The sequence below is a fragment of the Morganella psychrotolerans genome, from assembly GCF_001676155.1.
Classification (GTDB): Bacteria; Pseudomonadota; Gammaproteobacteria; order Enterobacterales; family Enterobacteriaceae; genus Morganella; species Morganella psychrotolerans.
Map to the genome: position 1 here is coordinate 1 of NZ_LZEW01000004.1, position 57,671 is coordinate 57,671.

Annotated in this window: 46 protein-coding genes, 5 tRNA genes and 3 pseudogenes (1 of these 54 running past the window's edge); 16 read left to right on the forward strand and 38 right to left on the reverse strand. The window is 49.7% G+C overall.

Annotated elements, in window-relative coordinates:
* Positions 1–58: 58 nt before the first annotated feature.
* Together AYY16_RS09055 and orn are read right to left on the reverse strand one after the other, a co-directional pair.
* A tRNA-Gly gene (locus AYY16_RS09055) sits at positions 59–134 on the reverse strand.
* Between the two features lie 225 nt (positions 135–359).
* Complete coding sequence (gene orn / locus AYY16_RS09060) at positions 360–905, reverse strand: oligoribonuclease (RefSeq protein ID WP_067365319.1); 546 nt, start codon at positions 903–905, stop codon at positions 360–362.
* A gap of 154 nt (positions 906–1,059) precedes the next feature.
* Here orn and rsgA point away from each other — a divergent pair, with 154 nt between their 5' ends.
* The 3 genes from rsgA to mscM all read left to right on the forward strand — a co-directional run bounded on the left by rsgA (position 1,060) and on the right by mscM (position 6,506).
* Positions 1,060–2,109, forward strand: coding sequence for a small ribosomal subunit biogenesis GTPase RsgA (gene rsgA / locus AYY16_RS09065; RefSeq protein ID WP_067365322.1), 1,050 nt, complete (start codon positions 1,060–1,062; stop codon positions 2,107–2,109).
* A gap of 92 nt (positions 2,110–2,201) precedes the next feature.
* Positions 2,202–3,134: an archaetidylserine decarboxylase gene (gene asd, locus AYY16_RS09070; RefSeq protein WP_082970674.1), complete on the forward strand. Its 933-nt coding sequence runs from the start codon at positions 2,202–2,204 to the stop codon at positions 3,132–3,134.
* Between the two features lie 12 nt (positions 3,135–3,146).
* A complete protein-coding gene (gene mscM / locus AYY16_RS09075; protein WP_067365328.1) occupies positions 3,147–6,506 on the forward strand; it encodes a miniconductance mechanosensitive channel MscM in 3,360 nt (1,119 codons plus the stop codon).
* 38 nt (positions 6,507–6,544) lie between these two features.
* Here mscM and AYY16_RS19700 read toward each other — a convergent pair whose 3' ends face one another.
* Together AYY16_RS19700 and AYY16_RS09080 are read right to left on the reverse strand one after the other, a co-directional pair.
* A complete protein-coding gene (locus AYY16_RS19700; protein WP_082970669.1) occupies positions 6,545–6,697 on the reverse strand; it encodes a DUF3761 domain-containing protein in 153 nt (50 codons plus the stop codon).
* A 203-nt stretch (positions 6,698–6,900) separates the two neighbouring features.
* A complete protein-coding gene (locus AYY16_RS09080; protein WP_067365331.1) occupies positions 6,901–7,452 on the reverse strand; it encodes a hypothetical protein in 552 nt (183 codons plus the stop codon).
* 882 nt (positions 7,453–8,334) lie between these two features.
* On the opposite strand from AYY16_RS09080, the gene AYY16_RS09085 reads away from it, so the two are divergent.
* On the forward strand, positions 8,335–9,636 hold the full coding sequence (locus tag AYY16_RS09085; protein ID WP_067365334.1) for an SLC5/6 family protein: 1,302 nt from the start codon (positions 8,335–8,337) through the stop codon (positions 9,634–9,636).
* A 136-nt stretch (positions 9,637–9,772) separates the two neighbouring features.
* Here the strand turns inward: AYY16_RS09085 and yigL are convergent, their stop codons facing one another.
* The 3 genes from yigL to recQ are packed head-to-tail and all read right to left on the reverse strand — an operon-like array spanning position 9,773 to position 13,441.
* Complete coding sequence (gene yigL / locus AYY16_RS09090; protein WP_067365337.1) at positions 9,773–10,579, reverse strand: sugar/pyridoxal phosphate phosphatase YigL; 807 nt, start codon at positions 10,577–10,579, stop codon at positions 9,773–9,775.
* A gap of 22 nt (positions 10,580–10,601) precedes the next feature.
* The gene (gene pldB / locus AYY16_RS09095; RefSeq protein WP_082970670.1) at positions 10,602–11,603 is read right to left on the reverse strand and encodes a lysophospholipase L2; all 1,002 of its coding nucleotides are present in this window, start codon (positions 11,601–11,603) and stop codon (positions 10,602–10,604) included.
* Positions 11,604–11,614: 11 nt separating this feature from the next.
* Positions 11,615–13,441: an ATP-dependent DNA helicase RecQ gene (recQ, locus tag AYY16_RS09100; RefSeq protein ID WP_067365340.1), complete on the reverse strand. Its 1,827-nt coding sequence runs from the start codon at positions 13,439–13,441 to the stop codon at positions 11,615–11,617.
* A 353-nt stretch (positions 13,442–13,794) separates the two neighbouring features.
* On the opposite strand from recQ, the gene rarD reads away from it, so the two are divergent.
* Together rarD and AYY16_RS09110 are read left to right on the forward strand one after the other, a co-directional pair.
* Entirely contained in the window at positions 13,795–14,691 is an 897-nt protein-coding gene (gene rarD, locus AYY16_RS09105; protein ID WP_067365343.1) for an EamA family transporter RarD, read from the forward strand.
* Positions 14,692–14,758: 67 nt separating this feature from the next.
* A complete protein-coding gene (locus AYY16_RS09110) occupies positions 14,759–15,268 on the forward strand; it encodes a DedA family protein (RefSeq protein WP_067365346.1) in 510 nt (169 codons plus the stop codon).
* Positions 15,269–15,288: 20 nt separating this feature from the next.
* On the opposite strand, the gene corA is transcribed toward AYY16_RS09110, so the two are convergent.
* From corA to lptM, 7 genes are all read right to left on the reverse strand, one after another.
* Positions 15,289–16,239 (reverse strand): magnesium/cobalt transporter CorA, encoded by a 951-nt coding sequence (gene corA / locus AYY16_RS09115; protein WP_067365349.1) that lies wholly within the window; start codon positions 16,237–16,239, stop codon positions 15,289–15,291.
* Between the two features lie 113 nt (positions 16,240–16,352).
* A complete protein-coding gene (gene uvrD, locus AYY16_RS09120) occupies positions 16,353–18,515 on the reverse strand; it encodes a DNA helicase II (RefSeq protein WP_455565431.1) in 2,163 nt (720 codons plus the stop codon).
* Positions 18,516–18,612: 97 nt separating this feature from the next.
* A complete protein-coding gene (gene yigB, locus AYY16_RS09125) occupies positions 18,613–19,329 on the reverse strand; it encodes a 5-amino-6-(5-phospho-D-ribitylamino)uracil phosphatase YigB (RefSeq protein ID WP_067365355.1) in 717 nt (238 codons plus the stop codon).
* A complete protein-coding gene (xerC, locus tag AYY16_RS09130; RefSeq protein WP_067365358.1) occupies positions 19,329–20,246 on the reverse strand; it encodes a tyrosine recombinase XerC in 918 nt (305 codons plus the stop codon). The genes yigB and xerC overlap by 1 nt, the downstream gene beginning before the upstream one ends.
* Complete coding sequence (locus AYY16_RS09135; protein ID WP_067365361.1) at positions 20,243–20,959, reverse strand: DUF484 family protein; 717 nt, start codon at positions 20,957–20,959, stop codon at positions 20,243–20,245. Before AYY16_RS09135 ends, xerC begins: the two co-directional genes overlap by 4 nt.
* A gap of 24 nt (positions 20,960–20,983) precedes the next feature.
* Positions 20,984–21,808, reverse strand: coding sequence for a diaminopimelate epimerase (gene dapF, locus AYY16_RS09140; RefSeq protein ID WP_067365364.1), 825 nt, complete (start codon positions 21,806–21,808; stop codon positions 20,984–20,986).
* A 66-nt stretch (positions 21,809–21,874) separates the two neighbouring features.
* Positions 21,875–22,069: an LPS translocon maturation chaperone LptM gene (gene lptM, locus AYY16_RS09145; RefSeq protein ID WP_067365367.1), complete on the reverse strand. Its 195-nt coding sequence runs from the start codon at positions 22,067–22,069 to the stop codon at positions 21,875–21,877.
* A gap of 79 nt (positions 22,070–22,148) precedes the next feature.
* Between lptM and cyaY the strand changes: the two genes are divergently transcribed.
* Positions 22,149–22,466 carry an iron donor protein CyaY gene (cyaY, locus tag AYY16_RS09150; RefSeq protein ID WP_067365370.1) on the forward strand — a complete coding sequence of 106 codons (318 nt, stop codon included), beginning with the start codon at positions 22,149–22,151 and terminating at the stop codon, positions 22,464–22,466.
* A gap of 65 nt (positions 22,467–22,531) precedes the next feature.
* Here cyaY and AYY16_RS09155 read toward each other — a convergent pair whose 3' ends face one another.
* Positions 22,532–25,123: a class I adenylate cyclase gene (locus tag AYY16_RS09155; protein ID WP_067365372.1), complete on the reverse strand. Its 2,592-nt coding sequence runs from the start codon at positions 25,121–25,123 to the stop codon at positions 22,532–22,534.
* Between the two features lie 653 nt (positions 25,124–25,776).
* Between AYY16_RS09155 and hemC the strand changes: the two are divergent.
* The 4 genes and pseudogenes from hemC to AYY16_RS09175 all read left to right on the forward strand — a co-directional run bounded on the left by hemC (position 25,777) and on the right by AYY16_RS09175 (position 30,016).
* Positions 25,777–26,717, forward strand: a pseudogene (hemC, locus tag AYY16_RS09160) (hydroxymethylbilane synthase).
* The gene (hemD, locus tag AYY16_RS09165; protein ID WP_067365375.1) at positions 26,714–27,451 is read left to right on the forward strand and encodes a uroporphyrinogen-III synthase; all 738 of its coding nucleotides are present in this window, start codon (positions 26,714–26,716) and stop codon (positions 27,449–27,451) included. Before hemC ends, hemD begins: the two are co-directional and overlap by 4 nt.
* 96 nt (positions 27,452–27,547) lie before the next feature.
* The gene (gene hemX, locus AYY16_RS09170; RefSeq protein WP_082970671.1) at positions 27,548–28,813 is read left to right on the forward strand and encodes a uroporphyrinogen-III C-methyltransferase; all 1,266 of its coding nucleotides are present in this window, start codon (positions 27,548–27,550) and stop codon (positions 28,811–28,813) included.
* A gap of 3 nt (positions 28,814–28,816) precedes the next feature.
* Positions 28,817–30,016, forward strand: a complete 1,200-nt coding sequence (locus tag AYY16_RS09175; RefSeq protein WP_067365378.1) for a heme biosynthesis HemY N-terminal domain-containing protein — start codon at positions 28,817–28,819, stop codon at positions 30,014–30,016.
* 805 nt (positions 30,017–30,821) lie between these two features.
* Here AYY16_RS09175 and AYY16_RS09180 read toward each other — a convergent pair.
* The 18 genes and pseudogenes from AYY16_RS09180 to trxA form a co-directional block, all read right to left on the reverse strand.
* A tRNA-Pro gene (locus AYY16_RS09180) sits at positions 30,822–30,898 on the reverse strand.
* Between the two features lie 22 nt (positions 30,899–30,920).
* A tRNA-Leu gene (locus AYY16_RS09185) sits at positions 30,921–31,007 on the reverse strand.
* Between the two features lie 34 nt (positions 31,008–31,041).
* A tRNA-His gene (locus AYY16_RS09190) sits at positions 31,042–31,117 on the reverse strand.
* An 80-nt stretch (positions 31,118–31,197) separates the two neighbouring features.
* Positions 31,198–31,274, reverse strand: a tRNA-Arg gene (locus tag AYY16_RS09195).
* Positions 31,275–31,420: 146 nt separating this feature from the next.
* Positions 31,421–32,182: a lipopolysaccharide N-acetylmannosaminouronosyltransferase gene (wecG, locus tag AYY16_RS09200; RefSeq protein WP_067365381.1), complete on the reverse strand. Its 762-nt coding sequence runs from the start codon at positions 32,180–32,182 to the stop codon at positions 31,421–31,423.
* A 9-nt stretch (positions 32,183–32,191) separates the two neighbouring features.
* Positions 32,192–33,544 carry an ECA oligosaccharide polymerase gene (gene wzyE / locus AYY16_RS09205; protein ID WP_067365383.1) on the reverse strand — a complete coding sequence of 451 codons (1,353 nt, stop codon included), beginning with the start codon at positions 33,542–33,544 and terminating at the stop codon, positions 32,192–32,194.
* Positions 33,541–34,628, reverse strand: a pseudogene (locus AYY16_RS09210) (TDP-N-acetylfucosamine:lipid II N-acetylfucosaminyltransferase). The gene wzyE and the pseudogene AYY16_RS09210 overlap by 4 nt, the downstream one beginning before the upstream one ends.
* Entirely contained in the window at positions 34,625–35,875 is a 1,251-nt protein-coding gene (gene wzxE / locus AYY16_RS09215) for a lipid III flippase WzxE (RefSeq protein ID WP_067365385.1), read from the reverse strand. Before wzxE ends, AYY16_RS09210 begins: the two are co-directional and overlap by 4 nt.
* A 1-nt stretch (position 35,876) precedes the next feature.
* On the reverse strand, positions 35,877–37,007 hold the full coding sequence (gene rffA, locus AYY16_RS09220) for a dTDP-4-amino-4,6-dideoxygalactose transaminase (RefSeq protein WP_067365387.1): 1,131 nt from the start codon (positions 37,005–37,007) through the stop codon (positions 35,877–35,879).
* The gene (rffC, locus tag AYY16_RS09225) at positions 36,994–37,719 is read right to left on the reverse strand and encodes a dTDP-4-amino-4,6-dideoxy-D-galactose acyltransferase (protein ID WP_067365390.1); all 726 of its coding nucleotides are present in this window, start codon (positions 37,717–37,719) and stop codon (positions 36,994–36,996) included. Before rffC ends, rffA begins: the two co-directional genes overlap by 14 nt.
* Positions 37,697–38,578, reverse strand: a complete 882-nt coding sequence (gene rfbA, locus AYY16_RS20235) for a glucose-1-phosphate thymidylyltransferase RfbA (protein WP_067365393.1) — start codon at positions 38,576–38,578, stop codon at positions 37,697–37,699. Before rfbA ends, rffC begins: the two co-directional genes overlap by 23 nt.
* Positions 38,579–38,587: 9 nt before the next feature.
* Entirely contained in the window at positions 38,588–39,667 is a 1,080-nt protein-coding gene (gene rffG, locus AYY16_RS20240) for a dTDP-glucose 4,6-dehydratase (RefSeq protein ID WP_190973123.1), read from the reverse strand.
* On the reverse strand, positions 39,658–40,920 hold the full coding sequence (gene wecC / locus AYY16_RS09240) for a UDP-N-acetyl-D-mannosamine dehydrogenase (protein WP_067365396.1): 1,263 nt from the start codon (positions 40,918–40,920) through the stop codon (positions 39,658–39,660). Before wecC ends, rffG begins: the two co-directional genes overlap by 10 nt.
* A complete protein-coding gene (wecB, locus tag AYY16_RS09245; RefSeq protein WP_067365399.1) occupies positions 40,917–42,047 on the reverse strand; it encodes a non-hydrolyzing UDP-N-acetylglucosamine 2-epimerase in 1,131 nt (376 codons plus the stop codon). Before wecB ends, wecC begins: the two co-directional genes overlap by 4 nt.
* A 106-nt stretch (positions 42,048–42,153) precedes the next feature.
* Positions 42,154–43,209, reverse strand: a complete 1,056-nt coding sequence (gene wzzE, locus AYY16_RS09250; RefSeq protein ID WP_067365402.1) for an ECA polysaccharide chain length modulation protein — start codon at positions 43,207–43,209, stop codon at positions 42,154–42,156.
* A 28-nt stretch (positions 43,210–43,237) separates the two neighbouring features.
* Positions 43,238–44,314: a UDP-N-acetylglucosamine--undecaprenyl-phosphate N-acetylglucosaminephosphotransferase gene (wecA, locus tag AYY16_RS09255; protein ID WP_067365405.1), complete on the reverse strand. Its 1,077-nt coding sequence runs from the start codon at positions 44,312–44,314 to the stop codon at positions 43,238–43,240.
* A 201-nt stretch (positions 44,315–44,515) separates the two neighbouring features.
* Positions 44,516–45,776 (reverse strand): annotated as a pseudogene (gene rho, locus AYY16_RS09260) (transcription termination factor Rho).
* Between the two features lie 479 nt (positions 45,777–46,255).
* On the reverse strand, positions 46,256–46,582 hold the full coding sequence (gene trxA / locus AYY16_RS09265; protein WP_067365408.1) for a thioredoxin TrxA: 327 nt from the start codon (positions 46,580–46,582) through the stop codon (positions 46,256–46,258).
* Positions 46,583–46,701: 119 nt separating this feature from the next.
* On the opposite strand from trxA, the gene rhlB reads away from it, so the two are divergent.
* A complete protein-coding gene (rhlB, locus tag AYY16_RS09270; protein ID WP_067365411.1) occupies positions 46,702–47,997 on the forward strand; it encodes an ATP-dependent RNA helicase RhlB in 1,296 nt (431 codons plus the stop codon).
* Positions 47,998–48,005: 8 nt separating this feature from the next.
* Positions 48,006–49,514 carry a guanosine-5'-triphosphate,3'-diphosphate diphosphatase gene (gene gppA / locus AYY16_RS09275; RefSeq protein WP_067365413.1) on the forward strand — a complete coding sequence of 503 codons (1,509 nt, stop codon included), beginning with the start codon at positions 48,006–48,008 and terminating at the stop codon, positions 49,512–49,514.
* A 166-nt stretch (positions 49,515–49,680) separates the two neighbouring features.
* Here gppA and AYY16_RS09280 read toward each other — a convergent pair whose 3' ends face one another.
* A complete protein-coding gene (locus tag AYY16_RS09280) occupies positions 49,681–49,899 on the reverse strand; it encodes a DUF6500 family protein (protein ID WP_067365416.1) in 219 nt (72 codons plus the stop codon).
* A gap of 15 nt (positions 49,900–49,914) precedes the next feature.
* On the reverse strand, positions 49,915–51,936 hold the full coding sequence (rep, locus tag AYY16_RS09285; RefSeq protein ID WP_067365419.1) for a DNA helicase Rep: 2,022 nt from the start codon (positions 51,934–51,936) through the stop codon (positions 49,915–49,917).
* A gap of 391 nt (positions 51,937–52,327) precedes the next feature.
* Here rep and AYY16_RS09290 point away from each other — a divergent pair, with 391 nt between their 5' ends.
* Together AYY16_RS09290 and AYY16_RS09295 are read left to right on the forward strand one after the other, a co-directional pair.
* A complete protein-coding gene (locus tag AYY16_RS09290; RefSeq protein WP_150385203.1) occupies positions 52,328–52,858 on the forward strand; it encodes a hypothetical protein in 531 nt (176 codons plus the stop codon).
* Complete coding sequence (locus AYY16_RS09295; protein ID WP_156664981.1) at positions 52,848–53,264, forward strand: hypothetical protein; 417 nt, start codon at positions 52,848–52,850, stop codon at positions 53,262–53,264. The genes AYY16_RS09290 and AYY16_RS09295 overlap by 11 nt, the downstream gene beginning before the upstream one ends.
* Here the strand turns inward: AYY16_RS09295 and AYY16_RS09300 are convergent.
* Together AYY16_RS09300 and ilvC are read right to left on the reverse strand one after the other, a co-directional pair.
* Positions 53,261–53,740 (reverse strand): Hcp family type VI secretion system effector, encoded by a 480-nt coding sequence (locus tag AYY16_RS09300; RefSeq protein ID WP_067365428.1) that lies wholly within the window; start codon positions 53,738–53,740, stop codon positions 53,261–53,263. The genes AYY16_RS09295 and AYY16_RS09300 overlap by 4 nt on opposite strands.
* 211 nt (positions 53,741–53,951) lie before the next feature.
* Complete coding sequence (gene ilvC / locus AYY16_RS09305; protein WP_067365431.1) at positions 53,952–55,427, reverse strand: ketol-acid reductoisomerase; 1,476 nt, start codon at positions 55,425–55,427, stop codon at positions 53,952–53,954.
* 251 nt (positions 55,428–55,678) lie between these two features.
* Between ilvC and ilvY the strand changes: the two genes are divergently transcribed.
* Positions 55,679–56,572: an HTH-type transcriptional activator IlvY gene (ilvY, locus tag AYY16_RS09310; protein ID WP_067365457.1), complete on the forward strand. Its 894-nt coding sequence runs from the start codon at positions 55,679–55,681 to the stop codon at positions 56,570–56,572.
* Here the strand turns inward: ilvY and ilvA are convergent.
* Positions 56,555–57,671, reverse strand: the 3' portion of a protein-coding gene (ilvA, locus tag AYY16_RS09315; RefSeq protein WP_067365434.1) for a threonine ammonia-lyase, biosynthetic. Its footprint extends 449 nt past the window's final position; only the last 1,117 of its 1,566 coding nucleotides appear in the window; the start codon falls outside the window, past its right edge; its stop codon occupies positions 56,555–56,557. The genes ilvY and ilvA overlap by 18 nt on opposite strands.

Below are 57,671 nucleotides of genomic sequence, written 5' to 3' on the forward strand. Positions count from 1 at the left end.
CTACCAACTGAGCTATTCCCGCATCAAAAACGGTATATCACCTGACAATCTGCAAAATTGGAGCGGGAAACGAGATTCGAACTCGCGACCCCGACCTTGGCAAGGTCGTGCTCTACCAACTGAGCTATTCCCGCATATTTTGCAATTTGCCCACACCGGTTCAGATTTAAAATCTATCTCGGTATGGGGAGCGCATTATACGAAAAATTCATTTTCTGGCAAGCCCTCTGACGCTAAAAAATGAATTTTTTTATTCAACCGCCGATAAAAACGGCAAAATTACGATGAAATACGCAAAACAATAAACACCAGACGCTTACCGGACAAAAATCATACAGCCCGGAATTACCCTGCCGGACTTACAGCCGGATAAGCGTATCGCGGTAATAAGCAAGCTCAGCAATTGACTCGCGGATATCATCCAGCGCCTGATGGGTATTTTTCTTGGTAAAGCCATCCAGAACCTCAGGTTTCCAGCGGCGGGCCAGCTCTTTCAGCGTGCTGACATCCAGATAGCGATAATGAAAATACTGCTCCAGCAGCGGCATATAGCGGAATAAAAAGCGGCGATCCTGCCCTACACTGTTTCCGCAGATAGGCGAAACACCCTTTGGTATCCATTTTTCCAAAAATTCAATTGTTGCCTGCTCTGCCTGTGCATCTGAAAAATGACTGTCACGCACACGCTTAACCAATCCGCTTGCGTTATGAGTACGGACATTCCATTCATCCATTAAAGCTAACTGCTCATCAGACTGATGCACCGCCAGAACCGGTCCCTCTGCCAGAATATTCAGGTTGGCGTCCGTGACAATCGTGGCGATTTCAATAATCCGGTCGCGCTCCGGGTCAAGCCCGGTCATTTCCAGATCAATCCAGATAAGGTTTTGTTCACTAACAGCCATTTTATATCCTATAGTTTATCAATAGATCTGCGCCAACCGATTGAAGGATGACGCATAAAATTTATGGTGTATTATAGCGGTTTACCGGTCCCGCTGCGAGTCAGCACAAAGACCGTACCTTCATAATATAGTATTACAGACAGACGAGGTTTCGTTGGCTAAACAAAAACTTTCCAAAGGTCAGGAACGGCGTGTTCAGGCGAATCAGCAGCGGACACTGCGCCGGGAGCGGAAGCCTGAGCCAGATGACAGCCTGTTCGGTGACGCCCTGGAAGGGTTGGTTATCAGCCGGTTTGGTCAGCACGCCGATATTGAAGCGTCTGACGGCACGGTACAGCGCTGTAATATGCGCCGCACCATCAAATCCCTGGTGACCGGCGACCGGGTGCTTTGGCGCCCTGCTCTGAAAAATGCAGAAACCGGACGTGTAAACGGTATTGTTGAAGCCGTACATGATCGCCAATCTGTTCTGACCCGCCCCGATCTTTATGACGGTATTAAGCCTATTGCGGCGAATATTGATCAAATTGTCATTGTCTCCGCGATTTTACCGGAGCTGTCACTCAATATCATTGACCGTTACCTGGTTGCCTGCGAAAAAGTGGGGGTCGAGCCGCTTATCGTCCTGAATAAAATTGATCTTCTGGATGACGAAAGCCGCGTCCGCGTCAATAAATTAATGAACATCTATCGTAATATCGGATACCGGGTTCTGGAAGTCTCAGGTCACTCAGGTGAAGGGATGGATGCGCTTGTTGCCGAACTGGCAGACCGGATTTCTATTTTTGCCGGGCAGTCCGGTGTGGGTAAATCCAGCTTACTGAATAAGTTATTGCCGGAAATGGATGACATTCTGGTTAATGACGTTTCTGATAACTCAGGGCTGGGACAACACACCACAACCGCCTCACGGCTGTATCATTTCCCGCATGGCGGGGATGTGATTGATTCTCCGGGTGTGCGTGAGTTTGGTCTGTGGCACCTGACACCGGAACAGGTCACTCTCGGGTTTACCGAGTTTCGTGAATATCTGGGCCACTGTAAATTCCGCGACTGCAAACACGGGGATGACCCCGGCTGCGCCCTGCGGGATGCCGTGGAAAAGGGTAAAATCTGCAAAGAACGCTTTGAAAATTATCACCGGATCCTGGAAAGTATGGCTCAGGTTAAACCACGCCGTAACTTTACGGTCGGTGAAGACTGACAAGCGCAATAAGCACAGGTACAATAGCCCCCTTTTGTTCAGATTTCGCCGGAAAAACCGGCTGATAATAAACAATACCAGAGGTCGATGTGCTGGATACTCTTAAAATAAGATTGCAATATTTGTTGCCTAAACAGTGGCTTACTCAACTGGCGGGGCGTTTTGCCAATAAAAAACTTGGCTGGCTGACACAACTGGTTATCAAAGCATTCGCCAAAGCCTACAAAGTGGATATGAATGAAGCGAAAGAGAGCGCGTTTATCGCTTACAGCACCTTCAACGAATTTTTTATCCGCACGCTGAAAGAGGATGTCCGCCCGGTAGTAAAAGGCAGCGATACACTGGCACTGCCGGCTGACGGAACCATCAGCCAATTGGGGCTTATCCGCGACGACCAGATTTTGCAGGCGAAAAAGCACAATTATTCGCTGGAAGCACTTCTGGCGGGTAACTGGCAGTTAGCTTCACTGTTTCGTAACGGGCAGTTTGCAACCATTTACTTATCACCGCGTGACTACCACCGTGTCCACATGCCATGTGACGGACATCTGCGCGAAATGATTTATGTGCCGGGCGATCTGTTCTCCGTGAACCCGTTAACGGCTGCAAACGTACCAAATCTGTTTGCCCGTAACGAACGCCTGATTTGTGTGTTTGATACCGATTTCGGTCCGATGGTGCAAATTCTGGTCGGCGCAACCATTGTCGGCAGTATGGAAACTGTCTGGTGCGGCATGGTAACGCCGCCGCGTGAAGGTATTATCAAGCGCTGGACGTATCCTGCCAAAGACAGTGTCTGCGCGGTGAACCTGAAAAAAGGGGAAGAAATGGGGCGCTTTAAACTCGGCTCCACGGTAATCAACCTGTTTCCGGCTGATACCGTCACGCTGAACAGCGCACTGGCAAACGGGGTTTCAACCCGTATGGGTGAACTGATGGCAACCCGCATCAGCGCCGACAATGAAACACACGCGCCGGAAGAAACCGTCGCTGACTCACAACCGGACGCCACTGCGACCAACTGAGGACTCTCCCCTGTGCGCCTGATCATCTCATTTTTACTGGCGGTTTTTCTTCTTTCCCCGCTGACTGCGGTTTACGCGGCAACGGATATTGATGAACCTCAAATCCGCCGGGAATTAAAACGGATAGAAAGCAGTAAAGATCCGAAAGATATTGAGATGGCACAGGCGCTGCAGGCGACCCTTAACTGGCTGACTGACACTAAAGCCGCTGACGGCAGAGCGCAGGGCTACCAGGATACTATTGATAATTTTCCTAAGCTGGTCAGAGAGTTGCGTCAGCAACTGTTGGAAGAGAGTGATTCACCTGCCAAAGTTCTGACCACGCGCCCCATCACCGAACTTGAGCAGCAATCTATTCAGCTCAGCGGACAGTTACTGGAGCAGGGACGATTATTACAGCAGGAACAAGATAAAAACCGCGAAATCAGTGACTCGCTCACCCTTTTGCCTCAGCAGCAGTCAGAGGCCCGCCGCCAGTTAAATGAAGCCGCCAGCCGTCAGCAAAGTTTAAGTATACCGCTGACACCACTTGCAGAAGCGCAGGCAACACTCGCGCTGGCAGAAGTGCAGGCGCGTAAAGCCACCGTCAACGAACTCGAACTGGCACAGCTTTCGGCAAATAACCGCCAGGAACTGACCCGCATCCGTCTTGAATTACTGCGCAAGCGCTATCAACGCCTTGATCTTGAGCTTCAGCAACTGCGCGACGTCCTGAATGGCAAACGCCAGCAGAAAGCCGAACTCGCGCTTGAGCGCACTGAGATGCTCGCAGAACAGGCCGGGGATTTACCTCAATTTCTGATGTCGCAAATTGAAACCAACCGGACACTCTCGCAGGATCTGAATAATCAGGCTGCACACATGAGTGAGATTGGTGATATGCAGCGCCAGGCGGCTAATGATATCCAGAAAGCACGTCAGGTCCTCGGCACCATCCGGGAACAGGCACAATGGCTCAACGGGTCCACCGCTCTCGGGGAAGCACTGCGGGCGCAACTGAGCCGTCTGCCGGAAATGCCTAAGCAGCAGAAACTGGATAAAGACATTACAGACTTACGTGTCGAGCGCCTGAAATATGAAAATATGCTCGATGCGCTTTCTGCCGAAACTGAAGCAAATGCATCACTGACGGCCTCTTTCCCGCAAAACCAGGCTGAACTTTATCATCAGCTGATTCAGAGTCGCAAAGAGCTGCTCAGCTCCCTGCTCTCCGGCTACGACACCGAAATTCTTGAACTGACAAAACTCAAAGTCGCGACCAGCCAGCTCAGTGATGTCCTGGTTGAAGTGCGTGACGCGACCCACCGCTATCTGTTCTGGGTCGCGGATGCCACACCGGTTTACATTAATTATCCGATTGAAGTACTGCAAAGCCTGACCAAACTGCTCTCGCTGGATACCCTGGCGCAACTGGGCGGCGCATTCAAGACCATGTTTTCCTGGCAGAACAGAGAAATTGCGCTCTATATCATCAGCACACTGCTGCTGGCGTTTGTCGGTCTGAATTACCGCCGCCACTATCAGGCATTTTTAGATCGCACCAGCCAGCGTATCGGAAAAGTGACCCTCGACAGATTCTCTATCACACTGCGCACGCTGTTCTGGTCAGTACTGGTTTCACTGCCGCTGCCGGTGCTCTGGTCTGCTATCGGCTACGGATTACAAAATGCCTGGCAGTACCCGATAGCAAAAGCGATCGGTGACGGTGTAAGTGCGACCACCCCGGTTCTCTGGATTTTTATGTTCTGTGCCACTTTTGCCCGCCCGAACGGCTTATTTATCGCACAGTTCCGCTGGCCGGAAGTACGGGTCAAACGCGTCATGCGCTTCTATCAGCTCTCTATTTTTGTCATTGTGCCGCTGCTGATGGCAATGACAACATTTGAACATTTTAATGAACGCGAATTCGCACCAACTCTCGGCCGTCTCTGCTTCCTGCTGCTATGTGTGGCACTGTTTGTCATCACCAGCAGCCTGCGCCGGGCAGAAGTCCCGCTTTATCTGGATCGCCACGGCAGTGGCGATAACATCATCAGTAAAGGGATGTGGTGGCTGCTCCTGCTGGCGCCTGTTGTGGCAGCACTGGCGGCACTTCTGGGTTATCTTGCAACCTCACAGGCACTGCTCGGACGCCTGGAAACCTCTGTTGCAATCTGGTTTATGTTATTGGTTGTATACAATATTATCACCCGATGGATGTTGCTCCAGCGCCGTCGTATCGCCTTTGAGCGCGCCAAACAGCGCCGTGCGGAAATTCTGGCGCAGCGCGCCAAAAGTGATGATGACAGCAATGTAAACAGTAATGCCAACAGTGCCGAAGGTGTGATAGATATTGAAGAACAGGTGATTGACCTTGATACCATCAGTGCGCAGTCGGTCGGGTTAGTCCGTTCAATACTGACGATGATAGCGCTGGTCTCCTGTATTCTGCTGTGGTCAGAATTACATACCGCCTTCTCCTTCCTGGAAAATATCCGGCTGTGGGATGTCACCAGCAGTATTAATGGTGTGGATACTCTCCAGCCGATCACACTCGGATCAATCTTTGTCGCCATACTGGTGATTATTATCACCACCCAGTTAGTCCGCAACCTGCCGGCACTTCTGGAACTGGCTCTGTTACAGCATCTGGATCTGACACCCGGCACCGGTTATGCTATTACCACGCTGACCAAATACACCATCACCCTGATCGGCGGAATTGTCGGCTTCTCCCTGATCGGGATCGAATGGTCGAAAATGCAGTGGTTTGTGACGGCAATGGGGGTCGGGCTGGGCTTCGGGTTACAGGAGATCTTCGCAAACATCGTGTCCGGTCTGATGATCCTGTTTGAAAAACCGATCCGTATCGGCGATACCGTCACTATCCGTGACCTGACCGGCAGTATCACGCGGATCAACACCCGCGCGACCACCCTGACCGACTGGGATCGCAAAGAGATAATCGTGCCGAACAAGGCCTTTATCACCGAGCAGTTTATCAACTGGTCGCTCTCTGACACTGTTACCCGTATTGTACTGACCATTCCGGTGCCTGCTGAAGCGAATCCGGAACAGGTAACTGTTCTGCTTCTGGTAGCGGCTCAGGACTCACCAATGATCCTCGACACCCCAAGCCCTGAAGCCTATCTGGTTGATTTGCAACAGGGAATTCAAATCTTTGAACTGCGGGCCTATGCCGCAGAAATGGGGCACCGCTTACCGGCGCGTCATGAGATCCATCAGAGCATTCTGCGTAGCTTCGCTGAAAATAATATTATTCTGCCATTCCCGCCATTTGAAGCACGCGTGGATATGGTTGGCAATATTCTGCGCAGCGGCACCAAAAATCTCTCCGGCCGTAATCCGATGAGAAAATCCGGTGGGTTGTAATTTAACAAAGAAAGCCGGTGATTACCGGCTTCTCTCTCTTATAAATAATGATCCACACCACCATGATGAGAGCAGGTACCGCGCCCTGTCGATGTTGAATAAGAGCCGTCTCTGCATACTGCCTTTATATTAGGGTCATCCGGGTCGTTTGTAATATACGCAAGCGAATTAAATGAAAAAAAACTAAACATATAAAAAAATAGTATTTTTTTTCATCTGATATTTCCTGACTGCCATACATTAATAATACCGAATCACTCTTTCTCATATTATTATTTATTATCAGGTCAGCCGTTATCTGCTGCTGACCTGTTTACTCAATGTACCTGAGTATTTTGTCAAATCGTACAACCATTATCACAAATAACGGAATATACTGACCAAACAGAGAAGATTACGGATATTCCTGATTCAGCTTATCCAGCGCCATACCAATTTGTTGCTGCATCTGAAATGACTGTGCGCTTAATTGCTTAAACTCATCGCCGGGTTTTGTGAGATCGAAATCAGGTTTTCCGATAGCATCATACATTCTTTTTGCCAGCATAATATTGCTGATCATCTGTGTGCGGATTTCCTGTACTTCTCCGCTTTTGAAAGTCAGTCCCATAATTTCACCTTCAATGGCAGACTGATGTTCAAAATTTTTAAGTAATATCTCTTTTACTTTTTCCGGATCATTTTTCACCTTGTTTATCTCAGCTAATAAACGACTGTTCTCACTGTTTGATTTATTAATTACCGGATTTAATAATGACAAATCTGCCTTAATATCTTCAGTATTAGCAGAAGATAGCTTTCCCGGTTTTATCTGCCAGTTTCCGCTCTGTACTGAAGTTGAAACAGATGCGGTATCTTTAGGTTTAGCGTCTTCATTATCACAACCGGCAAGCAGCAGTAACATAATGCCTGACACTGCGAATACAATATTGCGTTTTTTATACATATACAGCCCTGATTATTTATTGTTAATTAAGATTCATATATACCCAACGTCATTCAATATGCAGGCAGACGGCTATCCTCGTTCCGCCAACGAACCTGCCGTTTGAATGAATAAGGGTATAGTTATGATAATTCACTCTATCCGTTATGTACTCTGAATAAGTCAGCGGGTATGCACTGCTTTGGTATTGAAAGCAGACCGTATTTTAATGATTGCGCTTATATACCAGAATGCGTTACCAGATACTATAGGAATAAATAACGGTCTCTTTTTTTCTGTGAAGTGAATATCCGGGAAGACAGACTAAGTATATTCATCTGAAAATAGACAACTTATCCATAACATTCGATATAATCACTATATCTAATAGTCATTATCATTTACAGTGTGATAATCCACTCAAAATAACGGGGCTTCCCGTATAAACACCAGCATTACTCAAAAAACTAACTTTTTATTTTTACCTTATAAAATAAACTCTTACCTTAAATTCATAAACTAATAATACCTCTGGTTTTTATTTTCTGTGCTAAATAGCGTTTTTCCCGATGCATTGCCCTTAAAAGAGAATTTTTTTCTAAATAACCCCACCTTCAGGCACCCGGAAAGCATTATTTTTTCTCTTATATATCCACTATGATAGTAGGTATAACAAAAAGCCTGCTGATAACAAAAAAGTTATTAAATATACCCTTATTCATTCAAACCGCAGGTTCGTTGGCTACGCTCAGCCCGCCGGGTTACATAGTTTATCTATGCTCCCCGGTGGGCTGAACTTGCCGCCTGCCTGCATCCTGAATGACGTTGGGTATAATAAGTTGTTTAAATCGCATTTATTTTAAAAAAACATTGTTTACGATTTAAATATTGAGGGTGTTACTTATGGCGATAATATTGACTAATTCCGCACCTGTAAGTGCCGGAATGACGGATGAACAATGGCAGGCAGCAATTAAATTTGATGGCACCGATGCTGGTTGGGTAATAATGAGTATTGGTATGGCTATCGGCGCAGGAATTGTATTTTTACCGGTTCAGGTTGGTTTGATGGGATTATGGGTTTTCCTGCTCTCTTCTGTTATTGGTTATCCGGCGATGTACCTGTTCCAGCGTTTATTTATTAATACACTGGCGGAATCGCCTGAGTGCAAAGACTACCCGAGTGTTATTACCGGTTATCTGGGTAAGAATTGGGGCATTTTATTAGGTGCGCTGTACTTCATCATGCTGGTTATCTGGATGTTTGTTTATTCCACTGCCATAACGAATGACAGTGCATCGTATTTTCAGACATTTGGTGTCACTGAGGGATTACTGTCTGACAGCCCGTGGTATGGATTGGTACTGATTTGTATTTTAGTCGCAATATCCTCCCGTGGTGAAAAATTATTATTTAAACTCTCCAGTTTTATGGTTCTGACAAAGCTCTTTGTTGTCGCCGCACTCGGTATTTCAATGATCGGAATGTGGCACCTGTATAACATTGGTGCATTACCACCTACAGGACGATTAATTAAAGAAGCGATTATTACACTGCCGTTCACACTCACTTCTATCCTGTTTATTCAGACACTCAGTCCGATGGTGATTTCATTTCGCAGCCAGAACGTTAACCGCGACGTTGCGCGTTATAAAGCACTGCGGGCAATGAACATCGCCTTCGCTATTCTGTTCTGTACCGTCTTTTTCTATGCGGTGTCATTTACTCTGGCAATGGGCCATGAAGAAGCGGTTAAAGCCTACGAGCAAAATATTTCTGCACTGGCGATTGCGGCTAAATTTTTTCCCGGCGGCTGGGTAACTGTCGTGAGTGTTGTGCTGAATATCTTCGCCGTAATGACCGCATTCTTCGGGGTTTACCTTGGCTTTCGTGAAGCGACACAAGGTATTGTGATGAATATTCTGCAACGTATGATGCCGGCTGATCGTATCAATAAAAATTGGGTAAAAAACGGTATTATGTTATTTGCAGTACTGCTGGCATGGGGAGCTATTATTCTCAATGCACCGGTATTGCGATTTACCTCAATATGCAGCCCGATTTTCGGAATGGTCGGTTGCCTTATTCCTGCGTATTTAGTCTATAAAGTCCCGATGCTGCATAAATATAAAGGTGCATCGCTTTACCTGATTATCTTTACCGGTATTCTGTTATGTATCTCACCTTTCCTGGCATTCTCCTGATAACACGATTTAATTATCACAAACAATAAAAAACCGCTGAGGCATATTATGCATCAGCGGTTTTATTTTTATACCCTTATTCATTCACGCTGCAGGTTCGTTGGCTGCATCTTGAATGACGTTGGGTATAGATAAATTATGACTGCGGATATAAACGACGCAAGTAATGTGCGACCGCATCATCAGCATTTGAGCCGATAACTTCCATCTCCGGCAGAATATCTTTCAGGCGCTGATGCGCCCCTGCCATAATGCAGCCCTTTCCTGCCATTTCCAGCATTTCCCGGTCATTCATACCGTCACCGAATGCAATACAGTCATCCAGTTTTTTGCCCAGAGATTCCGCCACCTGCTGAAGTGCTTCTCCTTTGGATACGCCACCCGCCATCACTTCCAGGCAACTGCGCAAAGAAAAACTGACATTCACCCGGTTGCCGAAACGCACACGGATTCTGGCTTCCAGCGCCACGAGTTTTTCATGGTCATCACAGGTAAAATAGACTTTACAGACCTGATCGACCGGGAAATCATGCCGGTCGAATAATTCGTACATAAATACGGATTCCTGAAAAAACTCTTTCTGTTCAGGGCTTTCGCGGTTAATAAACCAGTTATCACCACGATAGTAGTTTGTCAGAAGATCCGGATTATCAAACTCCATCAGGCACAGCTCGCGCACCACATCAGGGTCCACATCATGACTGAAAACCAGCTCGCCTTTCGTGTTATGAACACGCGCGCCGTTGGAGGTTATCATAAAGGCATCAATGCCCAGAGAATCACGGATCTGCGCCACATCAATATGATGGCGGCCTGTGGCAAAAATAAAATTAATGCCGCTGTTGATAGTCAGGAGACGAAGCGTTTCCTTTGTGTAAGGGGTTAAACTGTGTGCAGGTGATAACAATGTTCCGTCTAAATCCGAAGCAACTACATGATACATATTCAAGATTTCCTGGATTGGGTTAGTGTCGCTCAAAAAATTGGCAAATTGCATTGAGTGCAACTGCACGCAATGCATCCTCTTCAAACAGGATTTCGTGATATGCGCCCTCAAAAGTCAGGGGCAATTGTTCTTCTTCTTTTCCTGTCCGGGCTTTCCGGCGATTTTCGCAGAAAGCCAACAGCTCCCGATTGTCGACCACTTTATCTTCTGATGCCATCAGCACCATCAGCGGAGTGGTAATCTCTCCCGCCCGCGCAATTATCTGCTGTCCGACATCAATGCTCTCACGTAGCCAGTGATACGTGGGTCCGCCGAGACGCAAAGCCGGATAGTCAGCATAACAACGCAGGTAACGCCGGTATCGCGGGTAACTATGAGTCAGCACGTTGATTAAAAACGGCAACGGCTGCCACCTCCCGGTTGATACCGCATACTCATTGCGCTCCGAAGGCCGGTTGTCGGCCCGGTTCACAATCATATTTGCCAGCCACATCGGCATCGGTAATTTAATGCCGAACATCGGGGCACATAATACGGCGGCACGGAATGTATCCGGCTCGCGTAACAGATATCCGCTCAATATTGCACTGCCCATCGAGTGCGCCAGTGCATAACGGCGGGTATAGGCTTTTGTTGCCAGAGCGGTATTGGTAAAGGCTGAGAAATCATCAATATAGTCGGTGAAACGCTCTACATGACCTTTCTGAGGTTCATCCAGCATCCGGCCGGACAGTCCCTGCCCGCGATGATCCATAATGAAGACATCAAAGCCCTGATGAAAAAAATCGTATAATACTTCCGGATATTTAACGTAGCTTTCGCCCCGGCCGGAGCTGATAATCAGAACTTTAGTGTGTGCGGGGCGGGTAAACTGCACATAGCGGATAGTGATATCGTCCGCGCCCTGAAAAGTACGCTCATCCCGCTGGTTCCAGAAGTCGAGTAACGGGCCGTTCACAAAGGCTGAGTATTGTGCCTCGCGTTCCAGCCAGCCTGCTTTCAGGCTATCCGGTGACAGCATAGAGTACTCCTTTAGTCATCGGTTCCGGTAAGGTGCTCCCGGATCAGGGCCATAAACGCATTGCCGAATCGTTCCAGTTTCCGCTCTCCGACACCATTTATCAAGAGTAAATCATGTGCTTTGACAGGGCACTGCTCCGCCATCTCAATTAACGTGGCATCATTGAAGACCACAAACGGCGGAATATTATCTTCATCCGCAATGGATTTACGCAGCTTACGCAGTTTGGCAAACAGTTTTTTATCATAATTACCCCCGTAAGTGCGCGCTGTCTGGCGGGGTTTTACATTCTGAATCCGCGGAACCGCCAGTTGCAGCGGCAATTCACCCCGCAGAACCGGACGGGCAGATTCAGTTAATTGTAATGCAGAATAATTAGCAATGTTTTGCGTTATCAGCCCTAAATGTATCATCTGGCGCAGAACACTGACCCAGTGTTCCTGGCTTTTGTCTTTGCCTATTCCGTAAACAGAAAGCTTATCGTGCCCGTACTCACGGATCCGCTGATTATTCGAGCCGCGCAATACATCCACAATATATCCCAGCCCGAAGCGCTGCCCGGCACGGTAAATGCAGGAAAGCGCCTGCTGTGCTTCAAGTAATCCGTCAAACTGTTTTGGCGGATCAAGGCAGATATCACAGTTACCGCAAGCCGTCTGGCGGTTTTCACCGAAATAATTCAGCAGCACCAGGCGGCGGCAGGTTTGTGCTTGTGCAAACGCGCCCATCGCATTCAGCTTATGCTGTTCGATATCTTTTTGCGCACCTGCCGGTTTTTCATCCAGGCAGCGGCGCAGCCATGCCATGTCGGCAGGATCATAAAACAGAACCGCTTCGGCGCTGACGCCGTCACGCCCGGCACGACCGGTTTCCTGATAATAGGATTCAATATTGCGCGGGATATCAAAGTGCACCACAAACCGGACGTTGGATTTATTAATTCCCATGCCGAACGCGACGGTCGCAACGACAACCTGTAAGTTGTCTTTAAGAAATGCATCCTGAACCGATTCGCGCTGTGAATTTTCCAGCCCGGCATGATACGCCGCGACACTCAGCCCGCGTTTTTGCAGGCGAGCAGCAACATCTTCGACTTTATTGCGGCTGTTGCAGTAAATAATGCCGCACTGGCCTTTCTGACCCCGGACAAACATCCAGAGCTGATCAAAGGGTTTGTATTTTTCCACCAGCGTGTAACGGATATTCGGACGGTCAAAACTGCTGATGTGGATAAGCGGGTCATTGAGCCGCAGACGCGCGCTGATATCCGTGCGCGTGGTGTCATCCGCCGTGGCAGTCAGTGCAATGATCGGTAAATCAGGCAGATACTGGCGAAGTTCGCCAATCGCACTGTATTCAGGGCGGAAATCATGCCCCCATTGTGAGATACAGTGGGCTTCATCCACCGCCAGAAGTGATGGCTGCCAGCGCTGTAACTGCTGAAGAAAACTGCCCATCCGCAGGCGTTCCGGTGCCACATAAAGCATCCGGATACGGTTGCTCTGACAGCCTTCGATGACCTGTTGCTGCTGCTGTGGTGTCTGCGCTGAGTTCAGATATCCGGCTTCCACGCCGAGCAGGCGCAGTTGATCGACCTGATCTTTCATCAGGGAGATAAGAGGCGAAATGACTACTGTCAGCCCCGGCAACATCAGTGCAGGTATCTGATAACAGAGTGATTTACCTCCGCCCGTCGGCATGACAACCAGGCAGTCCCGTCCGGCGGTAATGGTCGCGATAATATCGGACTGACCGGCACGAAATTGCTGATAACCAAAGACCTGGCGCAGGATAGCGTCAGCGTCGGGCAGGGTGTTGATAACTTCAGCGGTAGACACGCAGCTCCTCAGGTGAAGTAGAAATCCGGGCAGTGCGTTCTGCCGGTGAAAAGATGTTCCTATGCTAGCTCAGATCGACATCAGTTAACAGAGTATCCGCACATCACCGAACAGATATTCGATCTGCGCCTAATCTTTTTTATGCGTCCCTGCTGGTGTATTTTTGTGATGCACGTTAAACTTTCACATCTTTTTAACGTCTCTTTGACCGGCGAAATATTCGGCAGACGATCACGATTTACGTATAATTAATTAGTCACGTGATTAATTAAATGATAACAAACTAATTTCAATGCCAATGTAGTCACCCCGACGCGGTGCTTTCTCTCTTTTTTATTCAGACTTGGACTATCATGAGCCAGCAACAGACAGTAAAAGGCGTCCTTTGTGCTCTCGGCGCTTACTTTATCTGGGGAATAGCCCCGGTTTATTTCAAAATGATCAAAGAAGTCCCCGCAGATGAAATCCTGACACACCGGGTCATCTGGTCATTCTTTTTTATGATCCTGCTTATCACTGTGTCGCGCCAGTGGCCACGCATCCGCCTGATTTTGCGTCAGCCGAAAAAGCTGCTGATCCTCGCGGTTACCGCCTGTACCATTGCGTCGAACTGGCTGATTTATATCTGGGCGGTGAACCATGATCATATGCTGGAAGCCAGCCTGGGATACTTTATTAATCCGCTGGTAAACGTGCTGTTCGGGATGCTTTTCCTGGGTGAACGCTTCCGCCGTCTGCAATGGTTTGCGGTTTCTCTCGCCTGCACCGGCGTGCTTATCCAGCTCTGGCAGTTCGGAACAGTGCCGGTCATCGGGCTGAGCCTGGCAATGACATTCGGCGTATATGGCTTACTGCGTAAAAAACTGGGCGTGGATGCACAAGGCGGTATGCTGATTGAAACCCTGTGGCTGCTGCCGGTTGCCTGTGTTTATCTGCTTTTCTTCGCCGACAGTGCCACCAGCAATATGACACTCAATCCGCTGACACTGAATCTGCTGCTGATTGCTGCCGGTATTATCACCACTGTACCACTGCTGCTGTTTACAGAAGCAGCTAATCATCTGCGCCTCTCTACGCTGGGCTTTTTCCAGTATATCGGACCGACACTGATGTTTGTTCTGGCGACAATGGTGTACGGTGAGGCGATTTCAACGGAACGGTTAATCACATTTGCCTTTATCTGGGCGGGTCTGATTGTCTTCACACTGGATGCACTCTATACCCAGCGCTACCGCTACAGAAAAGCGTAATTTATCATGCCGCACTGATACTTGTGATTAGTGCGGCAGTCGGTGAAAAACGAAGGGAGGCAAACTCATGGAATGGATACATAATCATCTGGCGATATTGCACAGCCATCCTGTCTGGCTGTTATTAATCCTGTTTTTTATCGCGCTGAGTAAATCGACCATCATTCTGTCGTCAGTATTGCCACCCGCGTCCGTGATGCTGATGACGGTCGTCACCCTGGCATTTCCCGTGGTTCCGGTTGTGATTATCTGGCTGGTCATCACCCTGGGGGCTACCGGCGGCTCACTGCTTTCATACTATCTCGGCAGAATTATTGTCACCCGTAACTATTTTCCCGGGCTGATGGCAAAATATCATGTCGCGCTCGGGAAAGCACAAAACCGATTACAAAACAGCGGATTGGTTATTTTATTTACATCGCGGTTTATTGCCGTACTGCGCTATCTGATCCCGATGGCAGCAGGGTTACTGCGCTTTTCCCACACCAGGGTGCTGCTTACCTGCCTGCTCTCCGCCGGGGTCTGGACTGCCCTTTATATGCTGATTGCCAAGGGCATATCATTTACCTTTTTCTGATACCGTTTTCTGACGTCTGCTTACAGCCAGTTCTTACGTTTGAAATAGAGATACGGTGCAAGTGCCGCCACAAACATAATTCCGATAGCCGCCGGATAGCCCATCGCCCAGTCCAGTTCAGGCATAAACCTAAAGTTCATCCCGTAGCTGGAGGCAACCAGCGTTGGTGGCAGGAAGACCACAGATACCACGGAGAAGATTTTGATGATGCGGCTTTGCTCAATATTCATAAAGCCCATCGCCGCCTGCATCAGGAAGTTAACCTTCTGAAAGAGCGATTCGTTATGCGGCAGCAGGGATTCAATATCGCGCAGGATCTCGCGTGCCTGCTCCAGCTGATTAACCGGCAGGCGTGTGCGGCGGACTAAAAAGTTCAGTGCGCGCTGTGTATCCATCAGACACAAACGCACTTTCCAGCCGATATCTTCCTGCACCGCCAGATTAGACAGCGCCTTATCAAACGCATCATCCTGCTTGCCTTTCATAATGGCGCGGCTGAGGGATTCCAGTTCACTGTAGATATTTTCAATCACATCTGCGAGCTGTTCAATTTTGGTTTCAAACAAATCCAGCAGAATTTCGTATCCGTTGCCGTCCAGCATGGTCTGCTTGCGGGCGCGCATGCGGTAAAGACGAAACGCGGGCAGCTCACGTTCGCGCAGGGTATATAAACGCCCGTCGCGCAGCGTAAACGCCACGGTTGAGTTTCCGGCGTGATCGTCCGCATCCTCGTAATAGAAAAAGGAGTGAACATGCAGACCGTCATCATCTTCAAAGAAACGGGCGGATGCTTCGATATCATCCAGCTCCGGGCTGGTCGCCAGCTCCTGGTTTAACTGTGCCTGGATAAAGGCACGTTCGCTCTCTTCCGGTTCGGAAACATCCACCCACAGCGCATCAGCAAGGGTATCACCCTCTTCTAAATCAAGACGGTGTAAACGCTTATTATCAACTCTAAATGCGCTCAGCATAGTGTGTGGCCTCCGGGAGCGTCGGGAAAAGAAAAAGTGTGCGCATGGTATGCGCAGATGAAAAAGGGTGTCAACCGCTTATTCGCGAATTGACACCGCTTCTCTGCCGGTGATCAGGGTTTTACGAGTTTTGCATAGGAGGCAACCAGCCATTTGATCCCCTCGCCCTGAAACGCAATCTGCAGGCGGCAGTGCTCGCCGCTGCCTTCCATATTGATGATGGTGCCTTCGCCAAATTTATCATGGCGGACACGCTGCCCGAGGGTATAACCGCTGTCATTGGCGGTGATCGGCGTGCCGAGCCGCTGATGATTCACAGGGCGGGAAACCGTGGCACGCAGGCGCACCTCTTCCACACATTCCGGCGGCAGTTCACCGATAAACCGTGACGGGCGGTGATACACTTCTTTGCCGTACAGACGACGGGTTTCTGCATACGTCAGGGTTAATTTCTGCATGGCACGGGTCACGCCGACATACGCGAGACGCCGCTCTTCTTCCAGGCGTCCGCTCTCCTCCATCGACATCATACCCGGGAACATGCCCTCTTCGACACCGACGATAAAGACCTGCGGGAACTCAAGCCCTTTTGCCGAGTGCAGCGTCATCAGCTGAACCGCGTCCTGATAAGCATCTGCCTGGCTTTCGCCGGACTCCAGCGCCGCATGAGATAAGAATGCCTGAAGCGGCGTAAGCCCTTCATCCGCATCCTGATAACTGAACTGATTTGTTGCCGTCACCAGCTCTTCTAAGTTTTCGATACGTGCCTGGGCTTTTTCGCCTTTTTCCTGCTCATAATGCGCGCGCAGACCGGAATCGCGGATCACACGGTCAGCCTGTACATGCAGCGGCAGTCCGTCCGTTTCCTGTGCCAGCAGGTTAATCAGCTCAATAAAACGCCCCAGTGCAGATGCCGCACGACCTGCCAGCGCCCGCTCTTCCAGCAGAGCACCACAACTGTCCCAGAGAGTAAGCTGTCGATCACGGGCGGTCTGGCGCACCACATCCAGTGTGCGGTCGCCGATACCACGGGTCGGCGTATTCACCACGCGCTCAAAAGCCGCATCATCATGGCGGTTGGACATCAGGCGCAGATACGCAAGGGCATCTTTGATTTCCTGGCGTTCAAAGAAGCGCTGACCGCCGTATATGCGGTACGGCATTGCCGCCTGTAACAGTGCCTCTTCCTGCTGACGGGACTGGGCGTTGCTGCGGTATAAAATCGCGCAATCTGCCAGTGCTCCGCCGTTTTCATGCCACTGTTTGATCCGACTCACCACATAACGGGCTTCATCGAGATCATTAAATGCACAGTAAAGCGAAATCAGCTCGCCATCTTCGCCATCCGTCCAAAGATTTTTCCCCAGCCTGTCACTATTGTGAGAAATCAGAGCGTTAGCCGCTTTCAGGATATTATTGGTGGAGCGGTAATTCTGCTCCAGGCGGATAGTGGTTGCCCCGGGGAAATCTTTCAGGAAGTGCTGAATGTTTTCAACCTGCGCCCCGCGCCAGCCATAGATTGACTGATCATCATCCCCGACAATCATCACTTTGCCGGTATCGCCCGCCAGCATTCTTATCCAGGCGTACTGAATACTGTTGGTGTCCTGGAACTCATCCACCAGAATATTAGTAAAACGGTTGCGGTAGTGCTGCAAAATAGCCGGTTTATTCAGCCACAATTCGTGGGCGCGCAGCAGTAATTCGGCAAAATCCACCAGCCCGGCACGATCACAGGCTTCCTGATAAGCCTGATAAACCTTCAGCCAGGTGGCTTCAATTGGATTACCATAACTTTCAATATGTTGCGGGCGCAGACCTTCGTCTTTTTTCCCGTTGATGTACCAGGAGCCTTGTTTGGCAGGCCACTGTTTTTCATCAAGATTCATGGCTTTTATCAGGCGGCGGATCAGACGGATCTGGTCGTCGCTGTCGAGGATCTGAAAATCCTGCGGCAGCCCGGCGTCAAGATGGTGCGCCCGTAACAAACGGTGCGCCAGGCCGTGGAACGTACCAATCCACATGCCGCCTTCACTGGTACCGACCAGCCCTTCAACACGGTGGCGCATCTCTGCTGCCGCCTTGTTGGTAAATGTGACCGATATAATGGAAAAAGGAGACGCATTCTCCACCGCCATCAGCCAGGCGATACGGTGAACCAGTACCCGGGTTTTTCCGGACCCGGCCCCCGCCAGAATCAGCATGTTTGAGCGGGGAGCTGCCACCGCATCACGCTGTTTATCATTCAGGCCTTCAAGCAGATAAGAGACGTCCATAATTTCCATCAATGGTTGTTCGGCTGTCGCCGCGAGAGAAAGAACGCCTCCCCGGCCGTTTTATGCCGGGGAGGACTGTTTTTTTATACAGATAAAATTATAACAGTCCGACTAAAGAATCCAACTGTGTAATTTCAATATGCGGCAAAAGGCGGGTTTCGGCATCATGATAGACATCGCGCCCGTCAAGATTTATCCAGCAGGTCTGCATTCCGCTGCGCAGTGCGCCTTCCACATCCGTATTCAGATTATCGCCGACATGCAGTATGTTGGCGGGTGGCAGCATCAGGCGCTGAGCAGCGGTCTGATACATATCACAGAAAGGCTTTGAGCGTCCGTCAGCACCGGCTCTGAGGACAAAGGTGAAATAATCTGCCAGTCCGCATTTTTCCGGCTCCATGTTGCCGTTGGTGATCGCCGCCAGCGGGATTTTTTCAGCCAGCAACGCGAGAGTGTCATGGGTGGATTGCGGCACATCAATACGGCTGCGCCACTGTGCAAAATGATCCATAACAGCATCCGTACCGGTCTGTGCCAGTGCTGCGGTATAGCCGTAATGCAGAAAAAAGGAGCGCCAGGAAAGCATACGCCAGCGGCTGACATCATGATAAATATCCGGATGCTGCCGACGCACCCGGTTACGGAAGACAGTAATATAATCCGCAGGTAACTCACTGAAACGCGGGTCATACTGACGGATAAACGCAGTTACTGCCTCTTCGGTTTTATCCATCACCGGACGATTATCATACAGCGTATCGTCAAGATCAAAGGTCATGGCGCGGACAGGTAAAAGGGGACGGTAAAAACGCATCAGGGTTTTCCTCGTTTGGCGCGCGGATGTGCAACATCATACACATTGGCAAGATGCTGAAAGTCCAGATGGGTATAAATTTGTGTGGTGGACAGATTCGCGTGCCCCAGCAATTCCTGTACCGCGCGCAGGTCGCCGCTCGATTCCAGAATATGTGTTGCAAATGAATGACGCAGTTTATGCGGATTAAGATGGCTGTTCAGCCCCTGATGCATACCCCAGTATTCAAAACGTTTCTGCACATTGCGCCCGGAAATCCGTTTGCCGCTTTTGGTGGAGATAAATATCGCCGTGGAGTCCGGATCATACAGTTCACGCAGTTCCAGCCAGCGCTCAAGGCAACTGACTGCCATCCGCCCGAGCGGGACTTTGCGCTCTTTGCTGCCTTTCCCCAGCACCCGGACCTCACCGCCTGCCAAATCAATATCACCGGTATTCAGTCCGACCAGCTCAGACAGCCGCAATCCCGCGCCGTACATCACTTCCAGCATGGTGCGGTCACGTACGGTCAGCGGATCATTGCTTTCTATGTCCATCAGGCGGGTGATGTCATCGACATCCATATTTTTCGGCAGATGACGCCCCTGTTTCGGCGCGCTGACCGCTTTTGCCGGGTTCGCGGACATCTCACCACAACTGACCCGCCAGTCCAGGAATGAGCGCAGGGAAGAGAGGCGCAGCGCTAGGCTTGCCGGCTGTAACCCGGTACGGCGGCTTTTTGCCGCCAGCATCCGGACGGTTGCCGGTTCGAGTTGCACCCAGTCGGTGATTTTGCTGCTGATCATCATCCCGGCAAGTGTTGTGAGCTGCCGCCGGTAGTTTGTGATAGTCACCGGGCTTAACCGGCGCTCAACCCGCAGATATTGCAAAAACTGCTCCACGGGTACGAGCAATTGTTCTGTTGGTGTGCCGGTCATGCCAGTTCTGCCCAGCGTTGCAGCAATTGCGGCAGGAAATACGCGACCTGATCCAGCATCGCCGTACCCATGCCGTTATGGTAATGCTCTTTATCACGGCTGACGAATACCACCACACCGAGGTCATGTTGTGCGCCGAGCAACGACACCGCCGCCGAACCGACAAAAGCACTGTCCGGCAGCAGCAGCTGAATTTCAGGTGCAGTCAGACGACCGAGAAAGTGGTTGCGATCACCAAAACGGGAAAGTCGCATCGTTTCAAAATGTGAGCGGGACAGTGCCAGTTCCTGATTGCGGAACGGCGCACCCAGACGCCAGCAATCCGAAAACAGACGGATCCGCGCATGACTGAGTTTCAGGCTCTTTGCCCAGATATTCAGACGTTCAGAAAAATCATCGAGTGACGTGGCAGCAGAAAGAGAGGCCAGAAGTTTGAGAAGACGCGAGAACAGTTGTTCATTTTCCCCGGCCGCCATCATCAGCTGAGCCAGGTCATCCGTCAGGGTATCAATCCGGTTACGCTGACGCCCCAGTTGCCATTCAACCAAAGAAACCGCCCCTTTTACCGGATGTGGGATACTCATTTCTGCAATCTGTGAGGCGTTGCGGATAAAGAAATCCGGATGTGCTTTCAGGTACGCGAGAACGGCGGCATCATCCGGTTCACGCAGACGTTCAGCCTGCGTGGCAGCCGTATCCTGTAGACTGTCCATCGATATTCATCCTCTTTATGACATTTAAAGATGGATAACACCATCAAATACATGGGTGGCGGGACCGGTCATAAACAGCGGTTTCCCCTCGCCTTCCCAACTGATAAACAGGCGTCCGCCCGGCAAATCAACCCGGACATTGTCCGACAATAATCCCTGACGGATCCCGACAGCCACTGCCGCACAGGCACCACTTCCGCAGGCCTGTGTTTCGCCCACACCGCGCTCATAAACCCGCAGACGCAGATGATCAGGCGCAAGTATCTGCATAAACCCGATATTCACCCGCTCCGGAAAACGCTCGTGGCTTTCCAGCACAGGCCCTATCACATCCACTTCGGCTATTTCTGTATTTTCCACCTGGATAACACAGTGCGGATTGCCCATTGATACCACGCCGCACAAAACAGTGCGCTCTGCTGCGCGGATAATATAGGTTTTTTCTTCTTTCACCGCCCGGAACGGTACCAGTGCAGGATCAAACTCAGGTACGCCCATATTCACCCGGACATTGTCATCATCCGTGAGACTGAGCACCATCCGCCCTGACTGTGTGCTGACCCGGATATCCCGTTTGTTACTCAGCCCTTTCAGGCGGACAAACCGGGCGAAACAGCGCGCACCATTACCGCACTGGGCAACTTCGCTGCCGTCTGCATTAAAAATACGGTAGTGAAAATCCAGTTCCGGATCATAAGGTGCTTCAACCACCAGCAGTTGATCAAAACCAACGCCGGTGTGCCGGTCTGCCAGACGGCAGATAAGCTCCGGTGAAAAATAGATATTCTGGGTGATGGCATCCACCACCATAAAATCATTGCCCAGACCGTGCATTTTGGTGAACTGCATGTTCAGATCCTGTGTATGCGTCAGTAACCGGGGGAGTTCTCCGGCGGCTATCCGGTGGCTATCCGGTCACGGCTGTTTCGTGCTGCCGGTTTCAGCCGCTTTATTCTTTTGTGCAGCCGGCGGCACATCTGCGTTATCAGCAGGGGCACTTTTCGCCGCGGCAGGCTCTGCCGGCGGGAAGTAAAGCGGGCCTTTCAGTCCGCAGCCGGACAAAGTAAGCAGCATCACAGCGGACGCCGCACAGATCATTTTTTTATTCATTTACAGTCATGCCTGTTAATCATCGGTCAATACCCTCTATAATCGCAGTTAGATGTCGAAAAGCAAATAGGAAATGACGATGAACGATACAGAATTTCACCAGACAGCCGATGTTCTGATGCAGGATATTGAAGATAAATTAGATAATTACGACGGCGACGCTGATATTGACTGCGAAACCAATGGCGGCGTAATGACTCTGAGCTTTGAAAATGGCTCAAAAATTATTATCAACCGGCAGGAAGCATTTCATCAGATCTGGCTGGCAGCCCGTAACGGCGGCTATCACTTTAGTCTGAAATCAGATAAATGGATTTGTGATCGCAGCGGCGGGGAGTTTTTTACCATGCTGTCAGAGGCGGTCAGCGAACAGAGTGGTGAAGCCTTCCGCTTCTGACACCCGCAGACATTACAGACTGACGGCACAGGTTGATGGTACAAAACCTGTGCCGTTGCACAACATCAGCCGCGCTGCCCGGCGGCCTGATACTGTAGTGGTGCTATCTCAGTATGAAAATCCGAATACAGGGTATCACCGCGCTCTTCAACCGCCAGATGCGAAAATACATTACCGTGAAAAGGTTTCACCTGTGTTTTTCCGTCTGTTTTCAGAATCTGATAAAACTGCGGCAGATTAAAATTGATAAAGCTGGAGCCATAAGTGAAACGGTCGTGGGAAGACGAGTAAAAACGGCTGACATCACGGACGAGATCATCTTTACTGCCCTCACAACCTGAATAAATCTCCACGCGGTTTGATTCATCCAGTACGTAAATATTGAATCCGTTATCATCACGGTTTTCAAAGAAAAACTGGATAATCCCCTCACTCGCATAGCCATCCACCACATCCGGCAGATGCCCGGTTTCCGTACTGATTTTTACCGGAAACCCACGCAGTTTGTTATTGGAGATAGCGCCGTAAAATTCGACGGCATTTTCCAGTTTCTGTACTGAGACATTCAGACGTTCAAAGAACAATCCCCATGTCTGACCGGCGAGACGCAGAGCTTTGAAGCGGCCCGGATCCTGACGGTTAGTGGTTAAGCGCAGTTCAATACACTCAGAAACCAACTGCTGAATACGGGTACGGATAAGCCCGCGCAGATGACGGCTGTAACAGAAGACCTCCACGCCTGACGGCGGTGCCGCATCCTGGTGCATCTTGCCCAAAATCGTTTTGATGGCTTCCAGCACCGACTGTTCGCCGCTGAAATGCAGTGTCCGGACTTCGTTCCATGAGTTGCGGTAAAGCAAATCAATACTGCCGACCAGGCACTTTTGCTCCTCGCCGAAACTGAATACATCCGGTTTGCTCATATCAAAATGAACAACCTGCTGCGCAAAATCAGCCGTCGGATCCTGCTCCAGATTGACGATAATCGCCAGATGACGGATTTCACACGGACTGTAAAGCGCACGCGGGGTCGGTGCCGGCAGGCTGATAGGGAAATTTAGTGAAACATCATGCACCAGTTCATGCAATTTTTGTTCATCACAGTGAGATTCACCGTTATGAATATACACGCGGGTTTTGTCTGTCAGCAGCCCGTTAAAGTAGGTCCATGAAACGAGCTTATTCAGATAGCGGTTATATTCAAGCGGCTGATGACCAATAATGGTATGAATGGTCGGTGCCTGATTATACAGATACCAGCCGCTGCGGTTAGCCCGCCCGCGGGGAACATAAATAAAGGTCAGATTCTCTTCTGACAGATCCGGCGAAATCTGCGGATTCACCAGGGTCACTTTCCCCGGCAGTGCTTCAAATGCCGCATACAATTTCCGGGTCAGAACCCCGATATCCTGCGGGCTGGCGCTGACGCTCAGATTGTTACGCCGCGCAAAACGGATCAGGTTACGGTAGCTTTGCATCATGGTATCGAGCAACTCATTGTGCGCATCGCGCACCTGCTCAATCTTCCAGTCATTGCGGCGATCAAGTATCGCCAGACGTTCCGGTGACCATCCCCACGCGGTAACCATCTCCGCCAGTACCTGGCAGCGCCAGCCACCGGATGCGCGTTCACTGACTCCGGCAGGCGGTTTTTCACAGATTTTCAGGTAAAAACAGCGGCGGATTAGATCAAGGCGGGTTTCATCATTAATGGCTTTCAGATAACGCGTGATGCGGTCAAGCAGCATACAGTAGGCATCCAGTCCGTAATGGACTATCTCACCGGCATGAAGATGTTTCTTAAACTCTGTCGCCAGAAGCTGCCCGTTCGGGTAATCCCACGAGTAAGCTTCCAGCAGTAAACTTTTGATAACGGCTTTATACGGTGAATCAACACTTTTATACAGTTGCCACAAACTGGCACCAAAGTACTCTTCTGCTGATAATTCACCCAATCCGCCCAAATCCAGCCACTCATTCGGGGTTAATACACCCTGCGCATAAAGTGACATCACATATTCATCGTAGTGATGCTCTTCTTCTGCCGGTACCATCGTCCACAGCAGGCGCTTACCGGCCATCCGCACAGCGGTGCGATAAAATTCATCAAGCAGTAAAATGTGCTGGGTCGAGCCGCAGTCTTCGCCGTTAAGGCTGCCGCTGGCATTATGGCGGAAACGGTTTTCATCGATCAGAAAGAACGTGACATCAATCCCTTTACCCGCAGCCCACTCTTCAATCAATGTGCATTTGCGCTGTAAATTCTGTTTTTCATCATTATCAAGCCAGGACTGATGACAAACCCAGATATCCAGATCAGACGAATGGCTCTGACCGACAGAGGAGGTGCTGCCCATAGAGTAGATGCCGGTTATCGGCAGTTCGCCGTTGGCATTGCACGGCTTGCATTCACCATGCTGACGGGAAAAGTCACTCATCCAGTCAGTCTGAAAATCGTCAGATGCCCAGAAACAGACGCCATGCGGCACGCTGCCCTGTACATAGCCCGGCATATCAGGATGGTGATGGTGCAACAACACGGGCAACAAACCATACACTTCTGTAAACGCCCGACTCATCCCGATGGTCGCGCGCTCTGATCTGAGCTGATTTATTGCATCCAAACGCTGCTTGAGAGTTTCAATATAGAGATACAAAGGGTTCGCCTGATTTTATTTCATGTAACTGGAAATGACCTGATGTCCGGCTTTATGTGTAAATGAATACAGACTAATGATGACGCTGAAAATGATAAGAATTGGAATCAATGCTAAATTGCCGGAAACGTGATCAATCTAACACCTTCAGGGCAAAGGGTAAAGCATGAGACTAAAAAAGGCACGATTACCCAAAGTTATCAATCCGGATATAAATAGTTGTAAATACTCTATTTTCCATAAAAATTATTGTGATACACACAAATAGTGTAAGGAAATAACCCGTAAATCTGATTCAACCCCCCGGCTGTATTTTTTTTGACCAAAAAAGTAACATTACGTATCCCTTTATGTATATTTTATATATTTTAATAATACAATTAATTAGTTATTTAAGTTGAAACGATTTAATTAATTACCGGAACTACAAATTAATTTAATTATTTAAAATATATTTTAATCACCTCCTGACATACTCTTGCCACCTGATAATCAGATTCGTCATTTTTCGGCCTTATCTGCCGGGCAGATCTCGTCACATAACTGGAAAAATAATCAGCAAAATGATAAAACAAAGGCAGTTTTTCTTATTTTTCCGGTTACCCTTAACTCCTGAAATCCGGATAAAAAGACAAGGATCCCAGACAATTATCATGACCAATCAACTGTTGCGCATCGCTACCCGTCAAAGCCCGCTCGCTCTCTGGCAGGCCGAATTTGTTAAACAAGCGCTTGAACAGCGGCATCCGGGACTGCATGTCGAACTGGTCCCGATGGTGACCAAAGGTGACATTATTCTTGATACGCCACTGGCAAAAGTGGGCGGTAAAGGTCTGTTTGTGAAAGAGCTGGAGATGGCATTACTGGAAAACCGGGCGGATATTGCCGTGCATTCCATGAAAGATGTCCCGGTGGATTTCCCGGACGGACTGGGTTTAGTCACTATTTGTGAGCGGGAAGATCCGCGCGATGCCTTTGTTTCCAATCAGTACGCGTCTGTTGAGGCATTACCGCCGGGCAGTATTGTCGGTACCTCCAGCCTGCGCCGCCAGTGTCAGTTACGGGAACGCCGTCCGGATCTGGTGATCCGCGACCTGCGCGGTAATGTGGGCACGCGGCTGGGTAAACTGGATAACGGTGAATACGATGCCATTATCCTGCTGCTGCCGGACTGAAACGACTGAAGCTGGACGCCCGTATCCGCTGTACAATGTCACCGGAAGAGTCACTCCCGGCTGTCGGTCAGGGTGCGGTGGGCATTGAGTGCCGTCTGGATGATGAACACACCCGTTCTCTGCTCAGCGCGCTCAATCATGATGCAACTGATATCTGTGTCCGGGCGGAACGCGCGATGAATACCCGCCTTGAAGGTGGCTGTCAGGTGCCAATCGGCAGTTATGCAGTCTGGCAGGGTGATAACATCTGGCTGCGGGCGCTGGTCGGCGCACCGGACGGCAGTGAAGTTATCCGTGGTGAGCGGCTTTGTACGCCGCAGGAGGCCGCCGCTGCCGGTGTTTCTCTGGCAGAAGAGCTGCTTGATAAAGGCGCACGGGCTATCCTGACTGAGGTTTATCAGGGGCATGCACCTGCATGACCATCCTGGTCACCCGCCCTTCCCCGGCCGGTGAAACCCTGGTCACCGCACTGCGCGCGCGCGGGCAGAATGCCATTTCTGCCCCGCTGATCCGGATACAGCCCGGAAACGAACTGCCGCTGCTGACCACAAAAATGGCGGCACTTTCTCCCGGTGATACCCTTTTTCTGCTGTCAAAGAATGCGGTTTATCACGCAAATGAACGGCTGATTCAACAGAATTACCTGTGGTCTGATAAGTTTTGCTATTATGGTATCGGGCAGTCAACTGCACAGTATTTTCAGGCTCTGACCGGATTACCCGCCGGGTTTATGTCCGGCGGCGAAACCAGTGAGCATCTGCTGACCCGCCCGGATTTACAGACACTGACCGGACGCCGTATCCTTTTACTGCGCGGTAACGGCGGCAGAGAGCATCTTGCTCAGACCCTGCGCGAACGCGGTGCTGACGTAAATTACTGTGAATGTTACCGCCGGGAGCCTGTTGAGTATGATGGCGGAGAATGCGCCCTGCGGTGGCAGGAACAACAGGTTAACACCCTGGTGGTCACCAGCGGCGAAATGCTGCAACTGCTCAGACAACTTATTCCGCCGGCACATATCAGCTGGTTATTTCAGTGCCGGATAGTCGTTGTCAGTGACAGACTGGCGGCGATTGCACACTCTCTGGGCTGGCAACATATTATTATTGCCCGCAGCGCAGACAATGAAGCCTTACTTCAGGCTCTACAATGAATAAAAAATATGGGACGCCACTTATGACGGAACTCGAAAAAAAAAACCGGATCTGCTGATACGCCTGACACACAGGATGGCGTATCTGATACAGCGGTGCAGGCGGATAAACAAACCGCGGCCCGGGAAAAATCTGCCGGAAAAAACGTCACTGAAAAAGCGGCGTCAGCTAAAAACAACACAACCGCACAGCCGGAAACACCAACGCGCGGACACACCCCGCCCGAACCCTCTGCCGCAGAAAAAAAACCGCAGTCCGGTTTTCTGCGCAGTGCCGTTGCGCTCGCCGTTATTTTACTGATCGGCGGCGGTGTATGGTATGCATCGCAGATCAATACGCAAACACTGTCACAGCGGCTGGAAGCGGAAAACGCACAGCTGAAATCACAGATGGCGCAGTTGCAGCAGGAACAATTGCAAAGCCATAAACAAATGCAGGAATTTATCACTCAGCAATCAGCACTCAGCGCTCAGTATCAGCAACAGGATGCCACACTGAAACATGAGCTGGATTTGCTGCGCAGCCGTGTCAGCACCTTGTCCAGTGCCGATGTAAAAAGCTGGCTGATAGCACAGGCTGATTTTCTGGTCAAAATGGCAGAACGCAAGCTATGGAATGATCAGGATGTCGTCACCGCCATGGTATTACTGAAAAATGCCGATGCCAGCCTGGCAGAAATGAACGACCCCGGTCTGCTGGATGTCCGGACCGCGCTGCGTAATGATATCACCGCGCTCTCAGCGGTCAGCCAGATCGATTTTGACGGCACTATTTTACGCCTGAATCAACTGGCAAATCAGGTTGATAACCTGCGTATTGATGATGGCAGCCGTGACGGTGCGCCGATGGACAGCAGCGACAGCGAAGGTATCACATCATCCGTTGCAGACTGGCGGACAAACCTGACCAAAAGCTGGCAGAGCTTTATGAGTGACTTTATTACTATCCGCCGCCGCGACAGCAGCGCTGCACCTCTGCTGGCACCAAATCAGGATATTTATGTCCGTGAAAATATCCGCGCCCAGTTGCTGATTGCCGCTCAGGCGGTGCCGCGTCACCAGGAAGAGAGCTACAAACAGGCACTGGATTCAGTCTCCACCTGGGTTCGTGCATATTTTGCGGATAATGACCCGGAAAATACTGCATTCCTGAAAGAAATTGATGAATTAGCCGCACAGCCTGTCGCCATGAGCATACCGGACAGCCTGTCCAGCCAGCCGCTGCTGGATAAACTGGTACAGACGCGGATCCGCCGTTTGCTCAATGATGAGGCTCTGCCACCACCGGTTGCCGAACCACAGGCAGTACCCGCAGAGCCGGCGCCTGCTGTGCCGGAAGCAGCACCAAAACAGGAGGGATAACGGATGTTTAAACTCTTTATTCTGTTCCTTGTCCTGATCGCGGGGATCATTATCGGACCGCTGGTCGCCGGACATCAGGGCTATGTACTGATCCAGACTGATGATTATGACATTGAAACCAGTGTCACCGGGCTCGTTATCTGCTTTCTCGGATTACAGGCCGCGCTGATATTACTCGGCTGGTGCTGGCGTCGTCTGAGAACCGGCAGTTCCCGGACTCTGGGCTGGTTTGGCGGTCATAAGCGCAACCGCGCCCGCAGCCTGACCAATGACGCCCTGCTTAAACTGGCAGAAGGCGATTTCCGCCAGGTGGAAAAATTGCTCAGCCGCAGTGCAGATAATGCCGAACAACCGCTGGTCAACTATTTACTTGCCGCAGAAGCAGCACAACAGCGCAGTGATAATATCCGGGCTAATCAATATCTTGAACGGGCAGCTGAACTGGCCGGAAATCACCAGTTACCGGTTGATATCACCCGCGCACGTATTTTGCTGACCCGTAATGAAATTCCGGCAGCACGCACCGCAATTGATAACCTGCTGGATATTGCCCCGCGCCATCCGGAAGTACTGCGTCTGGCAGAGCAGGTTTATGCACGCTCCGGTGCCTGGAAATCCCTGGTTGCCATCTTGCCGGCAATGAAAAAATCCGGTGAGTTTACTGATGAGCAGGTTGAGCAGACAGAAACCCGCGCCTGGCTCGGTATGATGCAGCAGGTTGCCGATCAGGATGGCAGTGATGCACTGCGCCACTGGTGGAAAAATCTGAGCCGCCATCTGCGTCATAATCCGGATCTGGCGGTAGCCGCTGCACAGCACTTTATTGCCGGTGATGATATGAGTGATGCAGAAGCCGTGATACTTGACGGGCTGAAACGACAGAAAGATGATCGCCTGCTGATACTGCTGCCACGTATCCGGACAGAAAATCCGAAAGCTATCCGTAAAATACTGAACCAGCTACAGAAAGATGACAGCAAACAACCGTTGCTCAACAGTACATTGGGGCAAATGGCGATGCAGGAAGGCCGGTGGGAAGACGCTGAGCAATACTTCAAATCCGCCCTGAATACCCGCAGGGATACACATGATGCCGCCTGGCTTGCCGATGTGCTGGATAAACAAAAGAAATATGAAGAGTCAGCAATGATCCGCCGCAATGCACTGCTGGACACACTGACACTGCCGGATGAGAACCATTAACTTTACACTGATACGTCATTAAAAGAGATTGACGACATCATGTATTGATGGCAAAAATAAGACATAAAAAAACACCTATCGTGAAACGATAGGTGTATAAAAATACAATCAGGTCTACAGACGGGTGGTGCCTCACTCAACGTTACGTCCTGTTGTTGATGTAAAGATTTCGGGATCTTTTACATCGATAACCCGGACAATAGGCACCGAATCTAGCTCTGCATCATCTCCGGGTTTATGAAGCTTTCGCAATCATAAGAAATGAGATGAGCATCTACACTCAGAGTAATGCACAACCCGTGCCAACTATTACGCCTCCTTATTTTCCCACGGTTTCCGTGGGTTTATTTTTTCTGCCCTTCCCCCCTGAGCTAAATGACCGGCGCAAATCTGCCCGCACTGTCTCTTTTTTGAGACGCTTTTTGATATCAATATTATTTTCATTATAAATCAATACATTAAGTGTCTCATATTAACGACATGGATTATGCCCATTGTCGCCAAATACACACAATCAATATAACTAATTGATTTTTAATATAAATAACTCAGTCATTAAATACACAAAAGATATTCACCAACCATTTTTTCACAAACAATCAGAGAAACAGGATTAGCAGGATTAGCAGGATTAGCAGGATTAGCAGGATTAGCAGGATTAGCAGGATTAGCAGGATTAGCAGGATTAGCAGGATTAGCAGGATTAGTTAAACAGAAGAAATAAAGAGAGGAAAGCAATAATATGAAAAATAACAGAACGGCAGAAACGAAAAAGCCCCGCTATAAGCGGGGCTTTTTCTGAATATGGTCGGCGAGATAGGATTCGAACCTACGACCCACTGGTCCCAAACCAGTTGCGCTACCAAGCTGCGCTACTCGCCGAAAGTCTGACTTTTCATGATGATGGTGCGAAGGGGGGGACTTGAACCCCCACGTCCGTAAGAACACTAACACCTGAAGCTAGCGCGTCTACCAATTCCGCCACCCTCGCAGGTTCATCACTACAGTCAATGCTACATGTAAAATGGGGTGGCTAATGGGACTCGAACCCACGACGACTGGAATCACAATCCAGGGCTCTACCAACTGAGCTATAGCCACCATCACATCGTAACATTTTACTACAAACTACAACTACTTACAACAGCGAAATACTTAATCCGTAACTTGTGCACACTTAATGGTGCGCCCGACAGGATTCGAACCTGAGACCTCTGCCTCCGGAGGGCAGCGCTCTATCCAGCTGAGCTACGGGCGCTTTACGCCGTTGCGGGAAAGAATAGTACGGATTTCTCTATTATCTGTCCAGTGCTTTTTTTCACAAATGTATTGTTTGCTCAGTCTTTATCCGTTTCGCTGAGAAAGAGAGCGTTTTTCCGCAAAAAGCTCCCTGAAATGCCCTGTTTACAGTTTATTTCCGTAATAATAACCAAGAAATTTCAGCAATTTAAACTGGCGGCGAAAGCGGGTTGGTTGTGATAACAGGCGGTAAAGCCATTCCAGCCCCATATTCTGCCATACTTTAGGCGCACGCTTCACATGTCCGGTAAACACGTCGTAGGTGCCGCCTACGCCCATATAAAGGGCATCCGGATGAACCTTACGGCAATCACGCATAAAGATTTCCTGTTTCGGCGATCCCATGGCGACAGTCACAATCTTTGCCCCGCTGTCACGGATGCGCTCAAACAGTGCATCACGCTGCTCCGGGGTGAAATATCCATCCTGAGTACCGGCCAGATTCACATTCCACTGTGCTTTCAGCTTAGCCTCTGTTTCCGCCAGCACCGTCGGTTTACCACCGACAAGAAAGACCGGCGTGTTTTCCTGCCCGGCCTGCGCCATCAGCGCTTCCCATAAATCAGCACCGGCAACACGGGAAACCTCCGCCTGCGGATATTTACGGCGTATAGCCCGGACAATACTGATGCCGTCAGCATACAGATACTCTGCATTGCTCAGCAGCGTATTCAGCGCCTCGTCCTGTTCTGCGGTCATCACTTTCTCGGCATTCATTGCCACCAGTGTTCCGCGTTTAATCTGTCCGTCCGCAAACAAATAATTCAGAAAATGCGCCTGATCACGGAATCCCCAAATCGGGTAATTACGGATACTGTATTGCGGGATTTGTTCCGTACTGCCGGCATCAGATGATAACGGTTCCATACTCATTCCTTACGATGAAAGACGGGTGCGTTTGCCCTGTGAAATCACATAATGACGGATGACCCCGGCCACTTCGAACAGCCAGTACAGTAATTTCGCCACCATCAGACAAAAACCAAAAATAAGACAGAAGAACACCACGCGGGAAACAAATGAGTCCATTCCTTCGCGGGCCAGCACAATCATGTTAAATATCGCGCCGAAACAGAAAGCATGCAGAATAGCGGCTTTATACCGGTTAGTTTCCCGCTGCCCCTGAACATAGAGCCAGTCAAACCATTTGATAATTAATCCGACCACCACCGCGCCGAGCGGAACAAACCAGAACCCGCCCATGACCACCAGCGATCCTATCAGTGTCGGGGAAATCGCCAGCCCGGAATGGTTGTTCAGGACTTCCCAGGTAAAATAGTTTGCTGCATTCAGTACAGTATCCGGCCGGTCAGGCCACAGCCAGCCCGGGATAAAGACATAGAAATCACGGATGATCGGCGCCAGTCCCTGAAACTCGATTTTGTCGTAGTTATCCAGCAGCAACCCGAGGTTCTCCCACGGCGAGAAAGTATCGCGGGTCAGATAGAGGAAGGTATAAAAGGCTTCTGCGCCGCTGACATCCAGACTGTAACGTTTGAGCGCCAGCCAGAACATACCCACCACGCCGAATACACCGGCGCTGACCAGCATCCACAATGAGATCCAGCCACGGACAATCCCGATAAACAGGAAAAGCGCAAACGCAATAATGATATTGGCGCGGGTTCCGCCGACAATCACGTAAGTCATAATCCCGAATGCCACTGTCGCTATCAGGAAGCCAATCCAGCGGTTAAAGGTCGGTTTCAGGAAGAACACCACCAGCATGGCGGGGATGAAGAAATAGAAGAAGCGCTTTAACGCCACACCTGTGACCTGGCTTGAGAAAATCTGGCTGTAGGTTTTCAGCTTGAATAACAGTAACCCGTTTTCCATAAAGAAAATCCCGGCAGTACCGATGGCAATCGCCGCCAGCAGCATCCAGGTCAGGTTTGTTTCTGTTTTATTCATGCTGAACAACGGATGGCTGCCCGTTGATTGCGTTTTGCGCAGCCTGGTTTTATACGCCACATAATAAATAGCATAGAAACTGGTTGATGCCAGCAAGGCCTGCAACAACGAGGAAGCCGGCACCACCTGTACATCAAACTGAAAAACCAGCGTAAATGTAAACGGAAATCCGAAATAGAAAGTCAGCAGATAAAGCAGGGAAAAGAAGATATTAAAATTGAAACGAACCCGCCGGAACTCCCGGTAGGTCAGCAGCAGGATGAACGTCAGTGAGATAAACCAGACGGCAAACAGCCCGATAAAATCAAACTGGCTCATGCCTTTTTCTCCTGCGAAAGGGTCAGCACACGCTCCCAGCCCTGAACAAAGTTCGGGCTGAAAAAAGCGATTTTCTCACGGTCGAGCGCAAACAGTTGCTCACGCGCCTGCGCAACAACAGCAGGAGTCAACTCATCTCCGTAAAACAGAACCGGCACCTGCTGCTCTGTCATATCCTGCCAGAACGGGTTCTGACGGCTGATAACAAACGGAATACCGAACTGGATCAGAAGACAGAGCGTACCGATTCCCTGCTGGCGGTTAAAGATAAAATAGCCGAGGTCGCACTGTCTCAGCTGATTGAGATAAACATCAAAGTCTATTTTATCTTTCAGAATTTCAACCTGTTGTGAAGAAAACAGTTTCTCTGAAAATTCTTCAACTTCGCCAATATAAGCACTGTTATTTTCCGGATATCCCATCGGGATAATAATCTTCACCTTGTCACCGAACTGCGCATGAATGCGTGTCAGCGCCTCTGTATGACGATTTGAGCGATCACCCGAGTTACCCAGCAGGATCATGACATTATCATACTGCGTGGCTCCGGTGGTGTTAAAACTGTCAGGGACGGGTCCATGCGGGTCGGGAAATAGAGTAAATCACCCGGCACCTGCGGACGGAACTGTTCAAAGTAATTTAAATCCCCGCGCGTTCCGAAGACATGCCCGACGCGCTTTTGGGCCAGGCGGCGCAGGTGATAAAACAGTCTGAATTTCAGCTGGCGGGAATCCTCATATAAATCAGCCCCCCAGATGTGCCAGAAGAACTGATGGCGTTTTATTTTGCCAAACAGTAATCCCAGCCAGATCAGCGCATTAAACTGACCGTGAAAGAAAAAGCGGCACTGCCGGTCACGTTTTGCTTTTACGGTGACCGCATTTGCCAGGCTTTTCTTATCCGGATAAACATCCAGTTCCAGGTTGGGATATTGCGCCAGAAGCTGTCCGGCTGTGGAAACGACCATAAATTCCGGCATTTCATCACGCGGCAGTGCAGGTGCCAGCACATCATTAAAGAAGCGCAGCACGGTTTGGTTATGGTGCGGGATATCAGATCCTAAAACGTGAATTAAAGTTATCATGCTCGCCTGCAATAGATCAGAAATACGCTACAACACAAAAGGAAGTAGATAATATAAGTCACCATATACGCCTGCGCCGCGCCGACAGCGCCGTGTGCAGGGATAAGCCAGTATGCGGACAGCGTCAGTAACACAAACTGCGTCACTTCAGTGAGGATATAAAACCGCAGTGCGGCTTTGGCAATCACCAGATATCCGAACACATACGCACCCACTTTCAGCACATCACCGGTAAGCTGCCATACAAACAGCTCCCGCATTCCGGTAAATTCTTCAGAAAACAACAACCAGATAGCAAAATCCCGCAGCAGCCAGACCATAAAACTCGCAACAGCCACAGCGGGTAATACAAATTTCAGCGATTTTATAATTTCGCGGCGGATAGCCGTTTTTTCCTGTAAACGCGCGAGTGTCGGCAGCAGATAGACAGAAAATGATGCTGTAATAAACTGTAAATACGCATCTGAAATACTGGTGACGCCAACCCACATCCCTACCGCATCCCAGCTGTAGCGGTCCGCCAGCAGGTTTCGCATCAGGATATAAGCCACCGGCAGTGTTACCGCCGTCATCAGCGCCATCAGGGTAAATTTCCCCAGATGCGAGGCAATCGCGCGATCCCATGCCGGTTTCAGGTCTGACAGCGGGAAGCGTTTACGGCGCAGCATAATAATCAGCGCAGGGAAAATAATCAGCGCAGGCACCAGCGCAAGCCCCGCCAGTGCGCCGCCGTAACCCCACAGCCGCAGGCAAAGATAATACGCCGCCACACCAATCAGGCTGCCTGCCACAATCGCAAGGGCATTGCCGCTGGCGTCACGGTAACCTTTTAAAATCGCAAGGAAATAGTTAGCATAACCAATTCCCATCTGAATAAATGCCACTGCAACGATAACTTCACGATATGAATCGTGTCCGAACAGCAGCACACTGATTTGTGCACTGAACAGCAGAAATGCAATCGCCAGCAGGGTCGAAAAAAGCAGAATAATCGTCGATGACGTGCCTAATATCGCCCGGCGCTTATCAGCGTCCTCATGGTGCTCGGCAATATATTTTGTGACACCATTAAAAATACCGGCGCCGGACAGCACGCCGAGTACCGTAACCAACTGGCGGAAGTTTCCCGCCTGCCCGATACCGGACGGGCCGTAGGCCAGCGCCAGCAGTTTGACGACTAACAGCCCCGCCCCGATTTTGATCAGGGTGGAGCCGGCCGTCCAGATTGATGCTCTGGCTAAAGACATATTACGCGAAGAAATCCTTAATCAGACGGATCACAGTTTGCTGCTCGTCTTCTTTCATGTTGTAGAACATCGGCAGGCGCACCAGGCGATCACTTTCACGGGAGGTAAAGATATCCTCACCATTGAAACGTCCGAATTCCACCCCTGCCGGACAGCTGTGCAGCGGCACATAATGGAATACCGTCAATACATCATGTGATTTCATAAATTCATTGAATGCTGTGCGCTCTTCCACATCTTTCAGCTTGATGTAGAACATGTGCGCATTCTGCTCCATGCCTTCCGGTACAACCGGCAGCGTCAGCAGACCATCTTCCGCCAGCGGCGTCAGTGCATCGTAGTAAATCTGCCAGAATGCCAGACGGCGCTCATTAATTTTTTCTGCTTCTTCCAGTTGCGCCCACAGATAAGCGGCCTGTAAGTCAGACATCAGATAGCTGGAGCCGATATCACGCCAGGTATATTTATCCACCTGACCACGGAAGAACTGGCTGCGGTTGGTGCCTTTCTCGCGGATAATTTCTGCACGCGGGATCATCGCGGGGTCGTTAATCAGCGTTGCACCGCCTTCGCCACCGGAAGAGTAGTTTTTGGTTTCATGGAAGCTGTAACAGCCGATATGACCAATTGACCCGAGTGCGCGGCCTTTATAAGTCGACATCACGCCCTGTGCGGCATCTTCCACCACATACAGGTTATATTTCTTCGCCAGTGCCATGATGGTGTCCATTTCACAGGCCACGCCCGCATAATGCACCGGTACAATCGCTTTGGTTTTCTCTGTGATTGCCGCTTCGATTTTGGTTTCATCAATATTCATGGTATCCGGACGGATATCCACAAATACTACTTTCGCGCCGCGCAATACAAAGGCGTTCGAGGTAGAAACAAAGGTGTAGCTCGGCATGATGATTTCATCACCCGCCTGAATATCCAGCAGAATTGCTGCCATTTCCAATGATGCAGTACAAGATGGTGTCAGCAGGACTTTAGCGCTGCCAAACCGTTTTTCCATCCATTCTTCACATTTTTTGGTGAACTGTCCGTCACCACACAACTTGCCGCTGGTCATGGCCTGCTGCATATACCCAACTTCAGTGCCGACTACAGGTGGTTTATTAAATGGAATCATTGCATCCTCGGTATAACCAATAGGCTGTACTGTCAATCGTACCGCCACTTTTTGTATAAAGGCGCATTGCCGCAAGATTACTGAGCTGTGTTGCAACCCGTAATACACGGCAGTGATGTTCTGCACACCACTGTTGCGCCGCCGACATTAATTTCAGGCCAATTCCCTGACCCTGATTGCCCGGCAGTACCGCCAGCAGACCTATGCGGGCGCTCTGTTCGTCCGGTTTGCGTAGTGTGACAAACCCGGCTGTTTCATTCTTTTCATTACGAACCAGCAGGCAATCTTTATCAAACGTACCCAGTACCGCTTTTTCCGCCCAGGTTGTATAGAACCGGGCGCTGTCGTCCGGCTGATACCAGGGGGCACGAAAGCGGCTCTGCGCAAATACCTGTGCCGCCGCCGTTTTTATGACCGCAATATCATCACTGACGGCATAACACAGCGGTCTGTGAGACATTGCATTTTCTGTGCCAGCCTGCAATTTCAGCGCAAAATCCACTTCACTTTCTGCTAAAGAAAAGCCCAGTGCGGATAAGCCATCCAGCGCATTCAGGTCGCCGGTGGTGATTTTTGCCTGCACCAGGTCATAAGGCGCGAAATCGGCGACCGTCAGGAGGGCAGCATCCGGGGAAAGTGCCAGTTTTGCCGTTTTCAGGGCAAAAAAGTCACTTTCCCACGCGAGTGGATCAATACTGGCGCGGACGGACATGAAGTAAATTCTTCAGATACTGACCATAACCGGTTTTCGCCAGCTGACGGGCGGACTCTGCCACCTGTTCATCACTCAGCCAGCCGTTGCGCCATGCAATCTCTTCCAGACAGGCAATTTTAAAGCCCTGACGCTTCTCGACTGTCTGTACAAAGGTGCTCGCCTCAATCAGGCTGTCGTGTGTGCCGGTATCCAGCCACGCAAATCCGCGTCCCAGCAGCTCGACATTCAGTTCGCCGCGCTCCAGATACATCTGGTTGATACTGGTGATTTCCAGCTCGCCGCGCTCAGAAGGTTTTACCTGCTTCGCGATATCAACTACCTGATTATCATAAAAATAAAGTCCGGTTACTGCCCAGTTGGATTTTGGCTGTACCGGTTTCTCTTCAATAGAGAGCGCACGGAATTCATCATCAAACTCCACCACACCAAAACGTTCCGGGTCCATAACCTGATAACCAAAGACAGTCGCGCCCTGTGTGCGGGCAGCAACCGTTTTCAGTTTCGGACTGAACGCGTGACCAAAGAAGATGTTATCACCCAGCACCAGGCTGCATGTGTCATCACCGATAAATTCTTCACCGATGATAAACGCCTGCGCCAGACCATCCGGAGATGGCTGTTCCGCGTAGCTCAGCGAGATCCCGAACTGATCACCATTGCCCAGCAGACGGCGGAACGACGGCAAATCTTCCGGCGTTGAAATAATCAGCACTTCGCGGATCCCCGCGAGCATCAGCACCGACAGCGGATAATAGATCATCGGCTTGTCGTAAATCGGCAGCAACTGCTTCGACACCCCACGGGTGATAGGATGCAGCCGGGTGCCGGAGCCACCGGCCAGAATAATACCTTTCATATCAGTCCCTTACTTATCGCTTTCCAGCCCGAGGCGCTGTCCGGCATAAGAGCCGTCCTGCACCCGGCTCCACCAGGTTTCATTATTCAGATACCATTCCACGGTTTTGCGTATCCCGGACTCAAAGGTTTCCTGCGGACGCCAGCCAAGGTCACGCTCAATTTTGTCAGCATCAATCGCATAGCGCAGGTCATGACCAGGGCGATCAGTCACATAAGTGATTAAATCGCGGTACTGAGCAACACCGGCGGGCTTTTGAGGATACAGTTCTTCCAGCAGTGAACAGATGGTTTCGACAACCTGAATATTTTTGCGCTCATTATGACCGCCGATATTATAGGTTTCGCCAACTTTTGCCTGCGTGACAACCGTATACAGTGCGCGCGCATGATCATCTACAAACAGCCAGTCGCGGATCTGCTCGCCTTTACCGTAAACCGGCAGCGGTTTGCCTGAGATCGCATTGAGGATCACCAGCGGGATCAGTTTTTCCGGAAAGTGATACGGTCCGTAATTATTTGAGCAGTTGGTAATAATGGTCGGGAAGCCGTAAGTCCGCAGCCAGGCGCGCACCAGATGGTCACTGGACGCTTTGGATGCAGAATACGGGCTGCTCGGTGCATACGGTGTGGTTTCAGTGAAAAAGCCATCCGGTCCTTCCAGGTCACCATACACTTCATCAGTGGAGATATGATGAAAACGGAAAGCGGATTTTTTCTCTGCATCCAGCGCCTGCCAGTAATGCCGCGCGGCCTCCAACAGTGTGTAAGTGCCCACAATGTTAGTTTCGATAAAATCAGCCGGACCATCAATGGAGCGGTCAACATGACTTTCGGCTGCCAGATGCATCACGGCATCCGGCTGATACTGTGCAAACACGCGGTCAAGTGCCGCGCGGTCGCAAATATCAACCTGTTCAAAGGTATAGCGCGCGTCATCAGCGACCGGCGCCAGGGACTCAAGGTTCCCGGCGTAGGTCAGTTTATCAACCACCACCACACTGTCAGCCGTATCACGGATAATATGACGAACAACAGCAGAGCCGATAAAACCGGCTCCGCCTGTCACTAAAATGCGTTTCAACGCCATACTCCTTTGGTGTCGATGATCCATTTCTGCGGGATCTGGCTGCCCGGAATATTTTTAAACGGTGTGTGGTCAACGAGCAGCAGGATAATATCAGCGTCAGCAATCGCTTTGTCGATTGATGTCAGCTCAGCCAGCCCTTTCAGCTTATTAGGCAGTTCGTGAACATTCGGTTCGACCGCCAGGGTTTTCCCTGCATGCCACTCTGCCACCATTTTAGTAACATGAACGGCCGGGCTTTCACGTAAATCATCAATATTTGGTTTAAATGCCAGACCAAAGCAGGCAATGGTCACTTCACCCGCACGTTTGCCGGTTTCTGTCAGGCAATCCGCAACGGCAGCTTTCACCTGGTCGATAACCCACAGTGGTTTGCCATCGTTAACCAGACGTGCGGTATGGATCAGACGCGCCTGTTTCGGGTTCTGCGCCACGATAAACCACGGGTCAACGGCGATACAGTGTCCGCCCACACCCGGACCCGGCTGTAAGATATTCACGCGCGGATGGCGGTTTGCCAGGCTGATCAGTTCCCAGACGTTGATGCCCTGATCGGCACAAATCAGTGATAATTCATTGGCAAATGCAATATTGACATCACGGAAGCTGTTTTCAGTCAGTTTGCACATTTCAGCCGTGCGTGCGTTAGTGATTACACACTCCCCTTCCAGGAAGATGTAATACAGTTCGCTGGCGCGTTTTGACGATTTTGCTGTCATGCCGCCGACAACACGGTCATTTTTAATCAGTTCAACCATTACCTGACCCGGCAACACACGCTCAGGGCAGTAAGCAATATCAATATCCGCGTCTTCACCCGCCTGCTGCGGGAACGTCAGATCCGGGCGGGCAACCGCCAGCCATTCTGCCATCTGCTCAGTCGCACCAACCGGAGAGGTGGATTCAAGGATAACCAAATCCCCTTTTTTCAGTACCGGCGCAATAGATTCTGCCGCTGACTGAACAAAAACCAGATCCGGCTCATGATCCCCTTTAAACGGGGTCGGCACTGCAATCAGGAACGCATCCGCAGGTTGTGGTTTGGTAAAGGCTTTCAGGAAACCGCCATCAACGGCTGTTTTCACGACCGCGCCTAAATCCGGCTCCACGATATGAATTTCACCACGATTAATGGTATCAACCGCATGCTGGTTCACATCCACACCAACCACTTTTTTCTGACGGGAAGCAAATGCTGCCGCTGTTGGCAAACCGATGTAACCCAGACCGACAACAGAAATAGTTTCAAAACTCATAATGTCACCTGATTGTTTTTCAATGCTTCAAGAATACGCTGGCACGCTTTTCCGTCCCCGTACGGGTTATGTGAACGGCTCATCTCATGATAAGCCGCCGGATCGGTCAGCAATCGTGTTACTTCGCGAACGATAGTGTCGGTTTCTGTGCCGACTAAACGAACAGTACCCGCGTCAATCGCTTCCGGGCGCTCAGTGGTGTCACGCATCACCAGAACCGGTTTACCTAATGACGGTGCTTCTTCCTGGATACCACCGGAGTCGGTCAGGATCATATAAGCATGGTTCATAAGATACACAAAAGGAAGGTAATCCTGCGGGCTGATTAAAACAATGTTGCTGATATCATGCAGAATTCGTTTTACCGGCTCACTCACATTCGGGTTGAGATGGACCGGGTACACAATCTGGACTTCCGGATGTGCAGTGGCGATCTCGGCCAGCGCATGACAAATCCGCTCAAAACCATCCCCAAAACTTTCACGGCGGTGACCGGTCACAAGGATCATTTTTTTGTTGCTGTCGATAAACGGATACTTCGCATCCAGTTGATCCAGCAAATCTTTATCCTGCATGATGCGGTCGCGGACAGACAGCAGCGCATCAATCACCGAGTTACCGGTGACAAAAATATGACTGCCGTTTATCCCCTCACGCAGTAAGTTCTCACGCGAGTTTTCGGTGGGTGCAAAATGATACATCGCCAGATGTCCGGCGATTTTCCGGTTGGCCTCTTCCGGCCACGGCGAGTAGAGATTTCCGGTACGCAGACCGGCTTCAACATGTCCGACCGGGATGCGGTGATAGAACGCCGCCAGGCTGGTCGCCATGGTTGTTGCCGTGTCGCCGTGAACCAGAACGACATCGGGTTTAAAATCGGCAAAAACCGGTTTCAACCCTTCAAGAATATGACAGGTGATATCCGTTAAATCCTGCCCCGGGCGCATAATATTGAGATCATAATCAGGTGTGATCTCAAAAAGGTGTAAGACCTGATCCAGCATTTCACGATGTTGCGCGGTGACACAGACTTTTGCTTCAAAAGCGTTATCTGCGGCCAGCGCATGTACCAGCGGAGCCATTTTGATGGCTTCAGGACGGGTACCAAATACAGTCAATACTTTCACTGAGATTCTCTTTTATTTATATGATATCCGGCTTTGAGCCGGTGGCGGTTTCCCGCCTTAAAACAGGCCGGAACACAGGTTTCCGGCCGGTTATTTCTTACCGTAACTACGGACGACGACGGGCCAGTGCCACACCGGCTCCTGCCAGCGCACCGATAAAGCCCCACATAATCATCATGAACGCACGGCGCGGACTGTCGCGCTTGATTGGCTCATCCGGTGTACGCAGGTAACGATATGCACGGAAGCTCTCATCCAGTGTCGGACCGACATTCAGTGTCGATAACATGGCGATATTCTGCTCATAGTCTTTATCAAAATCCGGCCCGGTGGCTTCCAGTGTTTCCAGGCGTGCCTGCAACATTGGTGTACCTAATAAAAAGAGCTGTGATTTCGGCAGTTCATTGACAGGAACATCTGTCTGGCTGCGGCTGATACCCTGTTTTTGTGCCGTCACGAGTGCATTTTTCAGCAAACCGGTTTCGCGCTGATAAAGAGATTCAGCCACCATTTTCTGGCGTTTCACCAGTGCTTTCAGTGATTGTGTGCGGGTTGCCCACGCGCCTTTCAGTTCATCATTCAGGTTCAGAGCTGCACGGTTGCTGGCAAAATCAATATACTGGCGCAGCAGTGCTGCTGATTCTTCCGCAGATTCAGCGGTTAATGTCAGCGTATCATTGACCAGTTTTTTAGTATCATCACGCGGGGTCAGCGTGATGTTATTGATCATCTCATCCAGCAGCGCGGCATCTGCTTTGGCATCATTTTCCATGCGGGATTTGTAATAATCCGTCTGTAGCCAGAAATCACGGCGGGTATCATAAGAGGCCGCCTGAGTAATAAATTCCTGGTAGGCTTCATTCGGGATAGGCAGCAGTGCTGCTGATTCCTGAGCCGCATTCAGATGGTTATCCAGATTGCGCATAAATTGCTGCTGTGAATAATATCCGCCTAAATTATTAACCGTCGGATAATCTGTGATCGCCGTCGAGTTCCATTTTTGCTGCATAAAGTAACTGGCACCCAGAGATACCAGCGCAAACACAACGGCAATACCGACTATCCATACCTTGCCGCGCCACAATGAAACAAACAGCGCGCGGATATCTAATTCCTGGTCATACTGCGTTTGTTGCGGGTCCGGATTATTTTCTGAACGCATATCAACACGAGCCTCTGTGGTTAAAAATTTAGTGTGTGGCCGATTTGCGACGCATACGGCGTCTGTGGCGTTTGATAAAACGGGCGACTTTCCAGGCGCGTTTAATGCAGTAGCCATACATAATAAAAGCAAGCAAGAACAGTGCCAACATCACCCATTCAGGGACAAAGCTGAGCAACTGTCCGGCAATACCAATCGCGGCTAATACAGCTGCCGCCAGGGTTATCACCACAAAAGATTCGCGGGACGTAAACCCGGAACGCATAATCAGATGATGAATATGCTGGCGATCCGGTGAGAACGGACTCATTCCTTTACGCAGACGGCGGTACATGATTGCCACCATGTCCATCAGCGGAATAGCAATAATCCACAGTGCCGTAACCGCATTAATCGCATGCGGCTCCGCGCCCTGTGATGCGGACGTCAGTAACCAGATAATCGTAAAGCCGATCAATGTACTGCCCGCATCACCCATAAAGACTTTAAAGCGGCGGCCGAACAGCCCTAAGTTAAAGCAGATATATGGCAGGATCGCGACAATAAAGGTAAAGCACCAGAACGCCAGACCGCTGTTACCGCTCAGCGCAAACAGAATTCCCAGCGCGCCGAAAGACACACAGGAAAGCCCGCCGAGCAGCCCGTCAATACCATCCACCATATTGAACGCATTTACCGCGCCCCATACCGCGAACAATGTCAGCACATAACTGAACGGACCAAGAGTCAGTTCCCATCCGCCGAATGCATGACCCAGGCTGTCGAGCTTCAGGTTGGCAAACACCATCATCACGATAGCGACTGCTGCCTGAATACCGGCGCGCAGTTTCACACTGATATCAAACCGGTCATCCAACGCACCCACAAAAACAAGCAGCGCCGCACAACCGAGGTAAATAAATTTATGTGCAATAAACTCATCACTGATGAGGAACGCAAAACAGACACTGATAAAGATAGAAATCCCGCCGACTAACGGGACCAGTCCCTGATGTTTTTTGCGGTAATTGGGTTTATCCACCAAACCGATAGCGATACCGGCTTTACGGGCAACAAAGACCGTTACTGTAGCGAATACAAATATGATTAGGAGTTCAGTTAACATAGTGAGATTCACAACAACCCTTTTCAGCTATTTTTTATTATCCCTGCCGGCTGACAACACCGCGCAGAACTTGCCATTTTCAGGCAAAATAATATATGCAAGAAACATACCACGCCTTATCCGGCAAGGGTTTCAAACATAACCGGTAAAAAAAAAACGCCACATTGCATGCGGCGTTAGTTATAAAGTGTCGTCGAAAAGCTACGAGCGTTTCATAAAGTCGAAGAAATCTTCGTTCGTCTTCGTCATCGCCAGCTTGTTGATCAGGAACTCCATTGCATCAATCTCACCCATCGGATGGATAATTTTGCGCAGGATCCACATTTTCTGTAATTCATCCTGAGTCGTCAGCAGCTCTTCTTTACGTGTACCGGAGCGGTTGTAATCAATCGCAGGGAAGACACGTTTTTCAGCAATTTTACGGGACAGGTGTAATTCCATATTACCTGTTCCTTTAAATTCTTCGTAAATGACTTCATCCATCTTCGACCCGGTATCAACCAGCGCAGTCGCGATGATGGTCAGGCTTCCGCCCTCTTCCACATTACGTGCCGCACCAAAGAAACGCTTAGGACGATGTAAGGCATTCGCATCCACACCACCGGTTAATACTTTACCGGATGATGGTACAACGGTGTTGTAAGCACGGGCCAGACGCGTAATGGAGTCGAGCAGAATAATAACGTCTTTTTTTATGCTCAACCAGACGTTTAGCTTTCTCGATAACCATTTCAGCAACCTGAACGTGACGGGCCGCAGGCTCATCAAACGTAGAGGCAATCACTTCGCCTTTCACCAGACGCTGCATCTCGGTCACTTCTTCCGGACGCTCATCAATCAGCAGTACCATCAGAACGCAATCAGGATAGTTATGCGCGATATTTGCCGCAATATTTTGCAGCAACATGGTTTTACCGGCTTTCGGCGGTGCCACGATAAGACCACGCTGACCACGACCGATAGGTGCTGCCAGATCCAGAACACGCGCGGTTAAATCTTCTGTTGAACCATTACCACGTTCCATACGCAGACGTCGGTTTGCGTGCAGCGGGGTTAAGTTTTCAAACAGAATTTTGTTACGGGCATTTTCAGGTTTATCAAAGTTAACTTCATTAACTTTTAATAACGCAAAGTAACGTTCGCCTTCTTTCGGCGGACGGATTTTACCTGAAATGGTATCACCGGTGCGAAGGTTAAAACGGCGGATTTGGCTTGGAGAAACGTAGATGTCATCAGGGCCTGCGAGGTATGAACTGTCACCGGAGCGGAGGAATCCGAATCCATCCTGCAATATCTCCAGCACGCCATCACCGAAAATATCCTCTCCACTCTTCGCATGTTGCTTGAGGATAGAGAAGATGATGTCCTGTTTTCTCATACGGGCCTGATTCTCAAGCCCCATGTTTTCGCCAAGGGTAATCAGGTCTGATACCGGCGTATTTTTTAATTCGGTAAGATTCATAATGGTGGGTTCTTTGACTCGGGGTGTATCTCGGATTATGAACGTGAATAGTAAGGTAACGTCAGCGTTACCAGGTTAATTTGTTACAGAATCGATGTTCACGGTTAATACGACTGTTATGTGTATTTCCGCGTAATCGCCTGCAAGACTGACTGTGCACACCGGGCGCAAGGCAAGATGTGATACACATCCTATTTTGAGAGAACAAATTGGGTGACATTCCCGCAAATTAGATTTATCTCCGAGGGATAACCGGATTATGTGACCGGCGTATCGGATACCAAGATGTATCCGGAGATAACAGACTTTCAGACACTACAGAGTAGTCAGTATGCTATGCTATGCTGTCAGCAGAATTTAAACAATACCTGACCAGCTGGCGCTAACTTAACATGCTTCAGACAAGACGTCCAGCGGGTGAACACTGATAATTTGTTGTCGCCCCCGGACGTCTTAATAATATGCACTAAAATGAACAATCAGATATTATTATCGATGAACGTTTTCAGTTGTGTCTTAGACACTGCACCAACCTGGGTCGCTTTCACGCTGCCATCTTTAAACAGCAGCAGTGTGGGAATACCACGGATGCCGTATTGAGGCGCGGTCTGCGGGTTATCATCGATGTTCAGTTTAGTGATGGTAATTTTCCCTGCATATTCTTCGGCGATTTCGTCTAGAATAGGGGCAATCATTTTACAAGGACCACACCATGCCGCCCAAAAGTCAACGAGTACAGGGCCGGTTGCTTTTAACACGAGTTGTTCAAAACTGGAATCAGTCAGGTGAATAATTTTATCGCTCATTGTTCAGCTCCAAGATTTATACAATACCCCATTAGTTTAACACTAACTAATGATAGGATTTGCCTATTTCAGCGGATAGGCTTCCGTAACGCAACATTAAACTGATATTCTATCTAAATATGAGCAAAACACATTTAACAGACAAGAAGTTTTCTGACTTCGCCTTGCATACAAAAGTAGTAGAAGCACTTGATTCAAAGGGCTTTTCTAATTGCACGCCTATTCAGGCGCTGACACTCCCCCTGACAATCGGCGGACGTGATGTTGCAGGACAGGCACAAACAGGAACAGGAAAGACGCTGGCATTCTTAGCGTCAACATTTCATCATCTTCTTACAACGCCGGCACCGGAAGGCCGTAAAATTAATCAGCCGCGTGCGCTGATTATGGCACCGACCCGCGAACTTGCGGTTCAGATCCACTCTGATGCAGAACCGCTCTCACAAAGCACCGGACTGAAAACCGGGCTGGCTTACGGCGGCGATGGTTACGACAAACAAATCAAAGTGCTGGAAGAAGGCGTCGATGTCATTATCGGTACCACCGGCCGCTTAATTGATTTCGCCAAACAGGGTCGCCTTGACCTGAGTGCTATTCAGGTTGTGGTTCTTGATGAAGCTGATCGTATGTACGATCTTGGTTTTATCAAAGATATCCGCTGGCTGTTCCGCCAGATGCCGCCATGCTCTCAACGAATGAACCTGCTGTTCTCCGCGACACTGTCTTATCGTGTCCGTGAACTGGCATTCGAACAAATGAACAGCCCTGAATATATTGAAATTGAGCCGGAGCAGCGCACCGGACATCTGATCAAAGAAGAGCTGTTCTATCCGTCCAATGAAGAAAAAATGCGTCTGTTACAGACGTTGCTGGAAGAAGAGTGGCCTGACCGCTGCATTATCTTCGCCAACACGAAACACCGTTGTGAAGATATCTGGGCACATCTGGCTGCCGATGGTCATCGTGTCGGTCTGCTGACCGGTGATGTGGCACAGAAAAAACGTCTGCGTATCCTCGAGGATTTCACGCACGGCAATCTTGATATCCTGGTTGCAACTGATGTTGCAGCACGCGGCTTACATATCCCGCTGGTCACCCATGTCTTTAACTATGACCTGCCGGATGACTGTGAAGATTACGTACACCGCATCGGCCGTACCGGTCGTGCAGGGGAAAGTGGTCACTCTATCAGCTTAGCCTGTGAAGAGTACGCCCTGAACCTGCCGGGAATCGAAGAATACACCGGACACCCGATTCCGGTCAGTAAATACAACAGTGACGCACTGCTGACTGAGCTGCCGGTGCCGAAACGCCGCCGTCGTCCGCCGCGTACGGGCGGAGGTCAGAACCGCCGTAATATGCCGCGCCGTAACAGCAACGGACCGCGTCATAGTAATAACCGGACCAAACACTGAAGGACGCCATGCTGAGATCGTCTTCGCTCTATGCTGCTATCGATTTAGGCTCCAACAGCTTTCATATGCTGGTGGTGCGGGAAGTCGCCGGCAGCATCCAGGTACTGTCCCGCGTGAAACGGAAAGTCCGTCTCGCCACCGGGCTGGATAAAGATAATATTCTGTCACCGGCTGCTATGGCGCGGGGTTGGCAGTGCCTGCGGCTGTTTTCCGAACATTTACAGGATATTCCTGATTCTCAGATCCGTATTGTGGCAACCGCCACACTACGTCTGGCAAAAAATGCCGGTGAATTCCTGGCAACAGCATCGGAGATCCTCGGACATCCGGTGACTGTTATCCGGGGCGAAGAAGAAGCACGCCTGATTTATCAGGGTGTTGCTCACACTACCGGCGGGTCAGATAAACGCCTGGTGGTGGATATCGGCGGCGGCAGTACAGAACTTGTCACCGGTCACGGTGCAAAAACAACAGCGCTGTTCAGCCTGGAAATGGGCTGTGTCACCTGGCTTGAGCGTTACTTTACAGACCGATCCCTTACCACCGATAATTTTGCCGGTGCCGAACAGGCCGCCCGGGACATTATTCTGCCGGTGGCACCCGTGCTGCTGGAACAGGGCTGGCAGGTGTGTGTCGGGGCATCCGGCACCGTTCAGGCGCTTCAGGAAATCATGATAGCGCAGGGAATGAATGAACAAATTACCCTCGCAAAACTTCGCCTGCTCAAACATAAAGCCATTGAATGCGGCAAACTGGAAGAGCTTGAAATTGAAGGGCTGACGCTGGAACGGGCGCTCGTGTTCCCCAGCGGGTTAGCTATCCTTATCGCCATTTTTGAAACCCTTGAAATTGACAGCATGACACTTGCGGGTGGCGCGCTGCGTGAAGGGCTGGTTTACGGCATGCTGGATCTGCCTGTTGAGCAGGATATCCGCACCCGGACACTCAAAAATGTTCAGGAACGCTTTCAGATAGATGTCGCTCAGGGTGAACGGGTCCGGCAACTGACGGATCATTTCTTCCGCCAGGTTTCTTCTGCCTGGCAATTAGATATCCGCTGCCGGGAGCTTCTCAGCAGCGCCGCGCTCATCCACGAGATCGGGCTGAGTGTGGATTTCCGCAACGGACCTGAACATGCCGGGTATCTGGTCAGTAATCTGGATCTGCCGGGATTCACACCGGCACAGCGGCGTTTGTTATCTGTATTGCTGCGCAACCAAAGCGGACCTGCGGATATCAACTCGCTGAATCAGCAAAATGCACTGACGCCGCGCGAAGCGGGCTGCCTGTGCCGCCTGCTGCGTCTGGCGATTATTTTTGCCAGCCGCCGCCGTGATGATACTCTCCCGTCATTGCGTATCCGCGCCGCTGCTGAAGGATTGATACTGACATTACCCGCGGGCTGGCAGCAATCACACCCTCTGCGCGCCGAAGCATTGTCGCAGGAAATTCAGTGGCAAAGTTATGCACAATGGTCGCTGATGCTGGAAGAACAGGCACCCTCAACTCACGGCTGAGAGTGGTCATACATTGAGTAGTGGATGCTATACCCAACGTCATTCAAGATGCAGGCAGGCGGCAAGTGAAGATAGACGGGGAGCATACATCAGTATGTGACCTGGCTATCCTCGTTCCGCCAACGAACCTGCAGTTTGAATGAATAAGGGTATAAAGCTCTGCCTGTCAGTCTTCTGACAGTACCAGGGCTTTAATTTTATGGGCTTTTTCAAAGTGATCCAATTTATGGGTCATAATCCACCATGTCGCGGCTTCCATAAGTAAATCGGGATCATCGTTTTTATTCGCAAAAAAAGCGTAAAATGAAAGGCCTACGTTTTCACCTTTCGTGCGAACTTTATCATTGCATACCGTTATTATTTTTTCTCTCAGTGATGCTCTCATCTGCTTTACTCTGTTTTATTCTTTGTTTTTTGCCAGCATTGCTTTGATACCTGCAATACCGCGCAGACCTGTCTGCTGCTTCTCTTCTGCTGTTTTCACTATCTTTTTACCGTCATCCCAGCGCAAATCATCCTGCGGTAATTCATCCAGAAAGCGACTGTGCTCAGGGCGGATAAGCTCACCATACTGACGCCGTTCACGGCACAGGGTAAAAAAGAGTGATTTCTGAGCCCGCGTGATCCCCACATACGCCAGGCGCCGCTCTTCATCCACATTGTTTTCATCAATACTGGACTGATGCGGTAAAATACCCTCTTCCATCCCCACCAGGAAAACATGCGGAAACTCCAGCCCTTTAGACGAATGCAAAGTCATCAACTGAACCTGATCCAGCGCTTCATCTTCTTCACCGCGCTCCATCATATCGCGCAGTGTAAATCGCGTGACAACCTGCGCCAGCGTCATCGGCTCGTTCAGGTCATCCCCTTCCAGCATTTCAGACATCCAGCTGAACAACTGATCGACGTTTTTCATCCGCATCTCAGCCGCTTTCGGGCTTGCCGAGGTTTCAAACAGCCAGCTCTGATAATCCAGCCCGTGCAGCAAGTCACGTACAGCAACCAGTGGCTCACGCTCAACTAATTTTTCCACATCCGCCAGCCAGCCGGTAAAATTTGTCAGCGCTGCCAGCCCCTGACCGGAAAGGCTCTGCTCCAATCCCAGGTCAAAACTGGCCTGATAAAGACTTTTGTCCCGCACATTCGCCCATTCACCCAGCTTCTGAATTGTTGCCGGACCTATTCCCCGGCGCGGAGTATTCACGATGCGCATGAATGCGCTGTCATCTTCCCGGTTGGTCAGTACCCGCAGGTAAGCGAGTAAATCTTTGATTTCAGGTCGGGAGAAAAATGACGTTCCGCCGGAGATCCGATACGGGATCCGGTTTTGCATCAGCATTTTTTCAAAGATCCGCGACTGATGGTTACCGCGATATAAAATGGCGTAATCTTTATAATCTGTCTTATTGATAAAGTGATGGGCGATCAATTCCCCGACCACGCGTTCTGCTTCATGATCTTCATTATTCGCCACGATCACTTTTAGCGGATCGCCATAGCCAAGATTAGAAAATAACCGTTTTTCAAATACATGCGGGTTATTGGCGATCAAAATATTCGCGGCATTCAGAATACAGCCGGAGGAGCGGTAATTTTGCTCCAGTTTGATCACTCGTAACTCAGGGAAATCCTCATTCAGCAAAACGAGGTTTTTGGGCTGCGCCCCGCGCCAGGAGTAAATCGACTGATCATCATCCCCGACCACCGTAAAAAATGCGCGCTTGCCCACCAGCAATTTAACCAGCTGATACTGGCTGGTGTTTGTATCCTGATACTCATCCACCAGCAGATAGCGAATGCGCTGCTGCCAGCGCTCCAGAACACGATTATCTCGCGCAAAAAGCAGCGTCGGTTTGGTTATCAAATCATCAAAATCCAGAACATTACAGCTGCTTAAATGCAGCTCATAACGCCGGTAACACTCTGCAAATGTATGATCACGCTCTGATTTCGCCTGCCCTTTTGCCTGCTCAGGTGTCAGCAGCGCATTTTTCCAGTTTGAGATCTGACTGATCACCTGTTGCAGAAGCTCTTTATCTTCTTCCAGATGATCAAACGTCAGCTCTTTCAGTAGTGCGAGCTGATCCTGATCGTCAAACAGGGAAAAATTACGTTTCATGCCCAGCGCTTTGTATTCGCGCTTGATGATCTCCAGCCCCAGGGTATGGAATGTCGAGATCATCAGCCCTTTGGCTTCTTTGCGTCCGAGGGTTTGCGCCACACGCGCTTTCATTTCACGCGCCGCTTTATTGGTAAAAGTGACTGCCGCTATCTGACGAGGCTGATACCCCACATTGCGGATAAGATGGGCAATTTTATTGGTGATCACCCGGGTTTTGCCGGAACCGGCACCCGCAAGCACAAGGCACGGCCCCTGAACAAATTCAACGGCCTGCTGCTGACCAGGATTTAATTTCATACGCGTTGTTAACCCGATTGATACTGAAACAGGGAGGGATTGTAGCAGAAAGGAAGGATGCCCGTATAACCAGCCCTGCTTCAGAGGATAGAAATCATCTTAAGTTAGATAAAATAACATTTATATTCAATTAATTATAACTATTTCGGTGTATATCCCTGCCACCGAAATACCAATATTATGGAGAAAAATCAGGCTATTAAATAAGGAAAACTGAATGGCATCCAGAGATGATATCAGGAACTCCAGATTAATATATACACAGGATATTGGCTGGATAGATCGCAATCACGCTATAGGCGGGGATGCGCGAAGCCTGTGGGCACAACTACTCACAGAAAATACCGCGCCCTATTTTAAAGATTACTTTCTGGTCAGTTACGATCAGTTTATGGGAAAATTTTTTATTAAAATGGGCGTTACCTCCTGCTGGCTGGTAAAAAAAGGGCTCAGGGAAGAAGATAAAAAATCGATCGCACTTTCAATGATGTTTTATATTTCCACATTATTTGAGACCCACCAGGGGCGGTTTTTATTTTCCGGTCTACTGAGAAACGATAGTGGGTTCAGCGGTGAAGATCTTATCTCTAACCTTCTTGGTTTTTATTCCGTCATCGAACCGCGGGATTATTGGTCACTGATTAAACCGGTGCCCGTTGAAACCGCACTGCGTATCTGGGATCACTATGGTTCCGTCGGTAAATATAAAAACAGGGAGCTTCGCCCCTGGATCTTCCCGGATCCGCAGGAATCACCCAATGTCATACCCTATAAAAAAAATCTCCCTTATTATATGAATACTATCCAGCCTTTTAATTCCTACGAAAATAACATTGTTATAAAACTGAATGTTACCGACGGATGGGCTGGTGACTGGGGCTTCAAAAAATGGAATCCATTTGCAGACAAATATGGTTACTAAATTAATATCACTCAGCTTGTCTATTATTATTTTACTTTTTCTCTACTGTTTTTTATCGCCGACTCAATACTTTCCGGCGACAAACCACATAAAATCATTGTTGTTAGTCTCCGATTTCATCCGTAATGCACCGGATAAAGAACAGGCAACCTATTACTATCATTTCTGGGGCGATCGCGGGCAAGAATCTTACTCGGCAATTTATTATTGTCAGGATAAAAATAAATTCAATGAACTGGAAATAAAACTTCATCAATATGCTAATTCACGACGTTCATTAGTGGCTGTTAATGAAATCACATATAGAAATAAATATAATGAAAATCGATTTATTTCTATTCATGAGTCTAAAAAGGATAATCAGGAGTGTATGTCTTTATCTGAATACGAATATACTTACGATTAAAACGGGTGCCGTCCGTTGATACTGTAACCGGACGTGCCCGCAGCACAATGTCGCCATGTAATGCTTTCATAACAGAGTGTCATACTCTCGTGAGGTTGAACATCATTATGAGTCAGCGTATTAGGATAATGTGATGAAATATTCACAATCGCAGCGCTGGTTAGTTTTACCGTATAATATTTTTCCTGAACCCCTGATATACCTGTCCGGTAAAAATCCAGCTCACAGGTTAATATTTCATTGTTTGTAATGCTGACACCCAATAATGGTGATGATTTATCAATAGGTTTACTGATAATAACCGGGTGATGAACCGCATTTTGTTCACGGAAAATATCATGGCTGAATGAATACACAAAAATCTGATCTTCATGTCCGTACTGATATTTATTTCCTATTGATTCCGGTGATGAGCATCCTCTTGAAATTAAGCCCTGCTTATTACCTTGCAGCCGTAAGTATATTTTATTTGCCATAACATTCCTTTGTTTATAAATATCAGCTGGTTATTCCCTGATATTTACCCAACGTCATTCAAGATGCAGTTTGAATGAATAAGGGTATATGTAATTAGGGGTCATAATAATGACATTTGTGATGGTTACAATAACCCTCTTTGGTTAAATGAAAAAACGGCACCCTAAGGCGCCGTCCATTTATTCATACAAATAATATTGCGGTATGCTATCAGCCACCAACAGCAATACGTTTCATATCCGTCATATAACCGCGCAGCGTTTTACCCACGGTTTCAATCGGATGCTGACGGATAGCTTCATTAACATCACGCAGTTGCGCGTTGTCTGTACCACTATCAGCCATCGTTTTACCCAGGTCGCCCGGTTGCAGTGATGCCATAAACTCTTTCAGTAACGGCACTGCCGCAAAAGAGAACAGGTAGTTACCGTATTCCGCAGTATCTGAGATAACCACGTTCATTTCATACAGACGCTTACGGGCAATAGTATTCGCGATCAGCGGCAGCTCATGCAGTGATTCATAATAAGCAGATTCTGCAATAATACCTGCATCAATCATGGTTTCAAACGCCAGTTCAACGCCGGCTTTAACCATCGCAATCATCACAACACCATGATCGAAATATTCCTGCTCACTGATTTTCAAATCAGAATCCGGATAATTTTCAAATGCCGTTCTGCCGGTTTCTTCACGCCAGGTCAGCAGATTTTTATCATCATTCGCCCAGTCAGCCATCATGGTTGAAGAGAAATGCCCGGAAATGATGTCATCCATATGTTTTTCAAACAGGGTTTTCATCTGTCCTTTCAGGGTTTCAGATAACTGATACGCCCGGATTTTTGCCGGATTGGACAATCTGTCCATCATCAGTGTGATCCCGCCCTGCTTCAGTGCTTCCGTGATCGTTTCCCAGCCGTACTGAATTAATTTACCTGCATAAGCAGGATCTGCACCTTCGGCAACCATTTTGTCATAACACAGTAAAGAACCCGCCTGTAACATACCGCACAGAATGGTCTGCTCGCCCATCAGGTCTGATTTCACTTCTGCCACAAAAGAGGATTCCAGAACACCTGCGCGGTGCCCGCCGGTTGCCGCAGCCCAGGCTTTGGCAATCGCCCGCCCTTCACCTTTGGCATCATTTTCCGGATGAACCGCGATCAGGGTCGGTACGCCGAAACCGCGCTTATACTCTTCACGGACTTCCGTTCCCGGACACTTAGGTGCAACCATCACAACCGTGATATCCGGACGAACCTTTTCGCCTACTTCAACAATATTAAATCCGTGTGAATAGCCCAGCGCCGCGCCCGGTTTCATCAGAGGCTGAACTGCCTGAACAACCGCTGAGTGCTGTTTGTCCGGCGTCAGGTTAACAACCAGGTCCGCCTGCGGAACCAGTTCTTCATAAGTGCCGACAGTAAACCCGTTTTCAGTGGCACGCCGCCATGAAGTACGTTTTTCATCAATGGCTTCGCGGCGCAGGGCATAAGTGATATCCAGCCCGGAGTCGCGCATATTCAGACCCTGGTTCAGACCCTGCGCGCCACAGCCGATAATCACCACTTTTTTCCCTTTCAGGTATCCGGCTTCGTCCGCAAATTCTTCGCGTGCCATAAAACGGCATTTGCCTAACTGCGCTAACTGCTGGCGCAAATTCAATGTATCAAAATAATTTGCCATGGTGACTCCGTGTGGTGTGTTTGCTCAGGCAGCAGTACATGCAGCGCTGATTATGTTATTTGCCGGTGTGGTATACCCGCGTGACTTATAATGACTATATGTCATGACCTTCATTGCTTAAATTGATATATTAACAAGATAGTGATGCATTTATTGCAACACACCCTTATTCATTCAAACTGCAGGTTCGTTGGCTGCATCTTGAATGACGTTGGGTATAAAATAATGATATGAAACTTAAAGAGGTGATGATGGATATCCGGGAACTCAGACTGTTTTTACACCTCGCGGAAAGCTGCCACTTCGGCAAAACGGCCAATGCCATGCATGTCAGCCCGTCAACACTCTCCCGGCAAATTCAGCGGCTGGAAGACTCTCTCGGCCACCCGCTGTTTCTGCGCGACAACCGCACAGTGCAACTGACAGCCGCCGGTGAGCAACTGAAACAGTTTGCACGGGAAACACTGCTGCAATATCAGCAACTGCAACATGCGCTTAATCATCAAAGCCCGTCACTGACCGGCGAATTACATCTGTTTTGCTCTGTGACCGCCGCATACAGCCACCTTCCGCAAGTTTTGGATCAATTCAGAGCCGCGCATCCGCAGGTTGAAATTAAACTCACCACCGGTGATGCCGCCGATGCTGTGGAAAAAGTGCAGTCACAGGAAGCCGATTTAGGTATCGCCGGAAAACCTGAAAAATTACCGGATAATATTAATTTTCATCAGATTGGTGAGATCCCGCTGTCACTTATCGCACCTGCCCTGCCATGCCAGGTAAAACATCAGGTTACACAGACAGAGCCGGACTGGGAGAATATTCCGTTTATCATTCCGGAACATGGTCCGTCACGCAAACGGATTGATTTATGGTTTAAAACACAACGCATTCAGGAGCCGCAGATTTATGCCACCGTCTCCGGTCATGAAGCCATTGTGTCAATGGTTGCATTGGGTTGCGGCGTTGCGCTGATCCCGCATGTGGTGGTGGAAAACAGCCCGGATGTTATCCGCAACCGTATTTTACAGTTGGATAATATTTCAATGGTCGCCCCGTTTGAACTGGGGGTTTGTGCCCTGAATAAGCGCCTGCATGAGCCGCTTATCCGGGCTTTCTGGCAATTACTACCGCGCTGGCACTGAGGTCTGCGGAGACAGGAAGCGGCTAAATGCCGCATTACCTGTTTCATCCCGGTAGTCATAACCCAGCGCATTCAGATGCTGCTCAAACCGGGTATCATCCCCCGAGGCGTCAAATGCCACCAGCACACGACCATAATCAGTTCCGTGGCTCCGGTAATGGAAAAGAGTTATATTCCAATAGGTTCCGAGTGTCTCCAGAAATTTCAGCAGCGCGCCCGCCGCTTCCGGAAATTCAAAACTGAACAGACGCTCCTGCAAGGGTGCCGCCGGACGCCCACCCACCATATAGCGCACATGCAGTTTCGCCATCTCATCATCAGACAAGTCAGTTGCCGCAAACCCGGCACTTTCCAGCCCGGTAATTATCGCCTGTCGTGCGCCCGGTCCTTCATCTGCGCGGACACTGACAAACACTGACGCCTCTGTCGAATCACTGTAGCGATAATTAAATTCTGTTACCACACGCGGACCCAGCGCCTGACAAAAACGCAGGAAACTGCCTTTTTCTTCCGGAATTGTCACAGCGAACACGCCTTCGCGCTGTTCACCCAGCTCACACCGTTCAGACACATAACGCAGCACATGAAAATTCACGTTCGCACCCGATAAAACATGCGCCAGGTTTTCGCCCTGAATATTATGCTGCTGAATGTATTTCTTCATCCCCGCCAGTGCCAGCGCCCCGGACGGCTCTGCAACCGCGCGGACATCATCAAATAAATCTTTCATCGCAGCACAGATAGCATCGCTGTCAACAGTGATGACATCATCCAGATATAGCTGACACAGCCGGAAAGTTTCATCGCCGATACGCTTAACCGCCACACCTTCCGCAAACAACCCAACCTTCGGCAATTCCACAGGATGCCCGGCCTCCAGCGCCGCTTTCAGACAAGCGGCTTCTTCGGCTTCCACACCGATCACCTTAATATCCGGCATCAGTTGTTTAATAAATACTGCCACACCGGCGGCAAGACCACCACCGCCCACCGGAACAAAGATTCTGTCGAGCCGGGCATTTTGCTGTAAAAGCTCCAGTGCAATTGTTGCCTGACCGGCAATGACCTGTGGATGATCAAATGGCGGGATAAATGTCAGC

Coding starts and splice junctions, on each gene's coding strand:
- yigB (WP_067365355.1), bottom strand. CDS start 19,329: ATGCGTTTTTACCGTCCCCTTTTACCTGTCCGCGCCATGACCTTTGAT.
- cyaY (WP_067365370.1), top strand. CDS start 22,149: ATGAACGATACAGAATTTCACCAGACAGCCGATGTTCTGATGCAGGAT.
- wzzE (WP_067365402.1), bottom strand. CDS start 43,209: ATGCGTTCAGAAAATAATCCGGACCCGCAACAAACGCAGTATGACCAG.
- ilvC (WP_067365431.1), bottom strand. CDS start 55,427: ATGGCAAATTATTTTGATACATTGAATTTGCGCCAGCAGTTAGCGCAG.
- rep (WP_067365419.1), bottom strand. CDS start 51,936: ATGAAATTAAATCCTGGTCAGCAGCAGGCCGTTGAATTTGTTCAGGGG.
- dapF (WP_067365364.1), bottom strand. CDS start 21,808: ATGCAGTTCACCAAAATGCACGGTCTGGGCAATGATTTTATGGTGGTG.
- rffC (WP_067365390.1), bottom strand. CDS start 37,719: ATGTCCGTCCGCGCCAGTATTGATCCACTCGCGTGGGAAAGTGACTTT.
- wecG (WP_067365381.1), bottom strand. CDS start 32,182: ATGGAACCGTTATCATCTGATGCCGGCAGTACGGAACAAATCCCGCAA.
- AYY16_RS09110 (WP_067365346.1), top strand. CDS start 14,759: ATGGAATGGATACATAATCATCTGGCGATATTGCACAGCCATCCTGTC.
- corA (WP_067365349.1), bottom strand. CDS start 16,239: ATGCTGAGCGCATTTAGAGTTGATAATAAGCGTTTACACCGTCTTGAT.
- uvrD (WP_455565431.1), bottom strand. CDS start 18,515: ATGGACGTCTCTTATCTGCTTGAAGGCCTGAATGATAAACAGCGTGAT.
- AYY16_RS09295 (WP_156664981.1), top strand. CDS start 52,848: ATGGTTACTAAATTAATATCACTCAGCTTGTCTATTATTATTTTACTT.
- wecC (WP_067365396.1), bottom strand. CDS start 40,920: ATGAGTTTTGAAACTATTTCTGTTGTCGGTCTGGGTTACATCGGTTTG.
- ilvY (WP_067365457.1), top strand. CDS start 55,679: ATGGATATCCGGGAACTCAGACTGTTTTTACACCTCGCGGAAAGCTGC.
- rarD (WP_067365343.1), top strand. CDS start 13,795: ATGAGCCAGCAACAGACAGTAAAAGGCGTCCTTTGTGCTCTCGGCGCT.
- AYY16_RS09175 (WP_067365378.1), top strand. CDS start 28,817: ATGTTTAAACTCTTTATTCTGTTCCTTGTCCTGATCGCGGGGATCATT.
- wecA (WP_067365405.1), bottom strand. CDS start 44,314: ATGTTAACTGAACTCCTAATCATATTTGTATTCGCTACAGTAACGGTC.
- AYY16_RS09085 (WP_067365334.1), top strand. CDS start 8,335: ATGGCGATAATATTGACTAATTCCGCACCTGTAAGTGCCGGAATGACG.
- trxA (WP_067365408.1), bottom strand. CDS start 46,582: ATGAGCGATAAAATTATTCACCTGACTGATTCCAGTTTTGAACAACTC.
- AYY16_RS09300 (WP_067365428.1), bottom strand. CDS start 53,740: ATGGCAAATAAAATATACTTACGGCTGCAAGGTAATAAGCAGGGCTTA.
- AYY16_RS09280 (WP_067365416.1), bottom strand. CDS start 49,899: ATGAGAGCATCACTGAGAGAAAAAATAATAACGGTATGCAATGATAAA.
- wzyE (WP_067365383.1), bottom strand. CDS start 33,544: ATGAGCCAGTTTGATTTTATCGGGCTGTTTGCCGTCTGGTTTATCTCA.
- rffA (WP_067365387.1), bottom strand. CDS start 37,007: ATGATTCCATTTAATAAACCACCTGTAGTCGGCACTGAAGTTGGGTAT.
- wzxE (WP_067365385.1), bottom strand. CDS start 35,875: ATGTCTTTAGCCAGAGCATCAATCTGGACGGCCGGCTCCACCCTGATC.
- AYY16_RS09080 (WP_067365331.1), bottom strand. CDS start 7,452: ATGTATAAAAAACGCAATATTGTATTCGCAGTGTCAGGCATTATGTTA.
- rhlB (WP_067365411.1), top strand. CDS start 46,702: ATGAGCAAAACACATTTAACAGACAAGAAGTTTTCTGACTTCGCCTTG.
- AYY16_RS09135 (WP_067365361.1), bottom strand. CDS start 20,959: ATGGACAGTCTACAGGATACGGCTGCCACGCAGGCTGAACGTCTGCGT.
- pldB (WP_082970670.1), bottom strand. CDS start 11,603: ATGCTGTCACCGGATAGCCTGAAAGCAGGCTGGCTGGAACGCGAGGCA.
- yigL (WP_067365337.1), bottom strand. CDS start 10,579: ATGTATCATGTAGTTGCTTCGGATTTAGACGGAACATTGTTATCACCT.
- xerC (WP_067365358.1), bottom strand. CDS start 20,246: ATGACCGGCACACCAACAGAACAATTGCTCGTACCCGTGGAGCAGTTT.
- lptM (WP_067365367.1), bottom strand. CDS start 22,069: ATGAATAAAAAAATGATCTGTGCGGCGTCCGCTGTGATGCTGCTTACT.
- rffG (WP_190973123.1), bottom strand. CDS start 39,667: ATGGCGTTGAAACGCATTTTAGTGACAGGCGGAGCCGGTTTTATCGGC.
- AYY16_RS19700 (WP_082970669.1), bottom strand. CDS start 6,697: ATGTTTAGTTTTTTTTCATTTAATTCGCTTGCGTATATTACAAACGAC.
- AYY16_RS09290 (WP_150385203.1), top strand. CDS start 52,328: ATGGGAAAATTTTTTATTAAAATGGGCGTTACCTCCTGCTGGCTGGTA.
- orn (WP_067365319.1), bottom strand. CDS start 905: ATGGCTGTTAGTGAACAAAACCTTATCTGGATTGATCTGGAAATGACC.
- gppA (WP_067365413.1), top strand. CDS start 48,006: ATGCTGAGATCGTCTTCGCTCTATGCTGCTATCGATTTAGGCTCCAAC.
- hemD (WP_067365375.1), top strand. CDS start 26,714: ATGACCATCCTGGTCACCCGCCCTTCCCCGGCCGGTGAAACCCTGGTC.
- rfbA (WP_067365393.1), bottom strand. CDS start 38,578: ATGAAAGGTATTATTCTGGCCGGTGGCTCCGGCACCCGGCTGCATCCT.